Below are 57,671 nucleotides of genomic sequence, written 5' to 3'. Positions count from 1 at the left end.
CGTATTTGTGATTTACAACTTCAGCGGTTTCTTCCCTCCGATTGACAACCTCCCAGCAGTAAACTTGGTGAAGGCCGGCTCTTCCGTACAGATAAAATTCAGCCTGGGCGGTAACAAGGGACTGGGGATCTTCCAAACTGGTTATCCCAAGTCGCAAGTAATACCTTGTGGCTCGACGGCCGAGGTGGAAGGCGCCGAGTCGACAGTAGCGGCTGGATCAACCGGCCTGTCTTTCGATGCCACCACTAATCAGTACAGCTACGTCTGGAAAACAGATAAGACCTGGGCCAACACCTGCCGGCAACTGGTTGTGAAGTTGATTGACGGCACCATTCATCGAGCGAACTTCAAGTTCAAATAATGGGCTAACAAGCATCGCTCGAGTCAATAGCCCGTTCACATGGAAAGTGAGCGGGCTTTTCTTCTAAACCGGATTCCTCTGGGGCCATAAGCCTGGTTATGGTCCCTTTTTTCTTTCGACGCAGTAGAAGGTTGACTCACCCCGGGGCCGGTGCTTAACCTTGACTTGATATTATTCGTGATCTGTTAGCCCCCACGGTTGATGCTGTGAGCGACAGTCGAGCCCGGCGCAAAATTCGGCGCTAATAATGATATGCTCTTTGGCGATCCGACCATTGTGCCGTCGTAACTGCGCCGCGAGCGTTGATTGGGAAAGAAAAAGAACGATCGGGAGGGCATGGGTGCCTAAGTCAAATTCTCTTCGTCTGAACACCGAGCAAAGTAAGATTTCCGATTTAGACCGCCGAGTGTGGGCGGAGAGCCTCTCATTCACGTCGTACGGAGTGTGCTTTGGCGTTCGGGCCAATAGGAAGAGGACCCTCGATCGGATTCTGCTTAGCTTGCCGCCCGGGTGGAAGCCCTCGCGTTCACGCGTCGTGGATCGACTATATTCGTTCGTACTCGGCGTCGAGGAACCGCGCGGCAAGGGTCAACGGCTCCCTCGCGTATATGCTGATGAGGAGAAAATAACCGGCGCGTCTACGATGAAGCAAGCGATTGACGCGTTTGAATCGGACCTGCAGCTTTTCGTGGCGGAGACCGCGCCGCGCAGAGTCTTCGTGCACGCGGGAGTGGTCGGCTGGCGAGGAAAAGCGATCGTCATACCCGGACGCAGCTTCAGCGGAAAGACCAGTCTGGTTGCGGCGCTGGTGAAGGCAGGAGCCATCTACTATTCTGACGAGTATGCCGTGCTCGACGATCAAGGTCGCGTGCATCATTACGCGAGGCCGCTGTCGATCCGAGAGAACGGTCATCCCGGGAAATCGAAAAAATATCGGGTCGAAGCATTGGGGGGACGGTCAGGAGTCAAGCCTCTGCCGGTCGGGCTGGTTGTCGTGAGCAAATACAAGCCTGGGGCGAGATGGCGTCCGCGCGAGCTTTCAGCAGGCGAAGGCGCGCTTGAGCTCATGGCCAACACCGTTTCCGCCCGCCGGCAACCCGCGAGGATGCTCGAAGCTGTCCGGCTGGTCGCGTCGCAGGCTCAGGTCTTGAAAGGCAATAGAGGTGAGGCCGGCCAGGTTGTGGATTTCATCTTCGAAAGGCTGGGTCGCCAGTGACGCCGTTTGTGTTGGCAATCGCCAGGCGCGAGTTAGAACGAACGCGGGGTCAGTGAACCGCGTCATTTGAAAGTGCTAACGCCGCTTGTTGCGGCTTCCCGTTTTGGGTTCAACCGACCTGGGGCGAAGCCTGCGCAAACGGCCGCCGCCGCCGGTCGCTTTTCGATAACACCAGACTCGCTAAACCGCATGGTTCTTGAGCTGAATCTAACCAAACCGGCCGGAAGGTTAGCGCTCGCAATGGGGGCGTTTGCCGGCGGCTTGCTGCTGCTCGCGCTGATAGTATCGCGGTTCGTCATTGGCACGCTTGCCGACTATCGGATCGCGGTGACGCGCGACATGCTCCGAGTGCCTGTCGAATACTTTCCGGGCTCCGCGCGATTGAATGCTCGACTGGCCTCGGCCGAACTATCGCAGAGCGATCGCGATCTGGGGCGGGCCGAGTCGCATGCGCAACGCGCGGTGAATCTATCGCCCCACGACTACCGATTCAGGCTTACGCTGGCCACGATCAAGGAAGCCGGCGGCGACCGGGCAGCCGCGGAAGAATCGCTGAAATCGGCGAGCGCTCTGGCGTCAAACTACTGGAGCGTTCACTATCGGCTCGGGAACCTGCTGGTGAGAGAGGGTAAGCTGACTGAGTCGCTTGATGAGTTCCGCATCGCCGTCATCATCAATCGCGAACTCCTGGCCGGGACACTGGATCTTGTGTGGCGTGCCTCGGGCGGAGACGTCAACGCCGTCCAGGCCGTCAGCGGGAACGATCCAAGAACCAGGCTGGCGCTGGCGCAGTTTCTGCTCAAGGTTTCGCGACCGGCGGAAGCGGCGAGCATCTTCAGCAGCATCGATCGCAGAGACCGCATAGCCTCGTCCAGGGAGAGTTCCGCGTTTTTGGATACGCTCATCGCCGCCGGAAAGTTAGAGACGGCGCGCGATCTCTTGAGCGATCTCGCCGGCAGCGACCGACAGTCGGCGCCAATTTGGAATGGCAGCTTTGAATCAGACATTGCAAAGGATTTCGCACAGTTCGAGTGGTCACTCGGACGAACCGAATATGCGCGGCTCGCGATAGACGAAACGGTAGCTCGATCAGGTTCGCGATCGCTCAGGATAGATTTCGCCGGGCAAGACACAACCCGCCTCGACAACGAGGTCAAGCAGATGGTGCTGCTTCGACCGGGCGCGCGGTACAGGCTTGAGTGCTACGCCAAGACGAGCGGCTTTGAAACTCCCGAAGGTCCGCGGGTGGTGGTGACCGGCAGCGCTTCGCCGGTCTGGATAGCCGCGTCCGAGCCTGTCGCTCGAGGGTCAAGCGATTGGCAACGCCTCACGGTCGACTTTGTGGCGCCTGAAAACGCGAACGGCGCTTTCGTCTCAGTAAAACGCAAGCCAAAATTCAGCTACGACGAACCGACGCGGGGAACCGTGTGGTTCGATGACTTCTCGATAAGGGAACATAGTAAGTGATCGATGCCGGGTGTATAATTCGAACCCTAAACACAGACGCGGCCGCTGATGTTTCTTGCGGTCGAAGGATTCACGGCGCCGGCCACGACGCTGTTTCGCAATAGGAGTACGGGTATGAGCGACGAAACCAGGACGACGCAGCCAATCCTCATAGGAGCAATGATCACGCTACTCGTTGTCGCGCTTGCGCCGGCGGCGGCGCAGACTCGCCAGCAGCCGCAGGTCAAGCTTCCGCCTTCCACGCCTGTCGAGCAAAACACAACACCGTCGATCGTGGTCGCGCCCGATCAGGACTACCGCATCGGTCCTCGCGATGTGATCGAGGTTCGAGTGGAAGACGCACCCGAATTATCAAACACATATCAGGTCAACGCCGACGGCACTTTCTTGATGCCTTATCTAAAGCGGGTGAAGGCGCAAGACAAGACGCCCGAGGAACTGTCCAGGTTCATTGGCGACACACTGCGTAACCGCTACCTTAAAGACCCGCAGGTGCTTGTGGTAGTGAAGCAGTATTACAGCCGCACCTTCTTCATACAGGGGGCAGTTAGGTCGCCGGGCGTTTATCAGATGGAAGGCCATCCGTCGCTATTGAAGTTGATTAACGTCGCGGGGGGGCTGGCTGAGAACCACGGCTCTACTGCATTCATCATTCGCGAGGTCAAGAGCAACAAGAAAGCCGATTTGTCGAGCGACGCTGACGGAACTACCAAACAGTCGCCGGCTGTTGTAGCGAATCAAACGACTCAAACCGCGAGTCCGGCCGAAGAACCAGTCCCCGATTACACGCTTAAGACGGTGAACATCAGCGGCCTGTTTCAGGGACGCTTCGATCAGAACGCCTACGTCGAGCCGGGTGACATTGTAAACATACCGCAAGCCGATGTGTTCTTCGTGGCGGGCGAGGTGAATGCGCCCGGATCTTTTCGCTTAAGCGACGGGACGACTTTACGACAGGCCATTGCGCTATCACAGGGCACAACGCTCAACGCCGCAATGGGGAAAGGTGTCATCTTCCGTCAAGATCTGGCCACCGGCAAGCGCCTGGAGATACAGGTTGACATCGGCGCGGTGATGAAGGGAGGGAAAGACATCGAGATCCTGGCGAATGATATGGTGATAGTTCCTAACAGCAGAGCCAAGACCGTTGGCAATTCGATACTAAAAGCCATGGGGATGGCCTCGGCGCAACGAGGAATAATTCGCTAGCGAACAGAGATGCGTCGTCATCGAACGGGAGCTGCGAAAGGCTGGCTGCGAGGACGACCACCATTGGTGATTTACCGTTCTACTCCGAGCTGCGCAGGCAACCCGAGTGGAGGCTCTTCTCACCTTCTTTTTTGTTGAAAGGACCTTGGTGAATGTCCACAGAAGCCCGGTTGCTTGAGGGTTGCAGCGTTGCGGCAGTTCGCCTTCAAGAGTTACCTCTCATTCGGGACCCACGCGGGAGCCTTTCTTTCGCTCAGTATGAAGAGACGTTGCCTTTCCTGCCTAAGCGGTACTTCATCGTCTTCGATGTCGGCGAGGGGCAGACGCGAGGTGGACATGCACATAGCAAGGTGCATCAGCTTCTCGTATGCGTGAAAGGTTCGTGCCTGGTCTCGCTCGACGATGGAAGGGCTCGCGACGAGGTGTGGCTCGACAGACCCGAACTAGCTCTTTACGTACCTCCGAGAATCTGGGCGACCGAGAAACAATTCTCTCGTGACGCGGTGCTAATGGTGCTTGCCTCCGACGTGTACGATCCCGACGAGTACATAGAAGACTATGACGAATTCCTGAGGGCGGTTAAGGCATGACGGCAGAAGTCCCATTCCTGGAGTTAGGGCAAACCTACATCGAAATAAAAGATGAACTGGACGCCGCTTACCAGCGGGTGATGAACTCCTCCTGGTACATTCTGGGCGAAGAAGTGAAAGAGTTTGAGAAAGAGTTCGCGGCCTACTGCGGCACAAAACATTGCGTCGGAGTAGGCAATGGACTCGAAGCGTTGCATCTGATCCTTCGTGCGTATGGGATCGGGCCGGGCGATGAGGTTATTGTTCCGGCGAACACTTACATCGCGACGTGGCTCGGGGTTTCCCAAGCTGGAGCAACGGTAATTCCCGTTGAGCCGACCGAGGGAACTTACAACATCGACCCTCGACGCATCGGGGCAGCGATTACGCCGAGAACAAAAGCGATTCTTCCCGTTCACCTATATGGCCAGCCGGCGGATATGGGCCCGATCAATGACCTCGCGCGAAAACACGAGTTGAAAGTTATCGAAGACGCAGCGCAGGCTCACGGGGCGCGGTACCGGGACCGCCAGGTTGGCAGTCTTGGCGACGCTGCGGGGTGGAGCTTCTATCCCACTAAGAATCTTGGAGCTTATGGCGACGCGGGCGCGGTGACGACTGATGACGATGAGTTAGCCGACAAAGTGCGCTTGCTTCGCAACTACGGATCTAAGATCAAGTATTACAACGACGAGAAGGGTATCAACAGCCGTCTCGACGAGCTCCAGGCGGCTCTGCTTAGAGTGAGGCTTAAGCATCTGGACGAATGGAACAGCCGCCGAGTGCGGATTGCAGCGAAGTATCTTGAAGAGCTGCGAGAAACCGGCCTGATGCTTCCTGCAGTGTGCGAGGGCGCGGACCCTGTCTGGCACTTGTTCGTAGTGAGGAGTCAACGGCGCGATGAGCTACAGGCATATCTGAAGAGCCGTGGCGTTCACACGCTGGTTCACTATCCCGTCCCGCCACACTTGCAGGAGGCCTATCCGGAATTGGCTCTTTCGGCCCGGCGACTACCAATTACCGAAGCGATCCATCGCGAAGTTCTCAGCCTGCCGATGGGGGCGCAGCTGTCTGATGCTGGCGTTCTGCGAGTAATCGAAGGCGTGCGATCATTCAGGATCCAAAACTAACAACCGTTCGCTTGCCATCTCATAAGGCGTGATCAAAAGTCCACGGTGACCCAGGCCGACTGATGAAACGTATTGATACTTCGCTTCCCGGTGTCTGTTTGATCGAGCCCACTGTCTTAGAGGATGAACGGGGGTTTTTCTTCGAAAGCTATCACGAGCTCAAGTTGGCCGAGCTAGGAATAAGACACCGGTTTGTTCAGGACAACCATGCCAGATCGGTCAAACACACTTTGCGTGGCTTGCACTATCAAATCAAGGACCCTCAAGTGAAGCTTTGCCGCGTAGTTCAGGGAGAAGTGCTCGATGTTGTAGTCGACATCAGACGCGGTTCGCCGCATTTCGGCAGGTGGGAAAGCAGCGTGCTCTCGGCGGCAAACAAGCGCCAGATGTATGTGCCGCCCGGTTTCGCGCACGGCTATCTGGTTTTAACCGAGACCGCTGAGTTTTTGTACAAGTGCAGCGACTTCTACCGTCCCGAGTTCGAGCGCGGCGTCGCATGGAACGATCAGGACATTGGGATCAAGTGGGGCATACAGACCCCGATTCTGTCCGCTAAGGATCGAACAAACCCGGCGCTCGGTGACATTGCTTTGGCTGAGCTGCCGGAGTACAAATGAAGTCAGCTATGCCGGCCGCGGCGAAAAAGCTGTTGACTCTTGCCAGTCGATCTCATATTCTGGGAGGGCCTAACCTGGAACGCATAGTTCAAAGCTTCCCGCGTCACGGAGGAAACATGAAATTGCGGACGAGTTACCCCAGAGTGCCGATCAGCCTCGTACTTGCGATGGCGGTCGCCACCGTCTTCACCCTCCGTGCGTTCGCCGCGCCCGAAGTGAGCAAGCCGGCAGTCGACCCGTATCTTATTCAGGACTGCACGGGCACGCTCACGGTGAAATCCGGTCAGGTCACGATCAACGGCAACCCTGCGCAAACTGGCGCAACCGTAATGACCGGGAGCGTCTTAAGCACCAGCTCGAATGGAAAGGCGATAGTAGATCTGGGTGCGCTTGGGCGAGTCGAGATCGGTGACAACACCACCGTTACGCTGATATGCGCGGCGGGCTTGCTCGAGATCAGAACGAACTGCGCGAAGACCGAGGTAGAGGTACGGCGCGGCGCGCTTGACGTGAAAGAGCCCAAGCAGGAAACGCTCAGCGCCGGTCAGAAGAAAGACTATGACAGGCCGTTTGATGCGACTTCCACCGGGGGCGTTGACGTGAAGGTTGAATGCGAAGGCCGCAAAGGCGCTGGTGGGTTCATAGGCCCCGGTCTGTTGGGTCTGCTGGCTTTGATAGGGCTTGGAGCCGCGGTCGCCGCTGGCATCGCGATAGGCGACGAGGGTGGGAACGAGGGACCAACGACGCCGACCAGTCCGACAACGTAGAGCGAAGGTTCACCTGATTTCGGTGACTGAGATTTGAAAGACGCCTCGGCGATGACCCACGCCGGGGCGTTTGTCGTTAGCAGCAAATACAGGAGGGCGCAATCTTTGAGTCCTATGCTCTGCCCTCAATGCGGAGGGCACACCCACAGATCTCATACGCGAGGGCTTAATGAGAAGCTGGTCAAGGCATTGACCTCGTACAAGACTTACCGTTGCCGCGAGTGCGGTTGGCGAGGCTGGCTTCGCACCGGTGATCCATCAAAGCGCCGTCACGCACTGAGAACAATTATTAGCGTGTTGCTGACCCTGCTTATTACGACGTTGCTGGCTCTATACATAGTCGAAAAGCTCAGCCTGCCTGCACCAGGCGCAGGCTTCCAGCAAACGCCGTAGTAACCAGGCAGCTTCGCGCGCTCTGATTGCGGCCTGTGTGTACGCGTCGAACTTTGTCCTTGATTTAGCTAGCGTTTCTTTTGCACAATACTTAACTGCGCGCTGATGTCTCGAAGTGTCCTGTACTCGGGGTTCAAGCTGGGAGGCAAGATTGAAAGTAGTCGTAACCTTCGGAATCTTATTGATGTCGTTCGGAGCAGTTTCGAGCGCGCGCGCGCAGTCGCCTGTCACTACGCTTGCATTGAATGCGGATCGTATCGGAGAAATTAAAACCGCTCAGGGAATCACTACGATGATCCGCTTTCCCGAGGCAGTTCAAGAGATCATTTGCGGCGATCTGTACGATGCGGCCACCGGGAAGGGCACATTCGTTGTCCAGCGCAGCGGCCAACCCGACCATCCCGGCAATGAAGTCTTCATCAAGCCCGTCTCGCCTAAAGGCGCCAGCAACATGTTCGTGAAGACCGACGGCAAGCGCACCTACAGTTTCGATCTGACCATAGTTCCTACAACTCAGGCACACCGCATGGTCAACGTTACCGACATGGCGCCGGCAACTAGTGCGAGCCCAAGCGCGCCGCCGCCCGCGCCCGATCAACGTGGTTCCGAGCCTGAGAAGCCGGCGCCGGACTTCGAACGCCTGAAAGCAGACGCAGAGCAGCAATCTCGTCAAAAGGCCGGCGAGATTATTCGTAACGCGCAGGAGCAGGCCGATAGAAAGATTGCCGAGGCCGACGCCAAACTTGCCGAGGCCGAGCGACTGGCGCCGCAGCGGGCCGATCAGGAAATCGAGCGGCGCTTCATGCAAGCTCTGATGTTGGGACTACGCGAAGCCAAAGTGAGCAACACCCGCGTGACCGCGAAGAAGATCGTCATCACTCTCGATCCGCGAATGCTCCAGTTCGACGACAAGGCGTACCTGCGCTACACCATTCAGAACACCGGTGACAAGGATTTTGCATTCACGGCGATGTCCCTCGAGGTGGGCTTGGGAAAAGAGGCGAGCCCGCTTACGGCCGTTGTCAATCAAAGCAAGGCGGAGAATCTGCTCGCCCCGGGTGAGTCTCTGACGGGCGTCATCGTCTTCGACCCGAAGCAGGTTGGAGCCAAACAAAAGCTCACGCTGTTCGTTCGCGGCGAAGACAGCGCCGAGCTTGCTCACGTAACGATCAATCAATGATGTTGAAAAAGGTTTTAGGAATCCTCATCTTAGTGTGTTCCGCTGTTAGCGCCTCGGCGCAGCAGCGTCCGCTCTCGCCGCCTGAACGGCCGCCGGTGCCGCTCACCAACGAAGATCAGGAGCGCGCACGCGCCGAGGAATTGAAGAGGGGAAAGGCAGCCGACGCGGCGGCGCTTCAGCGAGCTACGCTGATCAAAGTGCCGGCTGCTCTTACCGGACATCACATCTCCTCGGGGAATGCTGCGATAGACGCGCTCGTTCAGGAAGCCGCCGCTCTGAACGGATTGGACCCCTGCCTTATTGTTTCTATTATGCGAGCGGAGTCCGCGTTCAACCGCTCGGCGGTGTCGGTGAAAGGCGCGATGGGCCTGATGCAGCTCATGCCTGCAACTGCCACCAGGTTCGGCGTGAAGAATTTTTTTGATCCGCGCGAGAACGTCCTGGGTGGAACAAAGTATCTGAGATGGTTGCTCGATCGATTCAGCGGGGATGTCAGACTCGCACTCGCGGGCTACAACGCCGGTGAGGGCGCGGTTGAGTTTTACGGCTATCGCATACCTCCTTTTGTGGAAACGCAGAACTACGTGCGAACGATCTACTCGCGCTACAGCAACATACATCTTGGATCAGTTCCGGCCGCTCCCGCAGTGGAAGCGATCAAGCCGGCGGAGCTGCCCGGTGTGAAGAATCCCACCTACAATCAGATCATCCGATTCACGTCCTCCAACGGCGACGCAGCGCGATCCGGCAAGTGATTTCGGTGCCGGATACAACGCGCACATACCAAGCCCGCGAACATGGCCCGGTTGCTTTACTTGATTAAGAAGCTCACGCGGGAGAATAAGTCGTCCCACCTCTTTTGACCCATCCTGCTCTTCAAGAAAACTCTGATCGATTCGAAAATAACTGCAAATTCCCGGATACGGATTCCGTCATGGTTGATGTCGAGGGAGAATTCCGAAAGCTTTGACTCTGAGGGCGACAGAGTCAATGACGTAAGGCGGGATGCCCTTAGGTGTTTTCGCACCATTCGACCAATAGACAGAATCAAGTCACCGGAGGTCTTCCGATATGACTCGCGCGAATTTCCCTCACACTCTTCTTCCCTTCCCAGCCTTCCGTCGCGCCCTGACTAGTACGTTGAGTTTGTGCCTGATCATCGTAATCCTGGCGACTCAGGTACCCGCAGCCCCGCGTACCTTCTCTGACATCGCTTCAGGTTTGCGGGACGACCTCAAATTCTGGTTTCACGCCAGCGGCTGGACGTCGGCAATGCGCCGGCTCATCAGCCAGTCTTCCGCGGTTCAACCTGAGAAGCAATCCGACCGTAACGACCGGGTTACGAGCATTCAAGTATTTCCCGGCGATGTGACCATCAGGAGCGGTGTGATGGAGTTCTTCGACGCACTAGCCTACGATGCCAAGGGCCAGCAGATCGGTGGCGTCAAGTTCACCTGGCGGGCCGAGGATGACTCCGGAAAAACCCCAATGAAGATTTCGCCCTCCGGCGAGTTCGTTCCGCCCTCACCTGGCAGCTATAGAATAATCGCGGAAGGCGCCGAACACACTGCGCAGGTTATCGTCAAAGCGGTTGATGGGCCGGTGAAGGAGATGCAAATCAATGTTGTCGAAGAGCCCGGACCTGGTTGGAATCCTGGTAACTCTGGAGCGATGCGTGATCCGGGCAACGAGCGTGGGGACCCGCCAGGCAAACCCAAACACCACGGCGCCGGGACCGGCAACTTTCAGTTCAGTGCGCCGGTTCTCTCCCTTCCCGGCCGCGGCATCGATCTCACCCTCAACCTCGTCTTCAACTCGCGCGTATGGACCAAGTCAAACTCGGAAATCATCTACGACATCGATCGGGACTGGCCGGCGGCAGGCTGGTCGCTCGGCTTCGGGCGCATCGCAGGATTGGGTAATCAAGGGGCTATGCTTATCGACGCCGATGGTACGCGGCATGGCTTTGCCGGGACGGTCACCCAAGTGGGCGCCATACTGCAATTCACGGGTCACACCACTGACGGCACATTCGTAGACTACACAACTAAAAGTGACCCAGCTACGAACGAGATCTTCTTTGCCCAGGCCCAATATCCTAACGGCATGCGGGTTCAGTACGCCGCCGGCCTTCAGATGGCAGTTGGTGGATCATCAACAGCTCGGACGGATCTGTCAGGACTCAGCAGTGGGGCGTGAGCGGCGATGTGCCGGTGCCAGGAGATTACGACGGAGATGGAAAAACTGATTTAGCGGTGTGGCGACCATCAGAGGGATTCTGGTACATCATCAACAGCTCGACAGGGGGAGGAAGCTCTCAGGGGTGGGGCAATATCACCGACAAACCTGTGCCTGGAGATTACGACGGCGATGGCAAGACTGATTTGGCTATATGGCGGAGCGGCGCCTGGTGGATCATCAACAGCTCAAACGGATCCGTCACAACGCAGACCTGGGGGGTGAGCGGCGATGTGCCGGTGCCAGGAGATTACGACGGAGATGGAAAAACTGATTTAGCAGTGTGGCGGCCATCAGAGGGATTCTGGTACATCGTCAACAGCTCGACCGGCGGTGGGAGAGTGCAGGGGTGGGGCAATCCCAATAGCAGTGATAAACCTGTGCCCGGAGATTACGACGGCGATGGCAAGACTGATTTGGCTATATGGAGGGATGGCGCCTGGTGGATCATCAACAGCTCAAACGGATCTGTCACAACGCAGGGCTGGGGTGTAAGCGGCGACATGCCCACGCCGACCACGGTGAGCATTGCGAACAACGGTGGGAGCAACCTGTTGCCGCGAGACGGGCTGGCGTCTGTTTCATACGATCAGACTACGAATCGCATCAACACGGCGGGGTGGGAGTACGATGCAGCAGGCAATCAGACGCGCGTCCAGCGAACAGACGGAGCTTGGCAGAGGTATGTCTACGACGCGGCAGGCCGGCTTGTGAAGGTGCAGAATGATTCGGCCGTCACTCAGGTCATTCATACCTATGGCGCGAGCAATCATCGCCTGATCGAGCAGGCCGGGAATGAAAGCTCTAATCAGCGGACGTACTACGGGTGGGCGGGTGATTCGGTGATTGCGGAATACGAAGAGACCGCCGCTGCGCCTACGACTCCGAGATGGGTTAAGAGCTATGTGTATTTGGGAGGCAGGCTGCTTGCGACGATAGCTCCCAACGGCGGAAGCGAGCGAGTGGAGTATCACCATCCTGATCGGCTGGGCACTCGCCTCGTAACGAACAATCAAGACACGGCGAGCTTTGAGCAAGCTGCTTTGCCGTTTGGGACTGCGTTGGATGCTGAGTCGAGCGGGTCAACGAAACGGCGGTTCACGAGCTATGATCGAAGCACGGTCAGCGGGTTGGACTATGCTGTGAATCGTCACTACGACCCGCTGCAAGGGAGGTTCACTCAAGTCGATCCGATTGGGATGAGCTCGGTGAGCTTATCGAGTCCGCAGACTCTGAACCTTTATGCATACTGCACAAATGACCCAATCAACCACACAGACCCGAGCGGACTGGGCTTCTTTAGTTTCCTGGGGAAGGTCTTCAGCTTCTTTGCGAAAGTCGCAAAGTGGGTAGCGATCGTAGTGGCAGTCGCCGTGCTCGTGGCAGTCGCATTTCCGGCGTTTGCGCCAATACTGGGGACGATCTTGTTTAACACCGGGATATGGCAGCTAGGAGCTGGCGTTTCAGCGTCATTCCTTACAGGAGGCGCGGTAGCGGCTGGCATCTCGCTGGGCGCAACCGGGCTCGTCATAGGAGGCTTGGCGGCTGCTGGAGCCGTCAACAGTTTCATGGCTAAGAAAGGGGCGCGTCGCGTGCAGAGGAAGAGGCCGGCGCAGCGGGTAGCGCAAGCGGCGTTGTCCTTTGACGCGGTGCTGCAGTTGGTTAAGGATAACAATCAGGCACGGGATGCCGGAGTCGATGATGCGACCGTGGTGTGTCAAGCTTACAAGGAGTCGCGCTTTATCCCGACTGCTCGCGCGGGCTCGCACCGTGGTTTGTTGCAGATCGGTCCAACAGCGGCAAAGGCCGGCGGGCTTGGCAACGGGCAGTTTAGCGCGCCGAAAAATCCTGCCTTCTTCAATGGAATTCAGGATCCGGCTCAGAACATTCGCACAGGAACGAGCTATCTGGGACTTCGTATTGGACAGGCGGGCGGTGATCTGACAAAAGGGCTCGAAGGCTATGGCACCGGTTCCGGCTACGCCGATAACATTGTGGGGTGTGCTTCGTGGGTTAATATTGGGATTAACGCGACACGGCAATTCGGCCCGGATGCGGGAACCACGTTCTTTAACCAGGGCCTGCGCACCATCTATCCGTAGAGCGGTGAAGTATGATCAAGAAAACACTAATGCCGATCGGGGCGGTCGCGGCGCTTAGTCTCGTACTTCTGAGCTGCTCGACGCCTTCGGCGCAAGTAACAAACTCCGGGTCCTCGTCTTCCAAGACAAATGTGCCGCCGGCGGGGCAAGACGAGTATCGTGCGGTGAGTGTGAACGTCTTGTCCGTCGACAACAAGGGCACGAAAGTAGAGGCGAGACTGGAAACTGTGGATGAACCGTTCAAGCATCCGAGCCTCGTTCCATCACGCCTGACCATCAGGAACCTGGCAACCAACGAAACGATATTCGAAGAGAAAAGCGATGACACTGCACTGTCGGCCTATGTTCGCGCCCTCAACGAGGAAGTCGGCGAGGCGCTGGTTGTGACATGGAGTGGCGGCTCTGGCGACCGAATCGAGATCCTTGCGGTGGACTCGTCGAAAGCCCGGGTGCTACTCGATGAACGCTATCGCGTTGACGCGGCGTTGATTGATGTTTCCGGTCACGGACAGGTTGATGTCCTGATTACAACCGGAGACAGCGGAGTCGGTCCTTTTTCTACGACTCGATACGTTTGGAACGGCGACCGTTTTCAGCCGGCAGGTAAAGTGTCATACAAGTCCCTCGGAGATACGATCGAGAGGCAGTTCAGACCGACAACAAAATGACGCCTAGGCTGCGGGAAATGTGAGTTCGCAACCAAGATACGAAGCTGCACCAAAGTCAGTGAATGCAGTTGGACTGCTTGGTCTCCATCACTGATGGCGTTCTCAGCGAGTCTGATCGCATACTGCGCCGCATGAGTTGTTTTGATCGCTTCCTCCGAAATGTCGGATTAGAACGCATTTTGTAAGCTTTCCATCTCTCCGGGTACAGGGGGTGGGTCAGGAGAATCATGGAACGATACATTTTGACGCTGGTGGCAAGCGTAGGGATTCTCGGAACCTTTGGAGGTGGCTGTTCTACGCGCACCTCTAACGCAGCCCACGTCTCTGAATCTGCACAGGTACCTGAAATCTCTCCGACCAGGCATATCAGCAAGGAAGAGCGGCAAAAATACTATCGCGAATTTGGCAAGGTAACCTGGCGGGTAGATGACAAAGGGACGCTCGTCGAAGCGAGAATCGAGACAGCCAAAGTGTTGCTTGATGCTCTACCCGATGGGTTTCCATTCTCCCGGATAGTCATCAATAACATTACCTCGGGCACAACACTCTTCACGGAGGACCTCGATTCCGATCTTCCCTTCTCAATGATATTGTGTTCTGCATATTCTGGTGCAAATCAAAGAGGCAAGATAAAGCCGCCGCCCGGACGGCCACACAGTGAGCGCGTAGCAGCAATGAACCAACAGACAGACATCAAGTTGAAAGAACTGCTTGTCGCCATCGCTCACCTTGACACATCTGGCGTTGAGCGACTGATTAGGAATGGCGCCAATGTGAATGCGAGAGATGAGAAAGGGTGGCCGGTACTGTTCTACGCAGCAAGCAATAGACTGACTGATGGTTCCATCGTCACTGCAATGCTCAAAGCGGGGGCGGAAGTAAACGCGACAGAAAGCAACAGTGGAACTACCGCGCTGTTGATAGCGATAGACCCTGGCGGAACTCCTGGAATCATCAGAGCCTTGCTGGAGGGCGGCGCTGACCCGAATGCAGCGGATCTTGGCGGTGACACTCCTCTGATGAGGACCGCTGGTTGGGATGACGCGGTCATCCTGCAGATGCTGTTGAGTAAAGGCGCCGATCCAAACAAGAGGCAAAGACAAGGCAGCACCGCTCTTATGATAGGAGCAAAGCTGGGACACGCGAAAGCTGTTGAGATCCTGCTGAAAGGCGGAGCTGATCCACGTGTAAAGGACGGTGAGAATCGAACCGCGCTGCAACTCGCGGAAGAAAGATACGCGGAAGATGCGCGATCTGTAAACAACTACGAAAGGAATAACCGAAGAAGGATTCTCAACATGTTAAGGGAAGCCCTGAGAACTCCGCCTCACCAAAAAAAAGATGACCTGTAGACCGCGCAGTAGGACACTTATGAACAAGAGAGTGCTCGCTTACATTCGAGTAGCGAGGTTTGGTGTACACGGCCTGCTGCTGACCAGTCTGTTTCTTCAGTGCGGAGACGGGGTGACGCCCATAACCCTAATAATTCAACGTTGCCTAAACGACAAAAGCAAAGGAAAGCCAATGAGCATTCCGACGCCCGGAGAACCTTGTTCGAAGCGGCCGCTGGCGGTGACGCCGCAGCTATCGAGCGGCTGGTTCGCGGAGGAGCCGCTGTGAATGGAAAAGATCAACGCGGGCAAACTCCGCTGTTCTATGCGGCAACGAATGGGAAGGTCAATCCGGCGGCGGTTAAAGCGCTCTTGCGCGCAGGTGCTGATGTCAATGTCCGCGACGCGTCTGGGTCCACCGCCTTGCTGGCGGCCTTGGATCCGGGAGGAACCACCAAGAATGTCGCAGCTCTGTTAGAGGGTGGAGCGGATGTCAACATTCCCGACTTCGGAGGTGCCACACCCCTTATGCGAGCCTCTAGCTGGGGCGCCACTGATCTCGCAAGAATGCTCTTGGATCGAGGTGCGGACTCAAACGTAAAAGAGCGGAATGGTGAGACAGCTCTAATGCTAGCCGCAAAGTTTGGACATGTTGAGACTGTGCGCCTTCTGATAGAAAGACACGCCGACGTCACGGCGAAGAACAATCAAGGCAACACGGCATTGGAATTGGCTGAGAAGGAGCATAATGCAAGCTTGCAAAATGAGTCGATGCGCAGTCTAAGTGCTAGTTGGCTAGCAATAGTAAAACTATTGAGCCAGGTGAACCGGAAGTAGGCTCGCAAGTAAAGACGCAGAACGTAGAGCTTGGCTGGCGGCATCGCAGGCGGCGCGTGTCGCACGTAGCCTAAGAAAGACGATCAAGCAAAACAATGAAAGCGGTTTAGGTAAGAACATTGTGCTATGCCAGTCCGCGATCGAGAGTAGCTCTAACCCTGAACAAATAGGCTTTCAGGGAGAAGTCGGTCTGTTTCAAATCAAGCCTTCGACTGCAAACAGTCTCGGTCTCGGAACCTTCACCGTTGCGCAATTGAAAGACCCCGCCACCAACACACAATTGTCTACGAGGCATCTTAAGCAATCTGCTCAACGGGTTCAACGGCGATGTTCGCACGGCATTGGGCGCATACAAGCAAGGCGCGACCAGCGTTAAAAGGATCGGTTTAACCGCCAGATCACAGGAATATGTCGATGCGGTGCTAGGTTGTGCTGCAAGGAGGTGATGAAAGATGAGTAACGAAAGCGATGGTCTTCGTTCGCGAAATGTGCGTGGATATCAATTTGGGTTAGTGGTGGTGATTGCTCTGATCGTTAGCCTGGCAGGTGGCGTGGTGTCTAGTCGCTTGCTTGCGGCTCAGCAACCTCAACCGGCTGGGTCGAATAACGCAAGCGAATTGATCGTCCCACCAGATGGCCTCTTATTCAAGAACCCGGAGGGAAAGATAGTCGCTAAACTGTCTTTTGAATCGGATGGCGGACGCTTCACGGTATACAACAACAAGGGGACTTCAGTGGCAGCGGTCTACTCATCGGACCGCGGAGGCGTCCTGGGTATTTTCAATAGTCAAGGTGTTCCGAAACTGATGTTATTTGCCAACGAAGACAGCGGATACTTGGGCCTCTATAGCAGATATGGCAAGCTAGCCATCGCTATGTCTGGATTCGCAGAAGGGGGAAACATCGACATCAATAGCCCGTCCGGAGATAGTGTGCTGACACTGGAATCGGCTTCTAAGTCGGGAAAGATACAGATTATGAAGCCGGATGAAGTATTATTTGGTCGGTGCCGTAAAGCAGACCTTACGCCCCATGCGCGCTGGGACCGATAGTTGAAGGTTGGGCTCTGTCTTCCTTTTGAGAGAAGGTTCGCCGTCTCGATCTCATACGATCAGACCACGAACCGATCAATAACGAGTTATGCCCTGACTGCATAGTGCAGGTCCACAACGAGAAAGCGAAAAATGGACCGTTCGTCCCTTCATAAAATTTCGGTAGCGATCCTCTTGCCATTTTGTTTTACAGCTTCTTACGTTGAGGCGAAGAATGGTGAGTCATGTGCAACTGCGATGAGTGACAGCGATTCAGAAGCGCGCCAATCCCAACGGCAGGCAAGACCTAAGTATCGAGTCGGAAGAACCGAGATTCTTGGTAGCGGACACTTAACCGACGCGGTTGTGATCCATCGCTGCGGCATTAACCCCGGTGCTTTGCTAGAGATCAATCTATTGAAGGCTGCGCCGAGCGGTTGAAAGAGCGCTATCGTGCGGACGGATTCGTGAAGGTACAAGTAGATATCAGACCTGAGTACAAAGAGCCAAAAGGTTACCAAAAGTGCATCAAGTAACAGTTCGCTTGTAGTTCACATTCGGCAAGGATGAATCACAGGAAGGAGTCCGTATGAAGAAGGCCGCGATTTGCTCTTTGTTAGTTTGCTCCATTCTCTTGGCAAGCGGCTGCACAAAGACAAAACCTCAACAGGAAAGCAAGAACTCGGCACAAGAGTCGCGCGTTCCCGAAATGCTCAGGCTCAGGTGGCCGATTGAAGCTTCCGCATTCAGCGGGCTCTCTAGCGCATGGATTATCACAGGCAGTGGAGAGTTGCTGCGCAGTGAAGACGGTGGTTCTGCGTGGGGCAAAACACCCTACGCCGGTACCGGTCGGCTTGAGAAAATTAGCTTCATTGACTCGAAACGTGGGTGGTCCATCAATTCTAAAGAAAAAGAAGAAGTGCTGAGCAGCGCCGATAGCGGAACAACCTGGTCTGTTGTTACGAATCGAGAATACTTTGCCGGCGATCTGGTCGGCGGAATCATGCAAGTTGAGTTCGTGGATGAAGAACACGGATGGCTTGCTGAACCATTTGCAATCTGGTGGACCGAGGACGGAGGCGCTACTTGGAAGCCTTCCGAAATTCCATGGGATGTCGAAGACCTAGAGCTGATCGCGGAGTTGGTGTTTGTCGACTCCGAGACAGGTTGGTGGTACAGCCAAAAGAAATCAGTCTATCGCACCACAGACGGCGGCAAGACATGGAATGGGGGCAAGCTGAAATTGCCCGGTGAGTGGATACGTGACCTCTTTTTCATCGATCGGCATGTTGGTTGGCTCTGTACCGGTACTAGGAAGGGTGGGATTTATAGCACGCGCGATGGGGGAGTGACTTGGAGGAGACTGCGAGTGCCAGTCGAAAACGTTAGTCTCGCATCGATCTTTTTCGTCAACGGTGACGAGGGTTGGGCTGTAGGGGAAGAGGTCTTGGACGAGGCTGCCACAGGCAAGGAATTTGAGCCTCTCGTTCTGCATACAATCGATGGCGGCAAAGAGTGGGAAAGGGTTTCCGGAGGAGGCGAGGAATTAGGATACGACAAAATATATTTTGGCGACGCGCAGAACGGCTGGTTAGTCGGTTACAACAAGGTCTATCGCACGGATGATGGGGGGAATACCTGGCAGACAGTCCTAACTCTTCCTGATACTAGAGAGGGTCAATAGAGCCAGACGTTTTTGCTAGCGAATGGAAGTAGTAGTTGTTAGGCTAGATGAAGAATTCTGGTCCCGCACGACCTGTATAGAGTTTGAAGAAGGAGACTACAAATGCAGTCCATCGCACTAGTGCTCGTTATGGTCCTCACCTTTATGTCAGTACCGCCATCTATGGGCCAGGAGCAGGCCGCTAAGGGTCCTGATGTATTCCAAAACGTAGAAATGCTTGTTCCCCACGGCAACAAGGCCGATCAAACACCGGTACGATTACGATTTGAGGAAACCCACCTTATGATCGAATCTCGCAAGGAAGGCAGTATCCTTAAGAACTTTACGTACTCTGAGATCAAGAGCGCGGAGTATACTTACTCGAAGCATCCGAGATGGAAGGCAGGGGTTGGCGCTGCCATTGCTGTTGGTATCTTCGCGCTGCCGCTTTTCTTCATGAAGGGTAGAAAGCACTGGCTTACTGTCAAAACCGATAAAGACTACGCTGTGTTGAGGCTGGACAAGAATAACTACAAAGTGATTCTTCCGGCCTTCGAAACTCGTTCCGGTGTTAAGGTTGAAACACTTGGAGAAGATAAATAGGAATGGCACAAGCTCTGTTGGTCTTGTTCGTTGACGAGGAACAGGGATGAAAAAGACCTCAAGTTTGAATGGGACGATTCTTTTGCCAGTTTTGTTTGTTCTCGTACTGTGGCTCTGGCCTCATTCGGCGTTTGCACAGAAGATTGAACCTAAACAACTCAAGAAGGCTGTCGAGAGATCCGAGAAATCTGCCAACGTTCTTAAGACGATTGCCGAACTTCCTCATAGTGGCATCCCAAGAGAGCTTATCGACAACGCGCACGCTGTCGGCGTGATCCCTCGTGTGGTCACGGCGAACTTGATCGTTGATAAGTTGTCACTCGGATACGGTGTGATCAGTCGCCGCAATCCCGCAGGATGGAGCTTGCCGGCCTATTATGTTTTCTCGGGTGCCGGCTTTGGAGGCGGGGACACAGCCGACATAATCCTGCTGTTTATGAATGAAACAGCTTTGAGCTGGTTCCAAAAGGGCCGAGTGCAGATGAAGGGAGAAAAGCGGCCCACAAGCGGCCCGGTGGGGTCAATAACTGACGAGCAAAAGGCTCAGACAGCGAAGGCAAACATCATCGCGTACGCCCTCTACAAAGGTATCTTAGTTGGAGCCGGACTTGGTGGCGGGTTCTTCAAGAATTTCTTGCTCAATCCGGATAATAACCTCAATAAACCCTTGTACGGCGTGAAAGGGCGGGATGTCTTAGCCGGGAAAGAGATCGATCCGCAATCGGTTCCCGCAGGTATCAACGCGTTCCCGCAGGCGCTTAATGAGTATTACAGCCGACAGCAGACTGTAAGACCCGCGAATTAAGACAGTCGGCCGCGCTGTCAATGCGCCCCCCACACTCTTGTGATCCGCCCTAATCGCTAAGAAGGGCGCGCTTCCCGGTTTGAACCGCCCGGTAGCACGCATCGACGAGCGCGACCGACTTGAATCCGTCAAGCGCCGTAACCGCGGCAGGCGCCCCGTTCACCACTGAATCCACGAACGCTCGATCCTCCTGTGCATATCCCCACTTCTCCTCTTTCGATAGCTGTTGCATCGTCTGAGTGAAATACCTCCCATCCAGTCCTTCGCTTCCGGATAAGCTTTCCATCTCGCGAGTCGCCAAAGTCCGATGGTGACAGAAGACTTCAACGCGCTCGAAAGGAAATAGCCATGTAGCATCAGCCGAGCTCGCCAGAGTTGCGTGCATTCCACATTCGAATCGCAGCAACACTGAAAAATCATCGGTCTCGGGATATTCGTGTGACGATCCCACGGCGTCGAGGCTCGCTACTTCGCCGAACAGAAATCGCATCATGTCGAACATGTGGATGGTCGTCTCGTAAAGAAACCCGCCCGTGATTTTGGGATCGCCGACCCACTCGGGGTTGAGCAGCTCGCCTCGATTCATCTTGACGTGAGCCGAATGCGGCGGCGCTGATTCCGCGAGCATTTGTTTGAGCGTCGCGTAGACCGGGGCGAAGCGCCTGTTGTGCCCGACCTGAAACAGCGCGTTGGTTTGGGACGCCGCAGCAAGCACTGCGCGCGCATCTGCGATTGATGTAGCCATCGGCTTTTCGCAAAACACGTGCTTGCCTGCCGCGATGGCCGCAAGCGCGAGGGCGGTGTGTTTGGTGTTGGGTGTCGTGATGTAGACGGCGTCTACGCCTTCGATCAATGCTTCGGCATCACGCGCGATCGCGGCGCCGGTTGAGCTTGCCAATCGCTCGGCCCGGTCGCGGTCGATGTCGTGAATCGCCGCGACGCGCACTCGCTCATCTCGCGCAAGCACTGCTGCGTGAAGCCCGCCTATGTAACCCGCGCCGATAATTCCAACCCTCAACTTGCCCATCCTTCTCCCCGTCACCTCAGATCACTGTAAGCCAAGGACCCTGGCGGCAGCCGCCCGCGCTTCCCGCGCAAGCTCAGTGGGATCGCGCTCCCAATACTCGGGTCTGAATATTTCGACGCTTGTCACGCGGTCGTAACCGATGCGTTGCAGCGCCGCGACGATTCCTTTGAGTGGCAGGATTCCAATCCCGGGCAACAGCCGGTGTCGATCTTCGAGCTGCTCGCGCGGAAGGTCTTCAGCGTCGTTTATATGAAAGATGAACAGCCGTGCCACGTCGAGTGCGTCGATTGATTCTATCGTCGAGCCGCCCGCGTAAAAGTGAAAGCTGTCAATCACCAGCCCGACATTCGGCCGGGCAACGCGCTCGACTATCTTCGAAGCCAGCTCGAGCGTCTGCACGCTACACGCCGGTTGGCCTAGAAACTCGAATGCTAGCCCGACACCGAATCGGCTTGCGATCACCGCGAGTTCTTCGAGCACCCGGCTCGTTTCGACTATCACATCCTCGCGTGTTGCTCCGTGGGGCAGCAAACCCGGCACGACGACTACATAAGGGCAATCGATCTCGGAGGCCAGGCGGCATATCTCCGCACATTCGCTCAGCAGATCCTTATGCCCGCGCTCGTCTCTAAAAGTTATTCTCTCGATTGAGTTGATGCTGTACGGTGCGAGCGAGTGATTGTCGAACAACGCTTTAAGCTCGGCGGAGCTGCGCGTTTTTAAGAACTGTCTGAGCTTTGAAGCCCAGATTTCCAGACAGTCGAACCCTGCCGCGCTCGCCGCCTCGATATCGGCGACGAGGCCCGCTTTCATCGTAGTCGCGCCGTTGAGTGCCAGTTTCATCCTCTTATTCCTTTACCGTCTTCTGATTTTGGATTTTAGCCCTGGGAGCGCAGGCTTAGCGTTCTTTGCGAGAAACGAGGTTCGCGCAAAGTACGCTAAGACTCGCAAAGGACGCTAAGCCTGCGCTCCCAGGGCTAAATCCGAAATCAAACCGCATCTCCCGTCTTCGAGTCAAAGAAGCCAGCCTTGTCCATCTCGATCCGCACCCACACCGGCGTATCCATATCAGCGCGAAAATCCGCAGCAGCACGAGCGACTATCTTCTCATCGCCCAGTCTCAAGAACACGAATGTCTCGTTCCCCATTAACTCAGTCACGTAGACCTTTGCCTTCAGCCAGCCATCGCGCTCGGCAGTTGAAACTTCAACGTGTTCAGGGCGGATGCCAAGCGTGACCCGGTCGCAGCCATTCAGTCTGGTGAGCTGACGCTCCTCGATCCTCAGCGACAGCGCGTCGCTTGCGAAGCTGCGTGCGGGAGCGTCGAATCGGCCTTCGATGAAGTTCATACTCGGGCTGCCGACGAACTCCGCGACGAAACGATTGGCCGGACGGTTGTAGATGTTCATCGGCGTGTCGAATTGTTGGAGCTTACCCTTACGCATGATCGCCACTCGGTGCGCGAGGGTCATCGCCTCAGCCTGATCGTGGGTCACGTAGATTGCCGTAGTACCCAGCTCGTGCTGCAATCGCTTCAATTCCCCGCGCATCTGAACGCGCAACTTCGCGTCGAGGTTCGAAAGCGGCTCGTCCATCAAGTAGACGCGGGGCTCGCGTATGATCGCGCGGGCGAGCGCGACGCGCTGGCGTTCGCCTCCCGACAACTCGCGCGGTCTTCTTCCGAGCAGACCGCCGATCTCGAGCATGTCGGCGACCTGGTTCACTCGCCGGTTGATCTCGTCTCTCGCGATCTTTCGAACCCGCAGCGGATAGGCGATATTCTGCGCGATAGTCATGTGAGGATAGAGCGCGTAGTTTTGAAAGACCATCGCGATGTCGCGGTGGCGAGTCGGAACATCGTTCACGCGCTCGTTCCCGACAAAGATGTCACCCGACGTTGCGTCTTCGAGTCCGGCAAGCATTCGCAGGGTTGTCGTCTTGCCACACCCCGATGGTCCAAGCAAGACGACCAGCTCGCCGTCTTCAGATTCAAGGCTGAAGTTATCGACCACCGCCGTTTGGCCGAACTTCTTCGTTACGTTTTCGAATCTCACGTCCATTGAAACTCATTCGTGACGCGTGATGCGTGATGCGTGAAACGTGATGCGTGATGCGTGATGCGTGATGCGTGACCGGATGATGCCTGATGAACCTGCACTTCGACTTCGGTCCGGTCACGCATCACACATCACGTTTCACGCACCACGCATCACTTGTCACCCTTTCACTGCGCCCAGCGACAACCCCCTCACGAGGTAGCGCTGAACCGCCATCGCGAACACCAGTATTGGAATCATCGCAACCACTCCCGCCGCGCTCATCACTCCCCACTTGATTTCGTACTGAGTCACGCGCCCGGCGATTCCCACCGGCAGCGTCATCGCCGCATCGGTCTGCGTCAGCACCAGCGCAAGCAGAAACTCGTTCCACGATACGATCAGGCAAAAGACGGCTGTGGCAGCCAGACCCGGGGTAACCAACGGAAGAATCACTCGCACCAATGCCCCAAGCCGCGAGTCGCCATCAACCATTGCCGCCTCTTCCAATTCGCGAGGGAGCTCCCGAAAAAATCCACGCATCATCCACACGACGAACGGTAGATTGAGCGCCGTGTAAACGATCACCAGGGATGTGATCGTGTTCAGCAAACGCAGATCGCGCATCATCAGAAACAGCGGGACCGCGGTCACGATGGGCGGAAACATTCGCGTGGACAGTATCCACAGCGACAACCGCTGGTCGAGCCTGCCCCGTAGCCTGAATCGCGATAGCCCGTAAGCTGCCAGCGTTCCAATCGTCACCGCCAGGATAGTCGAAAGCACGGCAACCGTAACGCTGGTGGTCAAGTACCGGCCGAACGAACGTGTGAAGAACGCGTCGTAGTAGTGAGCTAATGTCGGGGAGAAGTGCAACCATCGCGGCGGCACCGCGAACTGGTCGACCTCGCTCTTGAGCGAGATTGTCACCATCCAGTAAACCGGCGTGAGTGCCGCCAACACTGACACGCTGAGCAGGACGTACTTTGTCGATCGGGCAAGCCTCGTTAGCCACGCGCCCGGCGGGCTTTGCCCTGCAGCTTTGGATGTCGGGTGCTGTCCGCTCAAACGGCCTCCTGTTTCTGAAGCAATCGAATATAGCCGACGCTGACTATGTTTGTTAGCACGAGCAACACAAACGACATCGCCGCCGCGTAACCGAAGTCGGAGAAGCGAAATGCCGTGCGATAGATGTACAGGCTGACCGTCTCGGTCGAGAATCCCGGGCCGCCCTCGGTCAGAATGAAGATCTGATCGAACACTCTCAGCAGGTCCATCGTGCGGAGCAATAGCGCAATCAGGATCGCCGGCTTGAGTAGCGGGAGCGTGACATGGCGAAAGGTTTGCCACGCGCTCGACCCGTCGATGACCGCTGCTTCATAGGGTTCTTGCGGGATCGCTTGCAACCCGGCGAGCAGTACCAGAAACATGAACGGCGTCCATTGCCAAATGTCCACGGCGATGACCGACGCCAGCGCAAGCGTGGGCGACGCCGTCCAGGTCAAAGCCTCGGTGTTTACTCCGGCGCCCTTGAGCGTGCCGTTGACCGCGCCGAAATCCGGGTTGAGCATCAATCGCCAAACCACTCCGACCACGACCGGAGGCAGCATCATCGGAATCAGCAGCGCGCTTCGAAACAACGATCTGCCGCGCAAGGGCCGATCCAGCAGCACGGCGAGGCCCAACCCGAGTGCGAACTCAAACGTGAGCGCAACCGCCGCGTAGATGAAAGTGTGGGCAAGCGCTTCGAGGAAGAACCTGTCGCTCGCGAGCCGCGCGAAGTTCGCAACGGTCCACCGCGCCGCTTCACCTGAGCCGGTCTGAAGGCTGACCTTCACCGCATAGAAGAGAGGATAGATCGAAAGCGCAACCAGCACCGCGACCGTCGGCGCGATCAGCAAGTAGGGCAGCGACGTCTCGCGCCACAGCGAGGCGGTACCGCGGCGCCGGTCAGTCTTCTGCCGGCCGTTGGATGTATGTTGAATCATCGCGCTGGTATTCTTCTCGCGTCATTGCGTAGTACTTCACGTCGGAGTTGTAGAAGCGAGCATCCTTCACATACCTGAGTCCGATTTTCTCGAGCACGCGACGGGAACCAATGTTCCCCGGCTGCACAACCGCGACGATGCGGTTGAGGCCGAGTGCTTCGAAGCCATACCGCAGGCTCGCCTTTGCCGCTTCGGAAGCGAGGCCAATTCCCCAGAACCGTTTCGCGAGTCGATATCCGACTTCGATCTCGGATGCGTTGTCCAGAAACTGCAATCCGCAAAACCCCATCCACTCGCCGCTAGTCTTATCGACTGCAGCCCACACACCGAAGCCGTGCCGGTTATGGTGGTCGAGGATTGCGTTAAACCGCGTTCGGGTCCGCTCTCTTGATTGAGGCTTTCCGTCCCCGATGTAGCGCATCACGTCCGGGTCGCTTCCAATCAATGCGAACGAGTCGAGATCATCCGAAGTAAAGGGCCGCAGATACACTCGCGCGGTCTCTATAGTTTGCATGACGGTCTTCTTTAAACCCCACTGAGGTTGACCACTTTGCTGACCTCTGAGTCCACCAAGTGACTGCCGGAACCTACCATGATCCTCAAGCTCGCGGTCGGGAAGAGTGGCTTGCCCCCGCTGAGTGAAGGACCCATCATTGTGAATCTCCAGCTTAGAAGCGGCGGGGGCAAGCCACCCTTCCCGACCGCGAGCTTGAGCAGGTTGCTGATCACCTACTTACGGTTGCGCTCGACGATCTTCGCTATTTCGAGGTTGCCCTGATTCATCGCCGCTTCCGCCGTCAATTCGCCGCTGTTAGCTCGCGACAGAAATATCCCGAACACGTTCTCGATCTCATTCCACTGCGGCGTACGAGGCCGAGGCTTGGACCTCTCGAGCGAGCGAAGCTGCGCCGGATAAGCCGGGAACTTTGCCAGGAGATCGGGATCATTGAACACCGAGCGCCGCGTCGGCGGATTCCCGATCAGCGCCGACTTCTTCATCTGATCCGCCGCAGTCGCCCACAGCAGGAACTCGAACGCTGCGTACGTGTTTCGCGCTCCGCGCGGGATCGCAATCAGCCAGTTGCCGATCTCGGCGCGGCCTTCGGCTTTTGCGCCCGGCATCGTCCCGAAGCTCATCTTGCCTGCTACTCTCGATTTTGCCGGATCGTCGAAGGCGCTGATCCACGCGGGCCAGTTGATCGACATCGCCGCGGTGCCTTGAAGCAAGTGCGCCGAGACCTCACTCGCATTAAAGCTCGCATAGCCGGGCGGTGCGTACTTTCCCAACTCAATCATGAACCGCAACGCATTGATCCCTTCCGCGCTGTTGACCGTGGGCTTGCCGGCGGCGTCGAACATTTCCGCGCCGAACGACCAGAAGATCGGCATGAAATCGGCGACCGCAGAATTGCCGCGAGCGGCTCGCATCACGTAGCCGTAGACGCGCCCCCCGCCTGGGGCCCCGCTCCGTTCACGCTCATCGATCGTCTTCGCCGCCGTCAGCACATCATCCCACGTCGCCGGGTCTTTCAGGCCGTGTTTTTGAAGCAGGTCTTTGCGATAGAAGAACAACTGCGAGTTGCCTACATAAGGCAAGGCGTACAGCTCGCCGCTTTCATAAGGGTGCTTGCAGAGCGCCATCGATGATCGCACGTAATCTTCATCGGGTCCGGACTGCCCGCGCTTCTGATAGAGGGGCGTGAGGCCGGTGAGAAGCTCTTCGCTTGCGAATCGCGGAAACCAGGGGTCGTCGAGCATGATCAAGTCGTACGCGCCAGTCGAAGCCGTCAGGTCTAGCTGTTCCTTCTCGAAGAGATTGTCGTAGGGAAACTCCGCTATGTTGACCCGAACTCCGGTGAGAGTCTCGTAGTCGCGAGCCGCCTGCTTGAGCGCGTCGCCTTCGACGCCTGAGTTGACCGCGAGTGTTATTTGCCCGGCTTCGCCACCGGTGCCCTTGCAGCTCGCAAGCGAAAACCCCATACACGACATCACCAGTATCATCGCGACTCGTGCGCCAGCCGATCGCAAGGTGTTTTGCATATCTTGTCTTACCCCGAGGTGCAATGCGGATTCGTTAGCCGGCTGCTTGAGCTCCAGGTTCGCTGACGCTCTATCGCGTGCGCCCGCTCGCATTTTTGTTGGCGATCGGTCGAGCGGCCTCAGCAAGTGCCGCCGGCTGGGCGCCGCTCATTATGTCTGCGAAAAGTCGAAGAGCGCTGGCGAAGCCTTCGACTTGCTGCTTTGCCTCTTGCGGCGAGACCTTTTTCATTCCGGCGGGCACGTCGAACTGCGCGCGATCCGGACTAAGCTGAAGGTCACGCGCTTCGACAATCACTCGCGACTTTGTTCCCGCCGGCAATACCAGGTTCATCTCACAACGAAGCGGCAAGCCTGTTTCCCGATCCACAAAGATCATGCCGTCCATCTGCCTCGAAGCGTCGCCGGAACCGGTTAACCGATACTTGATCGCGGGGCGCCCGTTGATCGTATCCAGCCCGAGCTGTTCGTGCTGCGCTCGGGACTTCAAGCGTTCGGCGATCGCGCCGGGCGTCAACATGCCACCCAACTGGACCCCGAGCGCTTCCGGCATAAGCTCAACATATTGTTTGCGGTCGAGGAGAACCAGATACTTCAACCCCGATTTTTCCAGGTACACCGTCTGACCGAGTGGCGCCGGTAACATGAAGGTCCACCGCCGGTCCGCTCCCAGTTTCGCGAAGCCGAACTGCTGCGTCGCCATTGGTGAAGGAGCTTCGGAAGCCGCTTGCGCGCTTATGGTCATCGACACGCTGTAACGTTCGGGCTCTTTGATGTCGATAGCGGCGGACTGGCTGCTGGTCGAGCGTGGGCCGGCGTTCGCGTTGCCTTTGCCGTTTGGACTCGAGGCGGTCGAGTTTGCGTTGGTTCCCTTAGCCGCGTTGGTGCAGCCAAGAGCGAGAGAGGCAAGCAGCATAAGAGACACGATTGACGTTCGCCGATACACACGATGTTGAAAGTATTGCATTGAGCGCTCGAACTTCTGGTTGAGACTTGGTGATAACGTCACGCGATCCTACCCCCGAAGTTCGCTGCAATGCTACTTTGCCAACGCTGCGCTAGCAAGCGCTCACAGTTTCATTCGTGACGGTGAGAACTGGCTGAAAGAGTGCTAGGGCTGAGCGAGCAACAGCACAAGAGTAAGAATGATCAGCTTTCTGAAACACGTCATAGGGAGCCTCCTAACATTGATCACTGACCAGCGTTCGCTTATTCGTTCGTGTCGATTTCGGCCGGCGCCTCAGCGGCAAGTGAGTTTCGCGAAGGAGATACATTAGCAAAGGTGGGAGGAAAGTCGAAGCAGAGCAGGCGCAGACCTGTTGTCATCGGGCGCAAAACTTGACAATAAAATCCGCGGGCCGATATAGTTTGGACGTTTGCTGGGAGGTCGTTCAACGGTAGGACAGCAGACTCTGACTCTGCTTATCGGGGTTCGAATCCCTGCCTCCCAGCCATACTGCAAACCTTTGCTGAAAGCAGTTTACGGATTCCATCACTTCTCACCGTTCCCGCTCGTTTTGTCCTTTGTGTGACTTCCGCCTTCCGTACATCTCGTTCGTGATCTTCGCCGAAGCGTTTTCCTGCATCGATGGAGCGACGTGGGAGTAGATGCCGAGCGTTATTGACATACTCCTGAGCAGTCGAGAAGGGTTACGGCCAAAGATTCAAAAAGATATCGAAAGCTTGAAGGCTGGGAGTCGTGGCGAGGAACGGGAGCTGAAAGAGTTTGTGCAGCTCAGCGTACATTCTTCAGACGAAACTAATCACAACCTATTGCGCACTTACTTAAGTGCAAGATTGCCCGAGGTATTCCAGTCATCTGAACTTCTTGATGGTATATTGAAACGGTCAGGTGGAGTCTTTCTTTATGCCTTCCATTTTTGCCGAGCGTTAGAATCAGGCGCATTCAAGAGCGTGAGTTCGCCTGACAGGCGAAAGCGCATTTGAGTGAACCTGCCTCGCTTTCACAAGCGGGGTGTTTACTCCAGCATCTTCCAAAGAAAGAGCAGACCAAGCAGTGGAAGACAGCAGCCGCCGAAGCCTATAGAAAAGGCGACCCAATCCCAATAGTATTTTTCTTTTCTTTTCTTGCATGGAAGCATGGTTCCACGTACAATGCCGCCGTCTTCGAAGTCGGAGTAGCAGCCCCGCACTTCGAGACAATTAGTCTGAACGTATCTAAATGAAATCTGACTCGCTCGACCCCGCTGACCCAAGCGAGCTTATTCTTAACTGCAAAACGATCGGCCTTGGCCTCACGACCCCTCGCCGGTTTGAAGTTAACAACTCGCGATCGAGACTTCGCAATCGGAAGTATCGCATGGAGCCCCTATGCGGTGTCAGGACTTCGACAGATTGGATATCGCGCGCTTCGACGTAACGCTGCGCGCGCGAGAACAGACGGTACTGCCGCCGTATCTCGGTTCGACTCTCAGAGGCGCATTGGGCCATGCGCTGAAAGACGCCGCCTGCGTTGTCGAACACCGCGACTGCCGGCGATGTCCGTTGCTGGATACCTGCGCTTATCCTTACTTGTTCGAGACGCCCGTTCCGCCCGAGATCAAGGAGTTGCGCGGACAAACTCACGCACCGCTGCCCTTCCTCATAGAACCGCCCCTGGTCGAGAACCCGGTTCGACGGGTGTGGCGAGTCCCGGCCGCCAACGTAATGGCGGCGGCTTCGTCCGCGGCTTCGGCTGTTCAGTCTGCGAACTCCTCTCAAACGAAGTCACCGGAAGCGAACAGATGCGCCAATGCTGAAGGCGCTCTTGATACGCGGGCTTCGGTTCCGCAACGACAGATCTCTACGCCGGCCTCGGTAGTGAGTTCAGTTGTTTTCCCCGACCGGCCAAGACGGTTCAACATTGGAGATGAGTTGCGCTTCGGACTAGTACTGATCGGCAAAGCGATCGACTACTCCCCCTTTTTCTTACACGCGATCAACGAAATGGCGAATCGAGGGTTAGGAGCCGGCCGAGCAGGGTTTGATCTGAAAGAGGTCTTTCTCAAAGGCGCTCGTGGCGAGCGAGAGCGGGTCTACTCTAGCGATGATCAGGGACTCTCGTTACCGGCCCGAATCGGAGAACCTCTGTCTGAGTCGATTGCGGCGAAACTCGCCGAGCAGACGAGCGGGGACGGCGGAACACCAGTCCTTGAATCGATCGACCAGGTGATTGCCACAACCCTGTCCCAGCTTGCGCGGCCAGCAAGCGATTCCGTCGCGCGCGCAGTGGACAGCCACTCCAGCCTAACGCTGCGATTCTTGACGCCGGCTCGAATCAGGGTCAAAGACGACTTGCAAACAGGCCTCAGTTTCCAGTTGCTCGTGCGGAGCCTGTTGCGCCGGGTCTCAATGCTGGCAGCGGTCCATGGCAGCGGCCGAATGCAATTGGACTATCGAGGGCTTATCGAGCAGGCAGGCTCTGCGAGGGTAGTACGCTCGACTCTGCGATGGTGGGACCTTGAGCGCTACACCGATCGTCAGGAGACCAAACTAAGAGTGGGCGGTCTAATCGGCGAGGTTGAATACGAAGGGCGGGTCATCGACGAGTTTATGCCGCTTATTTGTGCGGGTGAGCTTCTGGGAGTTGGAACGGGTACCAGCCTGGGGCTGGGGAGATACCAAATCAGTGCTGGCGAGAAGCGAAAGGTTTGAGTTTCCGGCAAGGTTGCTGAAGGGCAGAGGTTCCTGATGACTGCTGATCTAGAAAAACAAATTGTGATAGAAGGCTACTCCAAGTTCTTGCAAGACCTGAAGGCGCGAATTCGGCAGGCGCAAGTCCGAGCCGCCTTGTCGGTCAATCGCGAGCTCGTACTGTTGTACTGGGGCATCGGGCGCGAGATCTTGCAAAGACAACAGACGGCGGGCTGGGGTGCAAAGGTGATCGACCGGTTGGCGAAAGACCTGCGCAGCGAGTTTCCCGAGATGAAGGGCTTCTCGCCGCGCAACCTGAAGTATATGCGCGCTTTTGCCGGCGCATACCCAGACGAGCAATTTGTGCAACAGCTTGTTGCACAAATTCCCTGGGGGCATAACGTGAGGGTATTAGATCACGTCAAAGACCCGGGCGAACGCGAATGGTATATCCGCCAAACCTCTGAAAACGGTTGGAGCCGAAACGTCCTTGTCCTGCAAATCGAAAGCGGCCTGTATCAACGCCAAGGCAAGGCGGTGACCAACTTTGCTCAGACGTTGCCTGCGCCTCAGAGCGACCTCGCCCAGCAACTGCTAAAAGACCCTTACAACTTTGACTTTCTGAGCCTCGGCCGCGAGTTTCACGAACGAGACCTCGAGCGGGGTCTGCTGGAGAACCTGCGAGACTTCCTCCTCGAGTTGGGCGTGGGCTTTGCCTTCGCGGGCAATCAATATCACCTGGAGGTCGGCGGCCGGGACCCCCATAAGGAGTACGTGACATGAAAAGCGGATTGGCGTATCGGCCTATGAGTTGACTCGCGCGTTGCCAGAAGAGCTTAAAGGGAGTCTGCCGACGATTGAAGAGATCGAAGCCGAATTGAGCGAACGGATTGAAGCAGCGGGAGGAGAGAATTGAGTCACCCAGTCTCCGCGCCGCCGAGTCTCCCCGTCGAGTTTGCGCCTCTGGCATCTAGACGGATGCAATATGGATAAGGGTTTTGTGTTTTCATTCTGTCGCACTCGGGAGGAATGGGAATGATCAACTACCCTTGGCACCTATTCGCGACTTCGAGCGTGACGTGTCGGGCGTAAAGACGACCTGGCGCGCTAGTCGGAGGGCAAAATGGACGAAGGCATTTGTCAGGAACACAAGGCAGACGAGAAGACATTGAAAAGCCTGACCCAAGAATACTGGGAGACCTTTGAGAGCGGGAAGCTCAAGCCGCGACTTGAACGTTACGTAGACGACTTACTCAACGAAGAGATGTGCTGGGCCAACGACTCTCCACTCCCAGATAACCGTAGCCGGTTGCCACAGCAAGAGTATCAGCTTTTGGCGATGCTGGTGGGATTCTCGGTCGAGCCATTGTTACAGACGGTGTGGGCTTACGAGCCGCAGCAGGTGCTGTTGCTGCTCAATCAGGCCTACGGTGATTTGGAAGAGGGCGGAATGCGGGGGGAAGATTTCGGTGAGATGGTCAAGTCCCTCATTCAAGATCATCTGTCCGTCAAGAAACCCTTGAAGCGCAAGCCACAAGTAGATTGTGAGATCGTTAACGCCGATCCTGCGTCCGTTTTCCGCAGATTGCGCGAGAAGGTGAGTGTAACCGAGGGCGTCATCATAGACATCACCGGAGCAAAGAAGAGCATGGTTGCCGGGGCATTTCTCTATGCCGCCTACGCCAATGTGCCGGTCTCATACGTGGATTTTGATGATGACGCTTACGACCCGGAGCGGGGCCGTCCTTATGGTTACAAATGCCGGATTGGAAGCCTAAGCAATCCGTATCAGGCTTTCGCGCTCCGCGACTGGGAGCTTGTGCGTGAGCTTTACAACCAATACAACTTCCGCGCGGCGCGCACGTTGCTGGTTGGGCGTGATGGTAGTGGCAGCGTGGGCACGATTCTGGCGACAGCGCGAATCTATTTGCCCGAAATGGAAGAGCCGATGAACCGGCTTGGGCGGATGCTCTATTGCTATGAACTTTGGGAGAGCGGCGAGTTCAATGCGGCGCAGGTCGAAGCTAACACAATTAACCAAGAAGGCTGGAACACAGAGTTCCCAAACACGGTGACTGACTTGGGCGGGAGTTGGTTCAGCTTTAGCGGTGGTGAAATCTCCCAATCCGTAAGCTCGTTTTACGACGATACGCCTGAACTCAGAGCCTATGTTTACGACGAGATCAAGCGTGTCGAACGGCTCATCTACTTGAACGAAGACTGCAACTCGGCATTCTTGCGCGTGGCTGGGGTGAATGAAGTTCTTATGATCGCGCGTGTTGTTAAATTGGTGAGCAACCAAGTTGATAAGAGATCGCTATTAAGTGCGCTCGACCGTGAAACTCCTGGGGCTTACTCAGTCTATGAAGCCTTGCTCAAACCTGATAATTCGACCATCGAAATCGGACGTGAACGCAGAACAAAAGACCTTTCGTTTAGAAGCGCGCCACAGCTTTCAGTAGCATTGCCGCGAAGAATGTCTGAATGGTGGCAACAGAACCACCACTTCAAAGACTTCAGGGACAAGGATTCCATTGACGTGAGAGGCTGGGAGCATTTTCTGCGTATCAGAAACAAGCTGACCCATACGCATCTCACTGTGCCGCCCTACTTGGCTGAAGACGCACTTCGCTTTGTCACCGCCAACTTTGAAGACTTTCTTGGTTACTCAATGGAATTATTGAGTTTGTGTGCTGAAGACTTGAAATGGTCGCAACTCTGCCAACGTTGCGGTTTGGCTGACCTGCTGCCGCCGAGCCTGAAGGAGGACAAATGACCGAATACCTGTTGGCCGCGGAGGCCGATCAGATTCAGGATTTCATCTTTCGCGCCTCGCATCTGCGCGAAGTGGTAGGCGGCAGCCAATTGCTCACGCGCTTTTGCAACGAGGTGCCGCAGCAACTGCTCGGCGGTGGCGAGCGCATTGTAGTGAATGATGGCGGTGCATTCCGCATAGTGTTCAATGACCTGAATCAGGCGCGGACATTCGGCGAAAATCTGGCTGAAATCTATCGCCGTGCCGCCGATGGCGCGATCACTGTGGCGGAACCGGAGGAAATTAAGAATGGCGATTTTGCCAAAGCCAGCGAAGCCGCCGAAGAAAAACTGCGTGTAGCTAAACGCTGGCGGCAACAAACAGTACAGACTACGCCCCAGATGCCGTTTACAGCCTGGTGTGCTTCGTGCGGTGCGGGATTGGCAATCGCATACGGTAATCGCCATGCCGATGAGCGCGCCAACTATTTGTGCCGCGCCTGTATGGTCAAAGGGCGCGAGCGTGACAGTCCGGGAGAAGGGACTTTCCTCCGGCCTTTTCTCCAACTGGTGACCGGCGGGCGCGCCGGGACGTTTGATTGGCCGATGGAAGCAAAGGACACAGCACGCTTTGATCCACGCCGTTATGTCGCCTATCTGATGGCCGATGGCAACAATTTGGGCAAACTGTTCGGCCAATGCAACGAAGAGCAAATGCGCGAGCTGTCAAAGCAGATGACGCAAAAGTTGCGTCAGGCTCTGGCAGCGCCGACGCGCAAGGCGATGACACAACGAGATGCGCGTGGTGAGGTTGATCCATTCAAAGTGCCGGTCTTGCCACTCATCCTGGGCGGTGATGATCTGTTCGCGTTGGTACCGGCGCCGTGGGCTTTAGATTTTGCGCTGAAGTTCTGCCGCGAGTTCGAGACCGGCATGGCTCAAATTATCAATGGCCTCAAACTGACGGTGCAAGTAGAGAGGCCGACCATCGCCGCAGTGGTAGTGATCTGCAAGGAGAGTTATCCGTATCGTCTGGCCTACCGTGCCGGCGTCGAGCGACTTGGACGCGCCAAGCAACTGAGTAAAGCGCTGGCCTACGAAACAGGCGAGCACTTGTCGGTGGTGGATTTCGAGATCATTCTCGGTAGTCAGATCGTGGAAGCGCCAAGAGAAGGCACGCGGCGGCCCACTCTGCGGCCATTTTGGGTTCTGCCGGAAGACAATCAGTCAATGCCCTCGCGCGCTGAGCAGTGGGGTTTGCCTCTGCATCGCCTGATCAATCAACGATTAAAGTTGAGCGGACTACCGAACAAACGCTTGGCGCAATTGCGCTCCCTCTTTGACCGGTTGCCGGACTCGACCGCTGAGCTCGAGTCGTGGCGAATGGATCTTGAGCAATTGCTTGGCCGGGTCGGGCGTGACGAAGAGGCGGAGAAGATCACCCGCGCGGCTTTAGCCCAACTGGGCAGCGGCGATTCCGGCTGGCTCTACAAGATCAATCGCAAGACAGACGAAGCAATATGGCACGGTCATGCGCTGCTGGATCTGCTAGAGGCTTGGGATTTCGCTTTCGATCTGGACAAAGATCGGGACGTGTACAAGGAGGCATGAAATGCCTGTGAAGCTCACTTTCGAGATTGAATTGCACTCCGATTACCATGTTAGCGCAGGCGGCGGATTGGGCGCGGGCGTTGATTCCGCCTTATTGCGCGAGTCAGACGGTGTCCCGGTTCTGCGCGGAACTGCTGTGACTGGTCTGCTGCGCGATGGCTTATGGCGGTTGCTGCAACTGCAGCCATTTGATCAGAGGAACTGCGAACGTTCCGGCAAAGCTGGAGAAGGAACGCCGCTTTACTGCGGCCAGTATAATCCTTATGCCGATGAATGCCCAGTCTGCCGCTTGTTCGGTACGCCGCGCACGCCGAAGCGATGGGATATCTCTTCCGCGCGACCTGTCGGATTGGAACAGGTAGGATCAAGCAAGAGTGGCTGGAAGCCAGGAACGACCGCAGCACAGGTCGTGCATCGTGTTCGCATCAATCCACAGACACGCCGCGCGGAAGCGGGCAAACTCTTTTCACAGGAACAGGGTGACGGCCGCTTGCATTTTCGCTTCACGGCTGACTGTGGGAGTGAGGGCGAGAAGGCGCTGGATGAAGCCGCCTTGCTGATGGCAGCGGCGCGTAACGTGCGCGAACTGGGGCGTTCGCGGCGGCGCGGCCAGGGAGAGTGCCGAATCCATCTGGCTGAGCCAGCGTCTCTACCCGGCGTTACGAAAGCTGAGGATCAGTCACTGGAGCAGGCTTTGCTTAATCGCTTCGAGACTCGCTGGCTCTCCAAGCAGGCGCCAGCGCGGAGCATTCCTTCACGGTTAATCCCCAAAGTCGCAGTCGCCGCGAGCGTCGCCCCACACACTGTGCGGCGACGATTGATCGTGCGTATTGACGAGCCAATCACTTTAGCGCGGCGTGGCGATGCAGGGAACCAGTTCGAAACGCTGGACGCCATCTCCGGCGTAACTTTGCGCGGCGCTTTTGCGGCATGTATTGCCGAACGGGTCAAACTTGACGAGAAGACGAACTATGAGGGTTTCGTTGGCTTGATTCTTCGCGGGCAAGTCAGTTTCTCGTCGCTATGCCCTGCCGAGTTGGTGGGACACGGCGATGCACTGTATCCCTGCATCCCTGCGCCGCGAGACTTGCTAACTTGCAAAATCTTTCCCGGGTTGGCAGTGAAGCCCGATCAGCATGGTGCTCAGGGCTTCGCGCACCAATCATCACCTGCAGCGCAACAGTGCCCGCAGTGTTGGGCTGAGAAAAAAGAGAAGACGCCCTTGCGAGCGTTAGACGGCTTTGTCGTTGCCAAACAACCGCCGCAGCCTTTTCACCTAAGCCAACGCAGCGAACTACACATTCAGATCAACCCAGTACAACAGCGTGTGGCCACCGGTGACCTCTTTGCGTACTCCGCCTTAGACGCCGGACAGTATTTCGTCGGGGAGGTGACTTTTGCTGACGACGCTGCTTGGCAACGATTCCAGCAGATGACGGGGCTGCCAGCGCTCGGCCAGGCGTTCGAACTGCGGTTGGGTAAGGCGACGCGACGCGGCTACGGTCGAGTGACGGCACGTTTCGAGGATGGCGCGGGCAAAGAGCCGGTGTGGATTGGCGTACCGCTGGAAAATCGTGTAACTGACCCCCAGCAACTCACGCTCACGCTGTTGACTGATACGATCATCACCGATGCTTGGGGACGTTATCACTTGAGTTTCGACGCCGACTGGATGGGTCGTGAGTTGAAGCTTACGGTTGATCCCAGCACCCTGAACGTTTTTGCCAGCACCCGCCACGTGGACGGTTTCAACGGGCACTTAGGATTACCGCGCTGGCGTGACACAGTGATTGAGGCTGGTTCCTCGGTCGGGTTGCGCTTGGTTGAGCCGCCAGAAGATTGGCAGCAGCGCTTGAGAGAAGTCGAGCGAGACGGAATCGGCTTGCGGCGCGAAGAAGGCTTTGGGCGTGTAGTCTTCAATCATCCGGTTTATGTGGGCGGTCAGGGAATCACACAAAGCGATCTACAACTCGGCAACGATCTACGCTTGGGAGATGGCGAGCACCTGCTGCGCAAAGAAGACCGCTTCGAGAAGGAATGGCAGAGGGTGTTGGATCGAGAGAAGCACTGGGTGCAATGTCAGTCAGAGATGTTCGCAGCGGTTGCGCGATGGCTGTTGGCGCGCCATGCGGAGTCGGAGCTAAACAAGGAGTTGCTGAAATTGGCCGACAGCCCGAGCCAGGAGTTGCGTGATTTGATTCCTGATTACGGAGACCGGAGCAAAGAAAGCAAGCTCAACCCTAAGGGCCTTGAACTGATTAGTAAGCTGCTTCGGAAGTTAGAAGAGTTGGTTGGCAAGTACGGCAAGCAGTGTCAGGCGCGTGGCGTAATGATGCTGGCCGACCGAGTGGCTGCCACTGCTGAGTTGGCGAGAAAGGGGAAAAGACAATGACACAATACTGCGTCATTACTGGAACGATGCAGGCGCGCACCGCTGTTCACCTCGGCGCTGGCGTAGGCAACGAGACGACCGATGCCTTGATTCGGCGCGACGGGGCTGGTCACCCTCTCATCCCAGGCACTGCGATTGCGGGCGCGTTACGCGCTCTGCTGACCCGCTTGGTTCCGCATCTGGGAGTGCGGGCTTGTAAAGCGCTGGGGGCCGATGACGGCAAGGCTTGTGGTTGCGAAGTCTGCCATCTGTTCGGCGATGTGAATCCGACAGACGAAGAGAATAGCCCTGCCACTGCATCCCGGTTGTTGGTCTTTGACGCGAAGCTGAAGGACGGCACAGCCAGTTTTATCCGTGACAGTGTGGGAATTGATCGGGCTACCGGCGCAGCGGCGCGAGCGGGCGCAGTCAAATTCGATCTCGAAGCAATCCCGCAGGGATGCGCTTTCGAGTTGCGGTTGGAGTTGCGCGGAACCGATGAACGGGGCGAACAATTGCTGGCTGCCGGATTGGCCGAGTGGCAAGCCGGGCGAGCTTGGCTGGGCGGACGTGTAGCGCGTGGGCTTGGCGCATTTACGCTACAGGACGTGCGTTGTGTCGGACTTGATTTGAATCAGCAAGCCCAACTGATGAACTTCCTACGCGAGGATTACCCTTGGAAAAAAGGCGCTCAGGAAGTCTCCGGGTGGCTGTCACAGCAAGTGGGACAGATCGAAATTCAGTCAACAGATGCGCAAACGGTCGCAAGATGCTGGCTCAACCTCACCTTCGCGTTGCAAGCTGATGGACCATTGCTAACAAATGACGCCACCTCCGGCTGCATCAGCGGCTTCGATCACGCGCCATTGACCAGTGCTGTTGCAGATTGGGCCAAGCCGGTTTTGCCTGGCGCAGGGTTGCGCGGCGTGCTGCGCTCGCACGCTGAGCGCATCGCGCGCACGCTAGCCACGTCGGCGGCGAATAATACCCAAGAGTTCCTGCGTCATTGTCCGGCCTGTCATCCTCTGGCAAGTCGCTTGGGAGGAATCATCCCATCTCTCGAAAGCTGCGACAGTTTGTTCAAAAACCGTCCCAAGCACAATAACAAGGCAGCCACTGAGAAAGAGAAAGACAATCAACCTCAACTTTGCTTGGCCTGCCGTTTGTTCGGCAGCACGCAACGCGGCAGTCGCTTGATCGTCGAAGACGCGCCGTTCTCCGGAGAAAAACCGGAATACAAGATGCAGGATTTCCTGGCGATTGACCGCTTCACCGGCGGCGGTGCGGACCAATTCAAGTTTGACGCCCTCGCGCTGTGGCGTCCGGCTTTCCGCGTGCGCATGCATCTGGAGAACCCGGAGCCGTGGGAATTGGGCTGGTTGGTGCTGGTGTTACGAGACCTGCGCGACGGTTGGCTCAGTGTTGGGTTCGGCGCAGCCAAAGGCTTCGGGCGAGTTCACATTCCAACAGGCGACTGGGAAGCGCAACTCGGGTTTCTGGGTGATGATGGCTTTGGGCTGCCAGTAACAACGAGCAGCGGTGTATATCGCGTGGCCGCTTTGAACAACGACACCCAGCTACAATGGCTGACTCAAGTCGAACACTGGGTAGAAGCATTCAAGAAAGAAATCAAGAAATGTGATTGGGGTATTGAGCGATGCGATGACACCTACTTCGGGAAGGTCGATCACCTTTATCCCAGGAAGGAGACGCTATGAGCGCAAAGCAGAAAGCAGTGGACTTCAATCAACTTGTCACCGAAGTAACAACAGGGAAGCAATATGGCGAAGCTGATCTGGCAATCTGGGGGGGTCTGTGCGCGGAAACCGAATTGGCTGAGTTGCTATCAAAGTACAGCCTGAACGAAATGCCGTTCCGCATCTGGGAATATGCCAGCCGGATAGATTTCGAGCGAGACGCGCTGCCGGACGAGATCAACCTGTTGGAGCGTGGCCGATTGTTCGGCGATGGAGGCGATTTGGAGTTGCGACGTGATGGCGCAAACTTTCGCTGGCGCTTTATCGGCAAACCCACTGCGCAACCGCCATCTAGCAATCAATCGGCGCCAGATAAGTTCTGGACGAAAACCAAGGTTGTCACTTTTCACCGTTGCGATGAAAGCGCCTTGCTCTGGGGCGAGCGCAAAGACGGGCAAACCCGCTGGTTTGACGACCGGGTAGGCCGCGCGTCACTCGACTACCCTGAGCCAGCCGCGACGGCAGCTTGGCAACGAGTGCGCATTTGTTATTGGACGTTCAGCCGCGCCGGACGCGTAGAGTTCGTCTGGTTGCGTGAGTTGGCAGAGTAGAAGGAGGAGCAGGCATGGCTGTCGAGCAGAACACGCAAAATCAAGTCTCAACCAGCGAAGAACCGAAGACCAAAGAGCGCAAAGGCCCGTATCGCTTTCTCAATCCCTACAACTTCGTGCGCTACCTGGAGCGTGAACGCCCAACCGATCACAACTTGGGCAATTGTCCGCCGCCGCCGCACGACCGCTATATCGGGTTAACCGGGCGCATCACTTGTCGCGTTGACGCAAAGACACCGCTGTTCATCTCCGACTCGCATGCGGTACGAGAGTTGAAAGATAAGGAGAAGGAAGGGCACAAGATTTACCGATTTTTCGAGTACGAAGGACAACCAGCTTTGCCTGCTAGCAGCTTGCGCGGAATGATTCGTGCAATATTCGAGACCGCGACGAATTCCTGTTTTGCGGTTTTCACCAACAAGAGGTTGAGCTATCACTTTGACTCAAGGCAGGCTCCTTGGTTGGTTCCAGCGCGAGTGGAAAAAAGCGCGTCGGGCTGGCTCTTGCGTTTGCTAACGGGCACGGCAGATTTGCGAATCGGTACCGGGCCGAGAGACGAACAATATGCGGCATGGCTCTTTCGCTATTGGCCAATCAAGCCAAGCGGGACTTTGGTGAAAGAGCCGCAAAATCGCAGAACGCGCCTCTTCAAAGTTCGTACAAAAGCTGGCATGGAAGTAAAGCTGCGCGATTTGACTCATGGCAAAGAGTGTTTCGCCATAATGCAACTGACTGAGCACCCTCACCCTCGAATAAAGTTCTGGGATGTTGTTGCGCTTGGCAACAGCAGAGATGAACTAGAAAGTAATTTACGCGACGGTCAGGTTGTGAAACCGGGATGGCTTTGCCTGACAAATCAAAACATTGAGCCGAAACACAGCGAGCGGTTTTTCTTCCGAGATCAGGAAGACGATTCTTGCCCTGAGACAATCAGTCTGGATGAGCCTGTCCGTAGAGCCTACGAAGGGTTGATCTCAGACTATCAAGAACGCCACCGCGATAAAGTGCAGAACCGCTCTCGGCAAGGCCAACCAATCGATAAGCGTGTTGGTGACGAACCCGCTCTCAGTCGCTTCGTGTACAGAGATGAGGAGCGACAATTGAAAGGCGGCGAGCTTGTATACGCATTCTTGAACGGAACATCGAATAACCCCCAAGTCGAGTTCATTGTTCCCGTTTCCGTTCCACGAGTGGGATACAAGCGCTCCATAGGTGATCTGTTGCCTCCGCGCCTTCATCGCTGCAATGACGCACAAACGCTGTGCCCGGCGTGCCGTATCTTTGGCTGGGTCTCCGGAGAGGAGAAGCAAGCACAAGGTAAACAAACCGCCTACGCTGGCCGTGTCCGCTTCTCGCACGGCAAGCCGGTCGCAGGCACAATTGAGGCGTTCGAGACACCAATCCCTCTTGCCATTCTTTCAAGTCCCAAACCAACTACCACCAACTTCTATCTGGTAAGGGGGGACGGGCAGCCTGATCGAACAGGCAAACTCAACTACGATGACAACCAAGCGCGGTTGCGAGGGCGCAAGGTGTATCGGCATCACGGGCAAATGCTTAGCGAGCAAGAGTATGTACGCTCGGGCTGGAGAGAAGACGATCAAAATCGCACTGCCAGCGGCGTGTTGAAATCTGGGGCGTTCACTTTCACGGTGGAATTCGAGAATCTGGCAAAAGAAGAGGTGGGCGCGCTGCTTTGGGCTCTGGAACTCGAGGGCTGGCATCATCGCCTCGGTTTCGCCAAGCCGCTTGGGTTCGGCAGTGTCTTGGTCAAAGTAGAGAAGGTGGAAATCTGCGATCCGGGCGAACGTTATGCCATGTTGGACACAAGTGGCTGGCGAACCATCACGGAGAGCGTCTGGCGTGAGCGTTGTGTCATTTCATTCAAGACGAAGATGAAAGAGCTTTACGGCAAGGATTTTCTCGAACTGGAAAATGTCAAAGACTTGCAAGCACTGCTCACTGAACCCTCCATAGGTTTGCCTATCCACTATCCCCGTCCGCCTTACTATGTTGAACCTCACGGGGACTTCGCTAAACCCAATCCTGAAGGGATGCAGTTTGAATGGTTCGTCGGTAATAAACGACGCCCTGAACCAATACCCCTGCCATTGGCTAGCAAGGAGGAAATAGGTCTGCCGCTGCTGGAAAAGAATGGCAACGAATATTCGGACAGTTGAGGTCGGTATAGCTCATGTCACCTGCGGAATGTCTAACAACCTTGCTGGACGGTTCAACGATCCCGTTGACGTGGCACCGATCGATTAACGACTCAGATGACAATAAGGCTGCTTAACACTTCGGTCATCACCAGTTTTGGCTCGTACACCTACCAGCCGTTGACGCTCTGCGGTCTTAAGCGAACTCTTGAACACGCCGTGCCGGTCAATCGCACCGAGTACACTCAACAAACTGGCGAGAAGGCCATCGTCTTCAAGCTGAAATCACGAATCCCGGCAGGCGTCGTTCTTAGCCGGCAAGAGATCGAAGAGATAGGGTTTGAATTCGGACTCTGACGAGGACGAAGTGAGCAGAAGTCAGAGGTCGGAAGTCAGAGGTCAGAGATCAGAAGTCAGTCGTTAGCACTCAAAGCTCGGTGACGAGTTACAAGTTACAACTGACAAGTTACAACTGACTAGCGACGAAAGGCTTGACCATGTTTACCTGGCTCAATTCATTAGGCAGTTCCATCGGTTGGCTCGCAAACATTCTTCAGGTCGCTACGTCGTGTTCGCAGCCTATGCCGCGTTTCGCCTCTGGAAGCAAAACACGCAACTGCGCGACCTCGCCCGAAAGACTCCGCCGTTTGAAAACTTCCAGCAGCTTATCTCACTTCATGAAGGTGTAAAGACCTCCGGGCCTGCCGCTCTGGCAGTGTCGCTCGTTGATACTACTAACTCGATGAAGCCGCAAGTTGACCAGCTCCTTCGATCCAAAGGCTGGCCGATGCCCATCGAAGAGCTGACCATGGACGGCATCAAATGCACAGCGGACCTGGAGCAACTCGTCAATTCTCTTCGAGATAAACGGCGATACTTCGAATCAATCGGCTGTACGGAGCTTCACTTGTTCATCCAAGGACCGGTGCAAGCGGGGACTATCATTGGGTGCCTCTATCGGAATTGGATTCCCGTGAAGCTCTACCACAGGCCGACTCCGCAGCAGCTGCACGTCTACAAATACTGGATGCCACTATTGTAGTTTCTCCGCAAGCAGAGCGGGGCCGGTGGAAATCAGGGATACCACCTACCGCACAAACTGTGTGAAAGCTGCTAGGATGCCACCAGCTTGCCTGGTGGAGGTGCATGGTCGCTGCTACCAAGAGCAGAGTCTAACAACGGCAACCTTACCGGAACGATTGTTTTCGCTCGCTCGAAAGTCTATCGCCGCAATCAGCAGGTACGCCCCCAAGCAAATCATTGAACACCTGACTCGCGTAGGCTTCAGAAGCAGTGAACACGGAGTGCCTGGAACTTTTTGGTTAGACGGCGAATTAGGTCATGCGAGTTCACATCTTGCAGGCGGGACGCCTGTGCTCCCAGGTGCGCTCCCAGGCCGAACGCTGCACATCCGCTCGCGGCTTCCCGAACTCCCTAGTTGCACGCTCACATTTGAAGGCGATCGAATCGCCGCCATTTCGGTCGATTCTCGCCCGGTCGATCAGGTCGAGGTCGAGCCGGAAACCTTGATTGCCTTAATGCGCATGGTTCGCGACGAGCGTGCGCGAGAAATGAATGTCCGCCGCATAGTCCTTCCAGCCTCTGCCTACATACCCTCGCCGTTGTACGACGCCGTTCGCGCCAGCGAGGACAAGACGTTCGAATCAAGCAACGGAATCGATGAGCTTGGTATCGCGCGCAGCGGCCTCAAGTGGATAACCAGCGGGTTCAAGAGGACGTCCGGCGGATCGGGCTTGACTCAGCAATTGATGAAAATAGCGGTGCTCAAGGAGAGCGACAAGACCTTTAGTCGAAAGGAGCGTGAGCTATTCCTGTCGCTCGCCGCAACTCGAATGATGACCCGGCAGGAAATCTTCTGTGCATACGCGAACAACGTCTATCTCGGACATGTTGAGAACGGCCCGACTCTGCTGGGGTTTGAGGCTGCCGCTCAAGAGTTCTTTGGCGCTGAGGTCCGGAGCCTCACTGTTGCCCAATCAGCCAGTCTGGCGGCTCTCTTGAATCAGCCGGAAATTTATCTTCGAGCCGCGCATAATAACGACTACTCATTGCTTCTTGCTCGCCGCGAAAGAGTCTTGAACTTAATGCAACAACTTTCCCCCAACCGCTACTCCGCCGAAACCATCGCCCAGGCAAAAGCCGAGCCCCTCAGGTTCATCTTCGCCAGCCAGCAGCAACCTGAGCGCTCGCTCGATCTGATCTCGAAGCCGTTTGAGAATCTCGCTGCAAGCGAGCTTACTGAAACCCTTGGCCGGGACTTCGCGGCGGGTAACGTCCACATCTTTACGACGATCGAGCCGGAGCTTCAGATCGCGGCCTGCAAAGCGGTGAACGATCAGCTCTCTCGCATGGACCCGATGGTCGCGCGCGTTCGCCGCACTTTGCCCGCTGATCAGCGAGGCGATGAGCCGATACAAGCTGCGCTCGTGGCCATGGACGCGCAGACGGGTGAGATTCTCGCGATGGCCAACGGGCGCAACAGCGAGTTCAACTACGCCACCGCAAAGCGCTCTACCGGATCTGCGATCAAGCCGTTCGTTTACTTGCAAGCAGTAGATCACGGGTGGCACGCGGGCGAACCGTTCACCGAAGCTACTATCATCGACCCTCAGAATGATCAGGTTGATGACTATCGCCCAACAAGCCACGTTGGCGCGCCCGGAACTGCGCGCGCGCTGCTCGCTCGCAGCGACAACGGCGCGGCGGTGGTCGCGGCTCACGACGCAGGGCTCGCTTCTGTACGGGAGTTCATACACAGAGCCACCGGCGCCTACTCAGACGACCTGACCGGCATGCTTGCGATCGGCGGATCGGCCGGCAGCGAAACCACCGCCCTCGACTTGTGCGAAGGCTACAGCATCTTCGCTAACGGCGGGGCGAAGGTATCGCATACGCCATTCGCAGCCGTCTATCGCGACGGCGCAAGAATCAACCTGCCGCGCCCATTGCCGATTCGCATCGTTGATCCTGCGCCCGCTTATGTCCTGACGCAGATGATGCGCTCGGTGCTCAAGCCGGGCGGAACGGCGAGCGGAGCACTCAGTCTCGCTGGCTTGTCGAGCGATGCAGAGGTATCCGCGAAAACGGGAACCGGAGAAGTTGCCGATCTCTGGTTCGTATCAGTTTCGAAAAAACTCATCGTAGTCACCTGGGTCGGTATGCCGCATAACAAGCCTGCTCTCAAGCTCGAGCACGGCTTTCAAGGCGTGACCACGGCAATGCCGATCTGGGCGTCATTCATAAGGAATGGAGTCAAGCTCTATCGCCCGGACCTGCTGGAAGGTGCGATCGAGATGCCGGCTAATGTACGGGTGCTGAAGATTGACCCGCAACGTGGGTGCGTCACGGACGGTCCCGGCGTGGAAGCGTACTTCGTCGCAGGGCGTGAGCTGCGCCGATGTTCTAAATGAGGTGAAAATCATGGGAATGATCAGAAGCGCGCTAATGAATACCACCGCTGCTCGGCTCGCGAGAATGCGCGAATCCGCAGGCTGCGAATGTGGCGCCCGGCTACCGAACGCTGCGAGCTTCTGCCCGGCTTGCGGCGCGGCTGCGCACACCATTCAGTCCTCGGCAGTCACAAGCCGGCAATCGACCGTGGCGCGCCGTCTCCTGGCGGAAGTGATCGATCGCTTGGCGCCGCTGCCATTCATCGCTTACGTGTTCCCTCCGTGGGTGTTCGTAGTCATTGCTTATCACTTGATATGTGACGGCGCGCCTTCGGGCCGCGGCCCAGGCAAGTGGATCTTCCGCCTTCGAGTTGTGTCCGTGTCATCAAAGCAGCCTTGTGGGATTTGCCGAGCCGCGCTACGACGTTTGTCAATTGCTCTCGGCCAGGCTGCCTATTGCACGTGGGCGCTTGTGCCATTCGCAATAGCGTATGAGCTTGTCTCGCTCGCGTTCGTGTGGCTCAACCCGACTGGCCGGCGGATCGAGGACTATCTAGCCGGTACGCAAGTCATCAGCGAGGGTCAGTATCAGAAACTCCGGCCTGTCTGCGCGGGGTGCGGCGAGCGTGTCCCGGTATCAACCAAGTACTGTCCTCATTGCGGGACGCGGGGGTGCTCGTAGAATGCCAACTCTCTACATCACCGACCAACAAGCCACTCTCCGCAAGACTCACAACCGCCTCGTCGTCGAGCGCGACAACGTCAAGCTCGCCGAGATTCACGACTTCAAAGTTGACCGAGTCGTAATCTTCGGCAACGTTCAAGTCTCAACCCAGGCCATGGCTTTCCTGCTCGACCGCGGCATTGACACCACCTTTCTCAGCTCACACGGCAAGCTCAAGGGCCGCCTCGCGCCGCTCGAATCCAAGAACGCCTTTTTGCGCGTGCGCCAGTATGAGCGAGTCCGCGATGTCCGCTTCGCCGCCGAGGTCGCTAGCGCCATCGTATCCGGCAAGATCGACAACTCTTCAGAAGTGCTCGCCCGTCATCAGCGCAATCATCCCGAATGCAAGCTCCAGCTCGAGATCTCTCTACTCGCAAGGCTTTCAGTGAAGGCCACCGAGAAACCCACCATCGACGTGCTTCGAGGAATAGAAGGCCAGGCGGCCGCGATCTATTTCAAAGGCTTTCCTCGGATGCTACGCCGCTCGATGGATTTCAAAAAGCGAACGCGCCGCCCGCCGACTGACCCGATAAACGCCCTGCTCAGCTTCGCCTACACGCTGCTGTACAACGAAGCAATCGGGGCACTGGTATCGGTGGGCTTCGATCCTTACTTAGGCTTCCTGCACAGCCTTGACTATGGCCGCTGTTCGCTCGCGCTCGATCTAATCGAGGAGCTGCGCGCGCTGATTGCCGACCGGCTCGTGCTGAATGTAACAAATCTGGAAGTGGTAAAGGCGAACGATTTCACTGGCGACGCCCTCCAGGGCATTCAGATCAAGGACGCCGCACGTAAACGATTTCTCAACGAGTATGAGCGCTTGATGACCGCCGAGTTCCCGCACCGGCGCACCGGCGAACGAATGAACTTCAGGCGTGTCCTTCACGATCAAGCGCTCGCAATGCAAAGGACCGTATCACAGGGCGCGCCATATCAGCCCTTCCGGGGCTGGCACTAGGATGGGGTTAGTCCGTAGTCCGTAGTCAGTAGTCCGTAGTCCGTACTCCGGGGTCCCGGAGTCGGAACGTCGAACTCCGAACCCCGAACATACGGACTACTGACTACGGACTACGGACCATGTTTTTTCTAGTGGCTTATGACATTTGCGACGACAAGCGGCTCCGCGAAGTCGCGAAGTTGATGGAGGCGTATGGGAAGCGAGTCCAGCGCAGCGTCTTTGAATGCTCGCTCTCAAAACAGCGGATGGCCGCCCTCGTCCACGAATCGAAGATGCGCATGAATAGACTCGAGGACAAGGTCCAGATCTACAAGCTATGCCAGGACTGCCGGGATCGGTTCAGCCTGCACAGTGATGCCGAGCTCAGCCGCGACCCTGACGTCTGGATATGCTGACAATCAATAACAACCCGTAATCGGAGGACCTATGCAACCACGAACCAAACAAACTCAGTCACACGGCCTGTTACTCCAGATCTCTTCCATCCCCTCGCTCCAGGTCGCCTGGCGCAAGGTACGCGCGAATCGCGGCTCAGCCGGCGCCGATGCCGTCAGCATCCGCGCCTTCGAGCGCAATCTCGCGCCGAACCTTAAAGAGCTCGGCCGCAACCTGCTCGATAAGACCTACGAACCGCTCCCTGCACGCCACGTCTGCGTCTTGAAGCCCGATGGCCGCCAGCGCGAGATCGCTATCCTCACCGTTCGCGACCGCATCGCGCAGCGCGCCGTGCTCGATGCCGTCGAGCCCATGTTCGAAAGGCAGTTCCTCGATTGTAGCTTTGCCTTTCGCCCCGAACGTTCTGTCGAGATGGCCATCCAGCGCCTCGTCGTAGCTCGCGCCCAGGGCTTCCTGTGGACCGTCGACGCCGACGTCGAAAACTTCTTCGGCGCGCTCGATCATCAGCTTCTCCTCGATGACCTCGCTCGCACACTGCCCGACCCGGATGTATTGCAGTTGATCAAGCAGTGGCTCGACGCCGGAGCGCTGGACGGAGGTCGCCCGACCCTGGACTGGATACGGCGCTGGCGATCTTCAGTAGCCGGAATGAACCTGGCGGTTCGCGACGCCATCGACAGCCGCCTCGATCAATTCGCCTGCGAGCGCCTTGGTGTTGATAGCCCCGAGCAAGCCGAAACGGATTGGCCTGCGCAATCGGAAGCTGAATCGCCGCAAAACAGCTCGCCGGGCTCGGAACTCCGCCGCGCCGCCATGGGGCGCTTGCTTCAAGACGGATTGTTGCTCGTCGTAGCCCAACGCGCGGCGCTTCGGGGGTTGTTCTCCCTCAAAGCCCTCGGCATAGGCGGCGCCGCTATTGGGTTAGTTGCCGCTGCGCCATTCGCGCTAAAGGGACTCGAAAAGCTCAAGTCTCCACGAGGTACCCTCCAGGGGGCGCCGCTTTCGCCGCTGCTGTCCAATGTCTACCTGCATCCGTTCGACCTGGCGATGACGAAACCCTCTCACAGGCTCGTCCGCTACTGCGACGATTTCGTCATCCTTTGCCGGACCGAAGCCGACGCGCGCGCGGTGATGCGCGAATCTCAAGCCACCCTTCGCGAGCGCCGCCTTCGCCTCCATCCTGAGAAGAGCCGAGTCGTTTCGCCGCTCGAGTCGTTCAAGTTCCTGGGTCACACGTTCAGCCCGGATGGTCGTGTCGTTCCGCCACCGTCATTGCCGGAGGTCGTTACCCAGCGAATAATCGAGTTCGCCGGCCGGCATCGCCGCCAGACCACTAGTCGAATAAAAGCAGCAAGCACCGAAGCAAGAGGCCTTCTCACTCGACTAAGAGACGCGGTGCGCGACCGGTGATTCCTGATCTGGCCTCTCGTGTATGAGTGAACGCGAACTACCCGCTACGGACTACGGACTACTGACTACGGACTACTATAGCCATGTTCATTGTAGTTGCATATGACGTCTCCGATGATAAGCGGCGCACTCAACTCCACAAGACGTTGAGGCGCTTTGGCGATCGCGTTCAGTTCAGCGTCTTCGAGTGCGTCATCACCGAGCAACTCTTCGACGAGATGCGGCGCGCGGTCGCCCTGGTCGTCTTGCCCGAAGACAATGTGCGCTATTACGACATCTGTGCCGCCTGTCGAAAAGAGACCGTCGCTCTCGGGCGAGCCGTTACAACTACGGACAAAATGGTGTATATTCTCTGATCCCGGTTGTGCCGCGCCGCCTTCAGCAGCACATATTCTTACTGGGATTTCTTGGCGGCTTCATTGCTCTCTTGGAGGGTCGTGGCGCGTGTTGGGCTAACCACATGAAACCCGAAAATGCCGGGGGTTTAGCCCAGACCCGCTATACGCGGCCTGCGTTCATTTTGCCTTTGCACGGAGGGACGAATTGGTTGTATGCTTCGGCCACTGCGAGACCAAAAAAGACGGGTTAGCCCAATGCGGGGGCTTACAGTTGGTATCGCTAGGTTTAGAGAGCCGACAGTCGCAGAGAAGAAGACGCGCTTTAGCGGATTGAAACCTTTCCAGCGCGACATTTGCGCTGGATCTCTCCGAGTCGCAGAGAAGAAGACGCGCTTTAGCGGATTGAAACTCAAAACAACAACACCGCCCACGAGTGACTGTTTGATGTCGCAGAGAAGAAGACGCGCTTTAGCGGATTGAAACCCGTCCCACCAGAGACAATACGCAACCCGTCATCGGGTCGCAGAGAAGAAGACGCGCTTTAGCGGATTGAAACGAGGCGATGGCATTGCATGTAAGACGCTGTCGCGCTTGTCGCAGAGAAGAAGACGCGCTTTAGCGGATTGAAACTCTCAACCAAGCTGGGTAAATCGTCGTTTATGAATGTCGCAGAGAAGAAGACGCGCTTTAGCGGATTGAAACCGACCACGAGCATCAAACAGTAATTGGGTAGTCATGTCGCAGAGAAGAAGACGCGCTTTAGCGGATTGAAACTCGACATTATTTGCTTACCTCCGTGTGTGCTAGGAAGTCGCAGAGAAGAAGACGCGCTTTAGCGGATTGAAACTCGACATTATTTGCTTACCTCCGTGTGTGCTAGGAAGTCGCAGAGAAGAAGACGCGCTTTAGCGGATTGAAACTAACACGACGCCACTCACCAAAACCAGTAATACTAGTCGCAGAGAAGAAGACGCGCTTTAGCGGATTGAAACCTTTCTGAACCGCAAACCTCTGGACAGATCTGCTTGTCGCAGAGAAGAAGACGCGCTTTAGCGGATTGAAACCAGAGCAGTCCGACCATTCGCACCATGAAGATTTTGTCGCAGAGAAGAAGACGCGCTTTAGCGGATTGAAACATCGGCGGTGATAAAGTAAATCTCCACTCCCCTCAGTCGCAGAGAAGAAGACGCGCTTTAGCGGATTGAAACTTCGCCATCTATCACAGACAGGTAGTTTCAGTTGAGTCGCAGAGAAGAAGACGCGCTTTAGCGGATTGAAACACATCATTCACCAGCCGCCAGGACGCTATTCCACAACGTCGCAGAGAAGAAGACGCGCTTTAGCGGATTGAAACAGAGTAAGCTGGACTGAGTCCCCGGTTTCGATCTCGTCGCAGAGAAGAAGACGCGCTTTAGCGGATTGAAACATCCCACAACCAGGCCAACCTATCGTTGACCATGAAGTCGCAGAGAAGAAGACGCGCTTTAGCGGATTGAAACGTAAATGGTGTGAGGGCCAACTTTGACGGATTGACGTCGCAGAGAAGAAGACGCGCTTTAGCGGATTGAAACCCATCGTTCGTGCTATTTTGACAAAGCTTGGGTCGGTCGCAGAGAAGAAGACGCGCTTTAGCGGATTGAAACACCAGCAAGACCAACATTGGGTCCATTTAACGTCGTCGCAGAGAAGAAGACGCGCTTTAGCGGATTGAAACAAGAAACCAACTGGCCGAGGCAAGAGCTGTCACCATGTCGCAGAGAAGAAGACGCGCTTTAGCGGATTGAAACTGTTCTGCACCATCCACACACAAGTGATGATGCCGTCGCAGAGAAGAAGACGCGCTTTAGCGGATTGAAACAACGGACGTATCCGCTCCATCTGGTCAGGCTTCTCGCGTCGCAGAGAAGAAGACGCGCTTTAGCGGATTGAAACGCCGAACTCGTAGCCTTTGCCGTAATGCTGTTCTAGTCGCAGAGAAGAAGACGCGCTTTAGCGGATTGAAACGACAAGGGGCGACCCCACCGTCTGTTTGATCTGCTGTCGCAGAGAAGAAGACGCGCTTTAGCGGATTGAAACTTCAGATTCCCCTTCTCTGTCTTCCGGGCCAAGTTCGTCGCAGAGAAGAAGACGCGCTTTAGCGGATTGAAACGCTTTTGTAGTCAGGCATCCCTCTGATAAAGGCTTCGTCGCAGAGAAGAAGACGCGCTTTAGCGGATTGAAACCGTTCCCAGAAGTTAAGGCCGATCGAGCTCCTTGGTGTCGCAGAGAAGAAGACGCGCTTTAGCGGATTGAAACTCTAGATCCCTTTTGCTCTCAAAACCTCCCAGATATGTCGCAGAGAAGAAGACGCGCTTTAGCGGATTGAAACAGTGAGTATCCTCATGATGTTGCAAACCTCACTTTGTCGCAGAGAAGAAGACGCGCTTTAGCGGATTGAAACCTCCTACCCAATAAGGCATAAAGCCCCTTAGTTTGTCGCAGAGAAGAAGACGCGCTTTAGCGGATTGAAACAATACGGGAGGCTGTATTGAACAGATGTCCAGTCATGTCGCAGAGAAGAAGACGCGCTTTAGCGGATTGAAACGCAGCTCGCCCGGCCAGTCCGGTGGGACCTTGGCCAGTCGCAGAGAAGAAGACGCGCTTTAGCGGATTGAAACTTCTTAATGTAGTCAACGCCCTCCTGGCTTTTCCAGTCGCAGAGAAGAAGACGCGCTTTAGCGGATTGAAACCTTATCACCTTTGACTAATATCCACCCCTCGTCTTGTCGCAGAGAAGAAGACGCGCTTTAGCGGATTGAAACGACATCCTTACCTCCGTTCACCAAAACATGTGGACGTCGCAGAGAAGAAGACGCGCTTTAGCGGATTGAAACTCGCGCCGTCTATCAGGGCGCTATGTTTTAAAGTAGTCGCAGAGAAGAAGACGCGCTTTAGCGGATTGAAACGTATCCGCCGCGGTTGAGTCCAATCTTGTTGATCTGGTCGCAGAGAAGAAGACGCGCTTTAGCGGATTGAAACCTTACTTTGGACGCCACAAGCCATCCGTACCTCGCGTCGCAGAGAAGAAGACGCGCTTTAGCGGATTGAAACAGTTCGGCTGAGACGGCCGCGTCACGCTAGGCTTGTCGCAGAGAAGAAGACGCGCTTTAGCGGATTGAAACGTAGCCATCATAGGTGTCTCCTATAATTCTACCCTGTCGCAGAGAAGAAGACGCGCTTTAGCGGATTGAAACCAATCTTGCGGGAATAGTAGGCGGAATTCCAATCATGTCGCAGAGAAGAAGACGCGCTTTAGCGGATTGAAACGGATTATCCTTAATCCATTGTTGTGTCGTTTGCGGCGTCGCAGAGAAGAAGACGCGCTTTAGCGGATTGAAACGACTCCAGTGGGGTCAAGGGACTGACGCTCGTGGTGTCGCAGAGAAGAAGACGCGCTTTAGCGGATTGAAACGTCTTCGTCATCTGTATTCATAATAATTTTCGTCTCCGTCGCAGAGAAGAAGACGCGCTTTAGCGGATTGAAACCCAGTTGGCTTGACCCAGCTCCAGCTTCTGATCGTGTCGCAGAGAAGAAGACGCGCTTTAGCGGATTGAAACTCGTTTCATCGAGAATCTCCTTTGCTCGGGTCAGGTCGCAGAGAAGAAGACGCGCTTTAGCGGATTGAAACGAGGGGGATGATCGCTGCGCTGGCGAGGTCCTGTCCGTCGCAGAGAAGAAGACGCGCTTTAGCGGATTGAAACCACCTCGTTTCAAACTAAGTTGTTAAGCTGCTTACGTCGCAGAGAAGAAGACGCGCTTTAGCGGATTGAAACCGGCCAATTGTGATTGATCCGTAAAGTCACGGGCGGGTCGCAGAGAAGAAGACGCGCTTTAGCGGATTGAAACTTTCGCCGGACCTAGCTCATACGAACTAGGGATTATGTCGCAGAGAAGAAGACGCGCTTTAGCGGATTGAAACTGGTAGCTACTCATCGTTCGAGCAGTGGCACGGTCGTCGCAGAGAAGAAGACGCGCTTTAGCGGATTGAAACTTTTCCCTCCTGGTTGATTGTTGACTACTCGCCATGTCGCAGAGAAGAAGACGCGCTTTAGCGGATTGAAACACCACCGTTCGGGTAGTTGAGAAGTGCAAGCTCCTGTCGCAGAGAAGAAGACGCGCTTTAGCGGATTGAAACCCTGGTTTCCCCGTTACTACGTATCGATCGGAGCTGTCGCAGAGAAGAAGACGCGCTTTAGCGGATTGAAACTCGAGTGTTTCACCGTGCTCTTTCAGTTTCTTGCTGTCGCAGAGAAGAAGACGCGCTTTAGCGGATTGAAACGATAGCCCACAACAAGCATCCTGATACAGTCCTTTGTCGCAGAGAAGAAGACGCGCTTTAGCGGATTGAAACAGATCGACCGGGTTGCCAGTGCGAAGACTCTCCTTCGTCGCAGAGAAGAAGACGCGCTTTAGCGGATTGAAACTTACCAGCAACACTAAACCCGACTCATGGCATATGTCGCAGAGAAGAAGACGCGCTTTAGCGGATTGAAACTGGGTTCTTGCACCCACTCCTCCCACGACCCGGCGGTCGCAGAGAAGAAGACGCGCTTTAGCGGATTGAAACAGCAAGTTCTTTTATTTTAAATGGCAGAACAACCATGTCGCAGAGAAGAAGACGCGCTTTAGCGGATTGAAACTGTCTCTTCTGCTTCACACGTGTTTCGTTTTCTCAGTCGCAGAGAAGAAGACGCGCTTTAGCGGATTGAAACACATGCAACTGAATCCGTTGCAAGCCATATTCACCTGTCGCAGAGAAGAAGACGCGCTTTAGCGGATTGAAACTATACTAGCAAGCTTCTTAAGGGAAAGAATGACCTGTCGCAGAGAAGAAGACGGGCTTTAGCGGATTGAAACAAGACCCTCGTTGCCTTCCAGAGGTACGTGGACTGGTCGCAGAGAAGAAGACGCGCTTTAGCGGATTGAAACGAGCAGACTGGTTGCGCGCTAACGCCACCCTCCCAGTCGCAGAGAAGAAGACGCGCTTTAGCGGATTGAAACGATCCTGCTTCGAGTTGTTGTTCTTAGCTCGCATGGGTCGCAGAGAAGAAGACGCGCTTTAGCGGATTGAAACTTCGGCTCTCGATTCACAGGCTTTACTGTTATAGAGCGTCGCAGAGAAGAAGACGCGCTTTAGCGGATTGAAACGTCGGCTTCGACCGGCTTGTCGTCTTTCGTGACAACGTCGCAGAGAAGAAGACGCGCTTTAGCGGATTGAAACACGAAAGCGATGGACCACCGCTGGCTTTGGGGCGGTCGCAGAGAAGAAGACGCGCTTTAGCGGATTGAAACGAATTGAGTTTAACGGCAATGCCGAGGAAATGTTTGGTCGCAGAGAAGAAGACGCGCTTTAGCGGATTGAAACCTTAAGATTAGGGCCGGACCAACTAGATTTTGCAGTCGCAGAGAAGAAGACGCGCTTTAGCGGATTGAAACCATCAGGCCTGGCGCTGCCACAGTTAGTGCATTTGTGTCGCAGAGAAGAAGACGCGCTTTAGCGGATTGAAACTTTGTGCGCAGCCGCGAGGTCGCTCGCCACGTCAAGTCGCAGAGAAGAAGACGCGCTTTAGCGGATTGAAACGCTACGGCGCGAGAGGATGGGAGGAGGGTGTATGTGTCGCAGAGAAGAAGACGCGCTTTAGCGGATTGAAACATGGGGACACGGGCGAGCGGGCGAGTGGCTGGTTGCGTCGCAGAGAAGAAGACGCGCTTTAGCGGATTGAAACGAGAAGGTGGCCGACACTCTACGGCCATAGAGTGTCGTCGCAGAGAAGAAGACGCGCTTTAGCGGATTGAAACTTAGCCTTCTGGGGTGGTCCTAATAGTTGGGCAGGTCGCAGAGAAGAAGACGCGCTTTAGCGGATTGAAACTAGTGTTATCTTGAATGTTCATCATTCGCTCCTTAGTCGCAGAGAAGAAGACGCGCTTTAGCGGATTGAAACATCCCCCGGATCTTTAAGTCCGACGCGATGTTGCTGTCGCAGAGAAGAAGACGCGCTTTAGCGGATTGAAACGTGGATGTGATCGAGTTGCGCGTAGCGGCTGTCGTGTCGCAGAGAAGAAGACGCGCTTTAGCGGATTGAAACGATGTCGCCATTTACATTTAGAGGGGTGCCGTTGTCGTCGCAGAGAAGAAGACGCGCTTTAGCGGATTGAAACGTGGTGATGACGCTGTTCTCTACTGAATTGTTCAGTCGCAGAGAAGAAGACGCGCTTTAGCGGATTGAAACCTCGAGTTGCTGCCGATCTCCGTCGAAGTCCAAGCCGTCGCAGAGAAGAAGACGCGCTTTAGCGGATTGAAACGATCGAAGATCTGTTTTAAGACCTGGGCATGGATGTGTCGCAGAGAAGAAGACGCGCTTTAGCGGATTGAAACCAAAAAAACCACAACTTCACCGCTTTCCAAAGTTAAGTCGCAGAGAAGAAGACGCGCTTTAGCGGATTGAAACCAACGCGAGGTCCTGTTCTCGGTCTCGATTTGGGATGTCGCAGAGAAGAAGACGCGCTTTAGCGGATTGAAACTCAAAAAAAACACTACGGCAGATACAAGTAGCACTACGTCGCAGAGAAGAAGACGCGCTTTAGCGGATTGAAACCGCTGCATCGCCACCGTGCTACGCTGGATTGCGGAGTCGCAGAGAAGAAGACGCGCTTTAGCGGATTGAAACCTCCCCAACGCCGCACATGTCTCAAGCGGTCCGCAAGTCGCAGAGAAGAAGACGCGCTTTAGCGGATTGAAACACCACAACAAAGAAAGCCGACGCGCAGATTGGGATGTCGCAGAGAAGAAGACGCGCTTTAGCGGATTGAAACTTCTCGAGTTGAACCCATGCCTTTGCCACTGCGTCGGTCGCAGAGAAGAAGACGCGCTTTAGCGGATTGAAACCGAACGTTTACCAGTAAGATAGTCGCTGAAGCTCGCGTCGCAGAGAAGAAGACGCGCTTTAGCGGATTGAAACGAGATGCTTGTTAACTGTCTCGCGACTGATTTGCAAGTCGCAGAGAAGAAGACGCGCTTTAGCGGATTGAAACTACTAGTAGTCGTCGTCGGCGGGTTGAATATTTGGTGTCGCAGAGAAGAAGACGCGCTTTAGCGGATTGAAACGCTCGCTTCAACGCTGCCTCCCAGTCCGATCGTACTGTCGCAGAGAAGAAGACGCGCTTTAGCGGATTGAAACTTGTTGATTGATTGGTGTACTCATAAAGATTTTAACGTCGCAGAGAAGAAGACGCGCTTTAGCGGATTGAAACCACTATATCTGCTTGATCTGGTCTTGATTCGCCGTGTCGCAGAGAAGAAGACGCGCTTTAGCGGATTGAAACTTGCGAGCACACTTTAAAACGCTTTCACAAAAGGTCGTCGCAGAGAAGAAGACGCGCTTTAGCGGATTGAAACTGCTGTTCCGTCAGCACAGCTCAGACCCTTGGGACGTCGCAGAGAAGAAGACGCGCTTTAGCGGATTGAAACTGCACGAAAATCCCCACCTCGGCCATGAAACACAAGTCGCAGAGAAGAAGACGCGCTTTAGCGGATTGAAACTGTTGCCCATTGTGAGAGCCGATCGGTTCTCATTTTGTCGCAGAGAAGAAGACGCGCTTTAGCGGATTGAAACTTCACGAACATCGAGCAGGGACATCGCGTTGGGCGGGTCGCAGAGAAGAAGACGCGCTTTAGCGGATTGAAACTTCCTCCGGCGTGATGAGGAAAACAATACAGTTTCAGTCGCAGAGAAGAAGACGCGCTTTAGCGGATTGAAACCCCACTTGTCGTTGATGATTATGTACCCCAATATAAGTCGCAGAGAAGAAGACGCGCTTTAGCGGATTGAAACGCTGTGACATTTTTCTCGTGCTGGCCAATGGTCTCGGTCGCAGAGAAGAAGACGCGCTTTAGCGGATTGAAACTCGTTAAATATCGAGCAAATCATTTAGCCTGACGTCGCAGAGAAGAAGACGCGCTTTAGCGGATTGAAACTGTTCCACTACTATTTCAGCCGAGCTTTCTTTGGGCAGGTCGCAGAGAAGAAGACGCGCTTTAGCGGATTGAAACCCTTTGTTGTGTATTGATTGTCTCTCTACTTCGCACGTCGCAGAGAAGAAGACGCGCTTTAGCGGATTGAAACGACGCTGCTCTCGTTCTTGTCGAGGATGTCGAGCCAGTCGCAGAGAAGAAGACGCGCTTTAGCGGATTGAAACCAGATCACCCGAAACTTGTGGTAGCGAAAACGCGTGTCGCAGAGAAGAAGACGCGCTTTAGCGGATTGAAACTTGGCCGCCAGCAGCA

44 protein-coding genes, 1 tRNA gene, 1 pseudogene and 1 CRISPR repeat array (1 of these 47 running past the window's edge) are annotated in these 57,671 nt (G+C 55.8%); of the genes and pseudogenes, 38 read left to right on the top strand and 8 right to left on the bottom strand.

The window, feature by feature from the left end; genetic code table 11:
• The 21 genes from AABO57_08930 to AABO57_08830 all read left to right on the top strand — a co-directional run.
• A protein-coding gene (locus AABO57_08930; protein ID MEK6285849.1) for an ExeM/NucH family extracellular endonuclease crosses the window boundary here: on the top strand, positions 1 to 361 show its end. It extends 3,035 nt beyond the left edge of the window; the window shows 361 of its 3,396 coding nt (coding positions 3,036–3,396); its start codon lies off the left edge, out of view; its stop codon occupies positions 359 to 361.
• 340 nt (positions 362 to 701) lie between these two features.
• Positions 702 to 1,577 carry a hypothetical protein gene (locus AABO57_08925; protein ID MEK6285848.1) on the top strand — a complete coding sequence of 292 codons (876 nt, stop codon included), beginning with the start codon at positions 702 to 704 and terminating at the stop codon, positions 1,575 to 1,577.
• A gap of 189 nt (positions 1,578 to 1,766) precedes the next feature.
• Positions 1,767 to 3,044 carry a hypothetical protein gene (locus AABO57_08920; GenBank protein ID MEK6285847.1) on the top strand — a complete coding sequence of 426 codons (1,278 nt, stop codon included), beginning with the start codon at positions 1,767 to 1,769 and terminating at the stop codon, positions 3,042 to 3,044.
• Positions 3,045 to 3,158: 114 nt separating this feature from the next.
• Positions 3,159 to 4,253, top strand: a complete 1,095-nt coding sequence (locus AABO57_08915) for a polysaccharide biosynthesis/export family protein (protein ID MEK6285846.1) — start codon at positions 3,159 to 3,161, stop codon at positions 4,251 to 4,253.
• Positions 4,254 to 4,405: 152 nt separating this feature from the next.
• The gene (locus tag AABO57_08910) at positions 4,406 to 4,843 is read left to right on the top strand and encodes an FdtA/QdtA family cupin domain-containing protein (protein ID MEK6285845.1); all 438 of its coding nucleotides are present in this window, start codon (positions 4,406 to 4,408) and stop codon (positions 4,841 to 4,843) included.
• Positions 4,840 to 5,952: a DegT/DnrJ/EryC1/StrS family aminotransferase gene (locus tag AABO57_08905; GenBank protein MEK6285844.1), complete on the top strand. Its 1,113-nt coding sequence runs from the start codon at positions 4,840 to 4,842 to the stop codon at positions 5,950 to 5,952. The genes AABO57_08910 and AABO57_08905 overlap by 4 nt, the downstream gene beginning before the upstream one ends.
• 62 nt (positions 5,953 to 6,014) lie before the next feature.
• A complete protein-coding gene (gene rfbC, locus AABO57_08900) occupies positions 6,015 to 6,569 on the top strand; it encodes a dTDP-4-dehydrorhamnose 3,5-epimerase (protein ID MEK6285843.1) in 555 nt (184 codons plus the stop codon).
• Positions 6,566 to 7,336 (top strand): hypothetical protein, encoded by a 771-nt coding sequence (locus AABO57_08895; protein MEK6285842.1) that lies wholly within the window; start codon positions 6,566 to 6,568, stop codon positions 7,334 to 7,336. The genes rfbC and AABO57_08895 overlap by 4 nt, the downstream gene beginning before the upstream one ends.
• A gap of 544 nt (positions 7,337 to 7,880) precedes the next feature.
• Positions 7,881 to 8,909 carry a TrbG/VirB9 family P-type conjugative transfer protein gene (locus AABO57_08890; GenBank protein MEK6285841.1) on the top strand — a complete coding sequence of 343 codons (1,029 nt, stop codon included), beginning with the start codon at positions 7,881 to 7,883 and terminating at the stop codon, positions 8,907 to 8,909.
• Positions 8,906 to 9,664, top strand: a complete 759-nt coding sequence (locus AABO57_08885; protein ID MEK6285840.1) for a lytic transglycosylase domain-containing protein — start codon at positions 8,906 to 8,908, stop codon at positions 9,662 to 9,664. The genes AABO57_08890 and AABO57_08885 overlap by 4 nt, the downstream gene beginning before the upstream one ends.
• Positions 9,665 to 9,980: 316 nt before the next feature.
• The gene (locus AABO57_08880) at positions 9,981 to 11,108 is read left to right on the top strand and encodes a hypothetical protein (GenBank protein MEK6285839.1); all 1,128 of its coding nucleotides are present in this window, start codon (positions 9,981 to 9,983) and stop codon (positions 11,106 to 11,108) included.
• The gene (locus tag AABO57_08875; protein MEK6285838.1) at positions 11,105 to 13,249 is read left to right on the top strand and encodes an FG-GAP-like repeat-containing protein; all 2,145 of its coding nucleotides are present in this window, start codon (positions 11,105 to 11,107) and stop codon (positions 13,247 to 13,249) included. The genes AABO57_08880 and AABO57_08875 overlap by 4 nt, the downstream gene beginning before the upstream one ends.
• Before the next feature lie 11 nt (positions 13,250 to 13,260).
• The gene (locus AABO57_08870) at positions 13,261 to 13,917 is read left to right on the top strand and encodes a hypothetical protein (GenBank protein ID MEK6285837.1); all 657 of its coding nucleotides are present in this window, start codon (positions 13,261 to 13,263) and stop codon (positions 13,915 to 13,917) included.
• 227 nt (positions 13,918 to 14,144) lie between these two features.
• Positions 14,145 to 15,269: an ankyrin repeat domain-containing protein gene (locus AABO57_08865; GenBank protein ID MEK6285836.1), complete on the top strand. Its 1,125-nt coding sequence runs from the start codon at positions 14,145 to 14,147 to the stop codon at positions 15,267 to 15,269.
• A gap of 19 nt (positions 15,270 to 15,288) precedes the next feature.
• Positions 15,289 to 15,537, top strand: coding sequence for a hypothetical protein (locus AABO57_08860; protein ID MEK6285835.1), 249 nt, complete (start codon positions 15,289 to 15,291; stop codon positions 15,535 to 15,537).
• Positions 15,468 to 16,085 carry an ankyrin repeat domain-containing protein gene (locus AABO57_08855; protein ID MEK6285834.1) on the top strand — a complete coding sequence of 206 codons (618 nt, stop codon included), beginning with the start codon at positions 15,468 to 15,470 and terminating at the stop codon, positions 16,083 to 16,085. The genes AABO57_08860 and AABO57_08855 overlap by 70 nt, the downstream gene beginning before the upstream one ends.
• A 34-nt stretch (positions 16,086 to 16,119) precedes the next feature.
• Complete coding sequence (locus tag AABO57_08850; protein ID MEK6285833.1) at positions 16,120 to 16,461, top strand: transglycosylase SLT domain-containing protein; 342 nt, start codon at positions 16,120 to 16,122, stop codon at positions 16,459 to 16,461.
• A gap of 76 nt (positions 16,462 to 16,537) precedes the next feature.
• Complete coding sequence (locus AABO57_08845; protein ID MEK6285832.1) at positions 16,538 to 17,137, top strand: hypothetical protein; 600 nt, start codon at positions 16,538 to 16,540, stop codon at positions 17,135 to 17,137.
• A gap of 769 nt (positions 17,138 to 17,906) precedes the next feature.
• Positions 17,907 to 18,800, top strand: coding sequence for a YCF48-related protein (locus tag AABO57_08840; protein ID MEK6285831.1), 894 nt, complete (start codon positions 17,907 to 17,909; stop codon positions 18,798 to 18,800).
• Positions 18,801 to 18,902: 102 nt separating this feature from the next.
• The gene (locus tag AABO57_08835) at positions 18,903 to 19,382 is read left to right on the top strand and encodes a hypothetical protein (protein MEK6285830.1); all 480 of its coding nucleotides are present in this window, start codon (positions 18,903 to 18,905) and stop codon (positions 19,380 to 19,382) included.
• A 46-nt stretch (positions 19,383 to 19,428) separates the two neighbouring features.
• On the top strand, positions 19,429 to 20,187 hold the full coding sequence (locus tag AABO57_08830; GenBank protein MEK6285829.1) for a lipid-binding SYLF domain-containing protein: 759 nt from the start codon (positions 19,429 to 19,431) through the stop codon (positions 20,185 to 20,187).
• A 49-nt stretch (positions 20,188 to 20,236) separates the two neighbouring features.
• Here the strand turns inward: AABO57_08830 and AABO57_08825 are convergent, their stop codons facing one another.
• The 8 genes from AABO57_08825 to AABO57_08790 all read right to left on the bottom strand — a co-directional run bounded on the left by AABO57_08825 (position 20,237) and on the right by AABO57_08790 (position 28,242).
• Entirely contained in the window at positions 20,237 to 21,214 is a 978-nt protein-coding gene (locus AABO57_08825) for a Gfo/Idh/MocA family oxidoreductase (protein MEK6285828.1), read from the bottom strand.
• Positions 21,215 to 21,235: 21 nt separating this feature from the next.
• Complete coding sequence (locus AABO57_08820; GenBank protein ID MEK6285827.1) at positions 21,236 to 22,057, bottom strand: sugar phosphate isomerase/epimerase; 822 nt, start codon at positions 22,055 to 22,057, stop codon at positions 21,236 to 21,238.
• Between the two features lie 146 nt (positions 22,058 to 22,203).
• The gene (locus tag AABO57_08815) at positions 22,204 to 23,274 is read right to left on the bottom strand and encodes an ABC transporter ATP-binding protein (protein MEK6285826.1); all 1,071 of its coding nucleotides are present in this window, start codon (positions 23,272 to 23,274) and stop codon (positions 22,204 to 22,206) included.
• 156 nt (positions 23,275 to 23,430) lie between these two features.
• Positions 23,431 to 24,318, bottom strand: a complete 888-nt coding sequence (locus AABO57_08810) for a carbohydrate ABC transporter permease (GenBank protein ID MEK6285825.1) — start codon at positions 24,316 to 24,318, stop codon at positions 23,431 to 23,433.
• The gene (locus AABO57_08805) at positions 24,315 to 25,238 is read right to left on the bottom strand and encodes a sugar ABC transporter permease (GenBank protein MEK6285824.1); all 924 of its coding nucleotides are present in this window, start codon (positions 25,236 to 25,238) and stop codon (positions 24,315 to 24,317) included. The genes AABO57_08810 and AABO57_08805 overlap by 4 nt, the downstream gene beginning before the upstream one ends.
• A complete protein-coding gene (locus tag AABO57_08800; GenBank protein ID MEK6285823.1) occupies positions 25,201 to 25,752 on the bottom strand; it encodes a GNAT family N-acetyltransferase in 552 nt (183 codons plus the stop codon). The genes AABO57_08805 and AABO57_08800 overlap by 38 nt, the downstream gene beginning before the upstream one ends.
• A 215-nt stretch (positions 25,753 to 25,967) precedes the next feature.
• Entirely contained in the window at positions 25,968 to 27,278 is a 1,311-nt protein-coding gene (locus AABO57_08795) for an ABC transporter substrate-binding protein (GenBank protein MEK6285822.1), read from the bottom strand.
• A gap of 70 nt (positions 27,279 to 27,348) precedes the next feature.
• On the bottom strand, positions 27,349 to 28,242 hold the full coding sequence (locus tag AABO57_08790) for a hypothetical protein (GenBank protein ID MEK6285821.1): 894 nt from the start codon (positions 28,240 to 28,242) through the stop codon (positions 27,349 to 27,351).
• Positions 28,243 to 28,655: 413 nt separating this feature from the next.
• Here AABO57_08790 and AABO57_08785 point away from each other — a divergent pair.
• The 17 genes and pseudogenes from AABO57_08785 to cas2 (AABO57_08705) all read left to right on the top strand — a co-directional run bounded on the left by AABO57_08785 (position 28,656) and on the right by cas2 (AABO57_08705) (position 49,365).
• Positions 28,656 to 28,729: transfer RNA gene (locus tag AABO57_08785), tRNA-Gln, on the top strand.
• An 877-nt stretch (positions 28,730 to 29,606) separates the two neighbouring features.
• The gene (gene cas6 / locus AABO57_08780) at positions 29,607 to 30,929 is read left to right on the top strand and encodes a CRISPR system precrRNA processing endoribonuclease RAMP protein Cas6 (protein MEK6285820.1); all 1,323 of its coding nucleotides are present in this window, start codon (positions 29,607 to 29,609) and stop codon (positions 30,927 to 30,929) included.
• Between the two features lie 36 nt (positions 30,930 to 30,965).
• Positions 30,966 to 31,824: pseudogene (locus AABO57_08775) on the top strand (PDDEXK nuclease domain-containing protein).
• 207 nt (positions 31,825 to 32,031) lie between these two features.
• A complete protein-coding gene (locus AABO57_08770) occupies positions 32,032 to 33,684 on the top strand; it encodes a hypothetical protein (protein MEK6285819.1) in 1,653 nt (550 codons plus the stop codon).
• Positions 33,681 to 35,273: a hypothetical protein gene (locus AABO57_08765; GenBank protein ID MEK6285818.1), complete on the top strand. Its 1,593-nt coding sequence runs from the start codon at positions 33,681 to 33,683 to the stop codon at positions 35,271 to 35,273. Before AABO57_08770 ends, AABO57_08765 begins: the two co-directional genes overlap by 4 nt.
• Position 35,274: 1 nt before the next feature.
• Complete coding sequence (locus tag AABO57_08760; protein MEK6285817.1) at positions 35,275 to 37,665, top strand: RAMP superfamily CRISPR-associated protein; 2,391 nt, start codon at positions 35,275 to 35,277, stop codon at positions 37,663 to 37,665.
• Positions 37,662 to 39,362: an RAMP superfamily CRISPR-associated protein gene (locus AABO57_08755; GenBank protein ID MEK6285816.1), complete on the top strand. Its 1,701-nt coding sequence runs from the start codon at positions 37,662 to 37,664 to the stop codon at positions 39,360 to 39,362. Before AABO57_08760 ends, AABO57_08755 begins: the two co-directional genes overlap by 4 nt.
• Positions 39,359 to 39,952 (top strand): CRISPR-associated protein Csx19, encoded by a 594-nt coding sequence (csx19, locus tag AABO57_08750; GenBank protein MEK6285815.1) that lies wholly within the window; start codon positions 39,359 to 39,361, stop codon positions 39,950 to 39,952. The genes AABO57_08755 and csx19 overlap by 4 nt, the downstream gene beginning before the upstream one ends.
• A 14-nt stretch (positions 39,953 to 39,966) precedes the next feature.
• Positions 39,967 to 42,132 (top strand): TIGR03986 family CRISPR-associated RAMP protein, encoded by a 2,166-nt coding sequence (locus tag AABO57_08745; GenBank protein ID MEK6285814.1) that lies wholly within the window; start codon positions 39,967 to 39,969, stop codon positions 42,130 to 42,132.
• Positions 42,133 to 42,228: 96 nt separating this feature from the next.
• Positions 42,229 to 42,468, top strand: coding sequence for a DUF1874 domain-containing protein (locus AABO57_08740; GenBank protein ID MEK6285813.1), 240 nt, complete (start codon positions 42,229 to 42,231; stop codon positions 42,466 to 42,468).
• A 178-nt stretch (positions 42,469 to 42,646) separates the two neighbouring features.
• Positions 42,647 to 43,153 carry a hypothetical protein gene (locus AABO57_08735; GenBank protein MEK6285812.1) on the top strand — a complete coding sequence of 169 codons (507 nt, stop codon included), beginning with the start codon at positions 42,647 to 42,649 and terminating at the stop codon, positions 43,151 to 43,153.
• Positions 43,154 to 43,484: 331 nt separating this feature from the next.
• Complete coding sequence (locus AABO57_08730; GenBank protein ID MEK6285811.1) at positions 43,485 to 45,542, top strand: transglycosylase domain-containing protein; 2,058 nt, start codon at positions 43,485 to 43,487, stop codon at positions 45,540 to 45,542.
• A 10-nt stretch (positions 45,543 to 45,552) separates the two neighbouring features.
• Positions 45,553 to 46,203 (top strand): RDD family protein, encoded by a 651-nt coding sequence (locus AABO57_08725; GenBank protein ID MEK6285810.1) that lies wholly within the window; start codon positions 45,553 to 45,555, stop codon positions 46,201 to 46,203.
• A gap of 1 nt (position 46,204) precedes the next feature.
• Entirely contained in the window at positions 46,205 to 47,203 is a 999-nt protein-coding gene (gene cas1, locus AABO57_08720; protein ID MEK6285809.1) for a CRISPR-associated endonuclease Cas1, read from the top strand.
• A 119-nt stretch (positions 47,204 to 47,322) separates the two neighbouring features.
• Positions 47,323 to 47,598, top strand: coding sequence for a CRISPR-associated endonuclease Cas2 (gene cas2 / locus AABO57_08715; protein ID MEK6285808.1), 276 nt, complete (start codon positions 47,323 to 47,325; stop codon positions 47,596 to 47,598).
• 31 nt (positions 47,599 to 47,629) lie between these two features.
• Positions 47,630 to 49,009 (top strand): reverse transcriptase domain-containing protein, encoded by a 1,380-nt coding sequence (locus AABO57_08710; protein ID MEK6285807.1) that lies wholly within the window; start codon positions 47,630 to 47,632, stop codon positions 49,007 to 49,009.
• An 83-nt stretch (positions 49,010 to 49,092) separates the two neighbouring features.
• Positions 49,093 to 49,365, top strand: a complete 273-nt coding sequence (cas2, locus tag AABO57_08705) for a CRISPR-associated endonuclease Cas2 (GenBank protein ID MEK6285806.1) — start codon at positions 49,093 to 49,095, stop codon at positions 49,363 to 49,365.
• Between the two features lie 282 nt (positions 49,366 to 49,647).
• Positions 49,648 to 57,655: direct repeats of the CRISPR family, unit length 37 nt; unit sequence GTCGCAGAGAAGAAGACGCGCTTTAGCGGATTGAAAC.
• Between the last annotated feature and the right edge of the window lie 16 nt (positions 57,656 to 57,671).

The organism is Acidobacteriota bacterium (genome assembly GCA_038040445.1).
Lineage (GTDB): Bacteria > Acidobacteriota > Blastocatellia > UBA7656 > UBA7656 > Onstottus_A > Onstottus_A frigus.
This window is presented reverse-complemented; position numbering and strand designations above follow the sequence as displayed.

Excerpts from the sequence above, each read along its gene's own strand:
- AABO57_08920 (MEK6285847.1), top strand. The coding sequence starts at position 1,767 with ATGGTTCTTGAGCTGAATCTAACCAAACCGGCCGGAAGGTTAGCGCTC.
- AABO57_08915 (MEK6285846.1), top strand. The coding sequence starts at position 3,159 with ATGAGCGACGAAACCAGGACGACGCAGCCAATCCTCATAGGAGCAATG.
- AABO57_08910 (MEK6285845.1), top strand. The coding sequence starts at position 4,406 with ATGTCCACAGAAGCCCGGTTGCTTGAGGGTTGCAGCGTTGCGGCAGTT.
- AABO57_08905 (MEK6285844.1), top strand. The coding sequence starts at position 4,840 with ATGACGGCAGAAGTCCCATTCCTGGAGTTAGGGCAAACCTACATCGAA.
- rfbC (MEK6285843.1), top strand. The coding sequence starts at position 6,015 with ATGAAACGTATTGATACTTCGCTTCCCGGTGTCTGTTTGATCGAGCCC.
- AABO57_08895 (MEK6285842.1), top strand. The coding sequence starts at position 6,566 with ATGAAGTCAGCTATGCCGGCCGCGGCGAAAAAGCTGTTGACTCTTGCC.
- AABO57_08885 (MEK6285840.1), top strand. The coding sequence starts at position 8,906 with ATGATGTTGAAAAAGGTTTTAGGAATCCTCATCTTAGTGTGTTCCGCT.
- AABO57_08880 (MEK6285839.1), top strand. The coding sequence starts at position 9,981 with ATGACTCGCGCGAATTTCCCTCACACTCTTCTTCCCTTCCCAGCCTTC.
- AABO57_08870 (MEK6285837.1), top strand. The coding sequence starts at position 13,261 with ATGATCAAGAAAACACTAATGCCGATCGGGGCGGTCGCGGCGCTTAGT.
- AABO57_08865 (MEK6285836.1), top strand. The coding sequence starts at position 14,145 with ATGGAACGATACATTTTGACGCTGGTGGCAAGCGTAGGGATTCTCGGA.
- AABO57_08860 (MEK6285835.1), top strand. The coding sequence starts at position 15,289 with ATGAACAAGAGAGTGCTCGCTTACATTCGAGTAGCGAGGTTTGGTGTA.
- AABO57_08845 (MEK6285832.1), top strand. The coding sequence starts at position 16,538 with ATGAGTAACGAAAGCGATGGTCTTCGTTCGCGAAATGTGCGTGGATAT.
- AABO57_08835 (MEK6285830.1), top strand. The coding sequence starts at position 18,903 with ATGCAGTCCATCGCACTAGTGCTCGTTATGGTCCTCACCTTTATGTCA.
- AABO57_08830 (MEK6285829.1), top strand. The coding sequence starts at position 19,429 with ATGAAAAAGACCTCAAGTTTGAATGGGACGATTCTTTTGCCAGTTTTG.
- AABO57_08825 (MEK6285828.1), bottom strand. The coding sequence starts at position 21,214 with ATGGGCAAGTTGAGGGTTGGAATTATCGGCGCGGGTTACATAGGCGGG.
- AABO57_08820 (MEK6285827.1), bottom strand. The coding sequence starts at position 22,057 with ATGAAACTGGCACTCAACGGCGCGACTACGATGAAAGCGGGCCTCGTC.
- AABO57_08815 (MEK6285826.1), bottom strand. The coding sequence starts at position 23,274 with ATGGACGTGAGATTCGAAAACGTAACGAAGAAGTTCGGCCAAACGGCG.
- AABO57_08805 (MEK6285824.1), bottom strand. The coding sequence starts at position 25,238 with ATGATTCAACATACATCCAACGGCCGGCAGAAGACTGACCGGCGCCGC.
- AABO57_08800 (MEK6285823.1), bottom strand. The coding sequence starts at position 25,752 with ATGCAAACTATAGAGACCGCGCGAGTGTATCTGCGGCCCTTTACTTCG.
- AABO57_08795 (MEK6285822.1), bottom strand. The coding sequence starts at position 27,278 with ATGCAAAACACCTTGCGATCGGCTGGCGCACGAGTCGCGATGATACTG.
- AABO57_08790 (MEK6285821.1), bottom strand. The coding sequence starts at position 28,242 with ATGCAATACTTTCAACATCGTGTGTATCGGCGAACGTCAATCGTGTCT.
- cas6 (MEK6285820.1), top strand. The coding sequence starts at position 29,607 with ATGCGGTGTCAGGACTTCGACAGATTGGATATCGCGCGCTTCGACGTA.
- AABO57_08770 (MEK6285819.1), top strand. The coding sequence starts at position 32,032 with ATGGACGAAGGCATTTGTCAGGAACACAAGGCAGACGAGAAGACATTG.
- AABO57_08765 (MEK6285818.1), top strand. The coding sequence starts at position 33,681 with ATGACCGAATACCTGTTGGCCGCGGAGGCCGATCAGATTCAGGATTTC.
- AABO57_08760 (MEK6285817.1), top strand. The coding sequence starts at position 35,275 with ATGCCTGTGAAGCTCACTTTCGAGATTGAATTGCACTCCGATTACCAT.
- AABO57_08755 (MEK6285816.1), top strand. The coding sequence starts at position 37,662 with ATGACACAATACTGCGTCATTACTGGAACGATGCAGGCGCGCACCGCT.
- csx19 (MEK6285815.1), top strand. The coding sequence starts at position 39,359 with ATGAGCGCAAAGCAGAAAGCAGTGGACTTCAATCAACTTGTCACCGAA.
- AABO57_08745 (MEK6285814.1), top strand. The coding sequence starts at position 39,967 with ATGGCTGTCGAGCAGAACACGCAAAATCAAGTCTCAACCAGCGAAGAA.
- AABO57_08740 (MEK6285813.1), top strand. The coding sequence starts at position 42,229 with ATGACAATAAGGCTGCTTAACACTTCGGTCATCACCAGTTTTGGCTCG.
- AABO57_08725 (MEK6285810.1), top strand. The coding sequence starts at position 45,553 with ATGGGAATGATCAGAAGCGCGCTAATGAATACCACCGCTGCTCGGCTC.
- cas1 (MEK6285809.1), top strand. The coding sequence starts at position 46,205 with ATGCCAACTCTCTACATCACCGACCAACAAGCCACTCTCCGCAAGACT.
- cas2 (MEK6285808.1), top strand. The coding sequence starts at position 47,323 with ATGTTTTTTCTAGTGGCTTATGACATTTGCGACGACAAGCGGCTCCGC.
- AABO57_08710 (MEK6285807.1), top strand. The coding sequence starts at position 47,630 with ATGCAACCACGAACCAAACAAACTCAGTCACACGGCCTGTTACTCCAG.
- cas2 (MEK6285806.1), top strand. The coding sequence starts at position 49,093 with ATGTTCATTGTAGTTGCATATGACGTCTCCGATGATAAGCGGCGCACT.